We start from the raw sequence: 57671 nt of genomic DNA on the forward strand, positions 1-57671 counted from the left end.
GTCGTTGTCATAAGACTCGACAGTGCGGAAATACGGATGCCGCAGATCGAGGCCGAGCGTTTCCTTCTTCGCGTAGAACTGCGGCTGGCCGGTCGGCGTTTCGAAGGTGAAGGCCACCACGCGCACGCCGTCGATCGTTTTGACTTCCACCTGGGTCGAACGCGGCAAGCCGGCCTCGATGTATTTCTTGCCCTCGCTGAGGTACTGGTTCGCGATGTATTCCGTGCCGAGATCGCGCACCTGATGGTTCGATTGCGCGCGGGCGAGCGCGCCGGTCAGCGAGGTCCACACCGGCATCACGTTCATGATGCCGCCAAGATGCCCGTACATCTCATCGGTACGTTTGGATTCGTCGTAGATGATTTCCTGGCCGGCGCGCGCGCCGTCGGGCAGCCACTTCGCGTAGATGCGCAGCGGGTCGTGCGCGACGCGTACCAGCATGTGATCGGGCTTGTCGGGCCACTGGCCGTGAATGCGTTCCGAACGCGCCATGGTGAACTCGTACGACGGGTAGCCGTTCGGCCCTTCCTTGATATAGCGCGGCAACGCGAGTGGATCGAGCGACTGGAACAGCGCGACCAGTTGCGCGTCATTGAGCTTTTCCATTGCGCCGCTCTGTTGCGCGGCGCGCAGCCACTTCACCTGTTGATCCAGCGTGAGCTTGCCGACCTGCGAGGAGGGCGTGGACGGCGCCTTGACGGCGCTGGCGCTATCGAGCGCGGGCGGCGTGTCGTCGTTTTGCGCGAACGCTACGGACGTGCTCAAGGCGGCCGCTCCCGCGATCAACAGCGTGCTGAGGAGCTTGCGCGTCTGACCGTTTCGCAGCGGCGCGGCAAATGGCTCATGAACCGGCTCATGACACGCGTCACGAAGACACGCGAAGGCCTTGCTGACAAAACCCAATAAGCCCAACAAGCCCGTCCGCAAACCAGCATGTCGCGGTGGCAAACCGGAAAGGCGCATGAAGACGGGCGTGCGGCGTGAACGTGCGGACAGGCGGTGCTTCATGAATCTCTCCGAAAGGTGACGCGAAGCGCCTTCTCTGTCAGGCAGGCTTTTGCTTCGCGAGTTCCTCGTCGCGCAGGGCGCGGCGCAGAATCTTGCCGACATTGGTTTGCGGCAGCTCGTCGCGGAACTCGACGAGCTTCGGCACCTTGTAGCCGGTCAGGTTCTTGCGGCAGTGCGCGATCACCTGTTCGGCCGTCAGCGAAGGATTGCGCTTAACGATAAACACCTTCACCCGTTCGCCTTGCGCCGCATCGGGTACGCCGATTGCGGCGACTTCGCGCACGTCCGGATGCGCCGCGATCACGTCTTCGACTTCGTTCGGATAGACGTTGAAGCCCGACACCAGAATCATGTCCTTCTTCCGGTCGATCAGCCGGATAAAGCCGCGCGAATCCATCACGCCGATGTCGCCGGTGGCGAGCCAGCCGTCCTCGTCGATTACCTTGGCGGTTTCGTCCGGACGATTCCAGTAGCCTTTCATCACCTGCGGTCCCTTCACGCACAATTCGCCCGCTTCGCCGATGTTCGCCCAACTGCCGTCGTCCTTCCTGAAACGGACTTGCGTGGACGGCGCGGGCAGACCGATCGAGCCTTCGAAGTCGCGCATGTTGGAGAGGTCGACCGGATTCATCGACACGATCGGCGAGCATTCCGTGAGCCCGTAGCCTTCGATGATCGGCTTGCCGGTCACCGCCTTGAAACGTTCGGCCACCGACTTCTGCGTGGCCATGCCGCCCGCCATTGCGAGCTTGAGATCGGAGAAGTCGCGCTTGCAGAATTCCTCGTTGTCGAGGAACGCGTTATAGAGCGTGTTCACGGCGGTCATGCCGGTGAATTTCTCGTGACGGATGATCATCATCACGCGCTTCATGTCGCGCGGATTGGCGATCAGAATGTTGCGCCCGCCCAGTCCCATGAAGATCAGCGCGTTCACCGTCAACGAATAGATGTGATAGAGCGGCAGCGGCGTGAGCACCGTTTCGACTTCGCCGGTCAACTGGCCTTCGGACCACGCCTTGGCCTGCAGCAAATTCGCAATGATGTTCTTGTGCGTGAGCATCGCGCCCTTCGCGACGCCGGTCGTGCCGCCCGTGTATTGCAGGAACGCGATGTCGTCGTGCGTGGGGCGCACGGGCGTCAACGGCCGCGAGTAGCCGGTGGAAAGCGCTTCGAGCAGCGGCACCGCCTTGGGCAGGTTGTAGGCGGGCACCATCTTTTTCACGTGCCGCAGCATGAAATTGAGCAGACGTCCCTTCAGATTCAGGCCGTCGGCGAGCAGATCGCCGAGTCCCGTCACGATGACGTTCTGCACTTTGGTGCCGGGCAGTGCGTCTTCCACCGTCTTCGCGAAGTTCTCGAACACGATGATGGTTTGCGCGCCGCTGTCCTTCAACTGGTGCGCGAGTTCGCGCACCGTATAGAGCGGATTCACGTTGACCACCACGCCGCCGGCCTTCAATACGCCGAACAGCGAGACCGGATACTGGAACGTATTGGGCAACATGATCGCCACGCGTTCGCCCGGCTTCACGCCGATGCTTTGCAGATAGGCGGCGAACGCGGTGGCCTTGCGGCCAAGTTCACCATAGGTCAGGTTCGCGCCCACGCTCACATACGCGACACGCTCGCGGAACTGCGCGATGCATTCGTCGAAGAACTGCACGACCGACTCGTATTTCGACACGTCGATTTCATGCGGCACGTCCGCTGGATACGACGCGTACCAGATGCCGTCGGTGTTGGGCGCGTGGTGCGGCGCGTGAGCCTGTGTGGGAGCAGGCGCCGTGTTCTGCGCGGCGGATTCGCCGCCTGGCGCAAGCGTGGTTTGAGTGGGTTGGGTCATGGTCGTCTCCTGAAGCTGTGGCTTCATCTCTTTGTGTGCCGGCCCTACGGCCGGTCATCGAAGCAATCCACGCGAGTGTGGCAGCGTGTGAAGCAAAAACATGCGGCGAAGCAAACACTGAAACGCATGTCAGGCTTAGCGTTCCAGAATCGCGACCACCCCCTGGCCGCCCGCCGCGCAGATCGAAATCAGCCCGCGCGCGGTGCCGGCCGGTTTGTCGAGTTGCGCGAGCATTTTCGCGAGGCCCGCGACGATGCGCCCACCCGTTGCCGCGAACGGATGGCCCGTGGCGAGCGAACTGCCGTTCACGTTTAGTTTTTTCCGGTCGATCGCGCCGAGCGGACCGGCCAGACCGAGTTGCGTGCGGCAATACTCGTCATCCTGCCACGCCGCGAGCGTGCACAACACCTGGGCGGCGAACGCTTCGTGGATTTCGTACAGATCGAAGTCCTGCAACGTGAGTCCGGCGCGCGCCAGCATGCGCGGCACGGCGTAGGCGGGCGCCATCAGCAGGCCTTCCTTCTTGTCGAAGTAGTCGACGGCGGCGGTCTCGGACCAGCTTAGGTAGGCAAGCACCGGCAGTCCATGACGCGCGGCCCATTCTTCGCTCGCGAGCAGCACGGCGGAAGCGCCGTCGGTGAGCGGCGTCGAATTGCCCGCGGTCAGCGTGCCGGCGTCGCGATCGAATACAGGTTTCAGGCTCGCGAGTTTTTCGAGCGTGAGGTCGGAGCGCAGATTGTTGTCGCGCGCGAGACCCCGGTACGGCGTCATCAGATCATTGACGAAGCCGCGCGCGTACGCCTCCGTGAGCTTGCGGTGGCTGTCGTAGGCGAGCACGTCCTGCGCTTCGCGCGAGATGTTCCAGCGCTTGGCCATCAACTCGCAATGCTCGCCCATCGAAAGGCCCGTGCGCGGTTCGCCGTTGCGCGGCAGAAGCGGCTTGAAAAACATGCCCGGCCGCAGCTTGCTCAGCGCGCCGACGCGTTGCCCGGTGCTCTTGCCGCGATTGGCTTCGAGCAGGATCTTGCGCATCCGCTCGTTGACGCCGATCGGCGCATCGGAGGTCGTATCGACGCCGCCCGCGATGCCCGCTTCGATCTGCCCCAAGGCGATCTTGTTGGCGACCAGAATGGCGGCTTCCAGTCCGGTGCCGCAGGCCTGCTGCACGTCGTAAGCGGGTGTTTCCTTCGCGAGCGTGGTGGACAGCACGGATTCGCGCGTCAGATTGAAGTCGCGCGAATGTTTGATGACGGCGCCCGCCGCGACTTCGCCCAGGCGTTCGCCGTGCAGGTTATAGCGGTCGATCAGCCCTTGCAGCGTAAAGGTCAGCATGTCCTGATTCGATGCGGTCGCGTAGGCGGTGTTCGAGCGGGCAAACGGAATCCGGTTGCCCCCGACGATGGCGACTCGGCGTACGGCTGGCAGCGGGTTGGACATGCTCGGCTCCTTCGGGGCGTCCCTGGGTATTGAATGGTGCGAAATGGCGCTCATGCTGCGATTAGTGTGACGGTTGATCGTGAGGGCTCCGATCCAACAACGATTTCAGCCGTCCTTGATTCCACGATTCGACTCATGTTTTGGCGCACGACGCGCACCTCATTGCAACCTCCATTGCATGCGGCCGCGCAAATGCGGTTTCTGCCCGGCGATATCGCGCACTTCGATGTCGCGTTCGATCAGCGAAGGCGACGCGCTCCATAGCGACGCTTCGCCGGGCAACAGCATCGGCAGTTTGAATTCGGCGCTGAGGGTGGCTTCCGCAAGCGGCTTCGGCGGCTGCAACGCAGAGGCGGCGCGCGCCAGCGTCCACATGCCATGCGCGATCGCGCGCGGAAAACCGAAGGCTTTCGCGGACAGCGTGCTCAGATGGATCGGGTTGTAGTCGCCGGACACGCCCGCGTAGTCGCGGCCCAGTTGCGACGCGAGTTGCCAGCGCGCGATGCGTTGCAGCGCTTCAGGCCCGAGTTCGAGCGGGTCGAGCACGCTGCCGCTCGCCGGCACGCCGCGCTTCAGATAGACGCTATCGCCGTCCCAGACCGCTTCGCCGCGCCGGTACATGCGCGTATGCAGCACGAACGCCTGGCCTTTGTCGTGGCGCAGCAGCGCGCCGAATTCCACCTCGACGCGCAGCATCTCCTTGTAGGCGAGCGGACGGCGCAGGCGCACATGGTTGGCCAGATGCACGAGCCCGAGCGCCGGCCACGGAAATGCCGGGTCGGTCAGCATCAGCAGATGCAAGGGAAAGGCGAGCAGATGCGGATACGTGAGCGGCACGCCGTGCTCGGGGATGAAGCCGCACACACGCGCGTAACGCCAGATCGGCCCGGGGTCGAGGGCGACGGCGGGACGCACCAGCCGCAACGGCGGCAACTGCAGTAGTTGCGTTTTGCGCCCGCGTTTGACAAGGCCGGACAGCGCGCGCGTATAGAGCTTGGCGGGCGCGGGCAGGGTCTCGATCACAACGGTCTTGGGCCGCACCGCGTCCGGTCGCGCCGCATTCGATAGAGGACTGCCGCCGAACGGATCACCGGGCTCAGCCATGGTCACGCTCCAATCAGGCTTTGTCCGCACACGCGCACGACCTGGCCGCTCACGCCGGCCGATCCCGGATGCGCGAGCCACGCGATGGTCTGCGCCACGTCGACCGGCTGGCCGCCCTGGCTCATCGAATTCATGCGGCGGCCGGCTTCGCGGATGGTCAGCGGAATCTTCGCGGTCATCTGCGTTTCGATGAAGCCCGGCGCGACCGCGTTGATCGTGATGCCGCGCGCGCGCAGATGCGGCGCCATGCTTTGCACGCGGCCGATCACGCCGGCCTTCGACGCGGCGTAGTTGGTCTGGCCGAGATTGCCGGCGATGCCGCTAATCGACGACACGCCGATGATCCTCCCGCCGTCGCGCAGAATACCGGCGCCGAGCAGGGCGTCGTCGATCCGTTCCTGCGCGGACAGATTGATGTCGATCACGCTTTGCCACGCAGCCTCGGTCATCTTCGCGATAGTTTTGTCCTTCGTGATGCCGGCGTTGTGCACGACGATATCCACGCCCTGTTCGTCGAGCGCGGCCGCGATTTGCGCGGGCGCTTCGGGTGCGGCGATATCGAAGGCGAGGGCGGTGCAGTTCAAGTGGCGCATGGTCGCGTCGAGCGCGTCGCGGGCCGTTGGGATGTCGATGCCGATCACGTGCGCGCCTTCGGCCGCAAGCACGCTCGCAATCGAGGCGCCAATGCCGCGCGCCGCGCCGGTCACGACCGCGCGGCGGCCCGCGAGCGGTTGCCGCCAGTCGAAGGTGGGTGCCGTCTCGCCGTCCGCGCCCGCACCCGCGGCGATGCGGACGACCTGGCCCGACACATAAGCCGAGCGTGGCGACAGAAAGAACCGCAAGGTCGCTTCCGCGCGGTTCTCCGCGCCTTGCTCCACGTACACGAGATTCGCCGTGATGCCGCGCCGCGCTTCCTTGCCGAGCGAACGCGTGAAGCCTTCGAGCGCACGTTGCGCGGTCCACTGACGCGGCTTCGTGCAAGTCTCCGGCGGCCGTCCCAGCACGATGATGCGCCCGCACTTGCCGAGCGAGCGCAGCGTGTCGTGGAAGAAACCGTGCAAGGGTTCCAGCTGGGTGCTGTCTTCGATGCCGCTCGCGTCGAACAGCAGTGCCGCGAGTTTGCCTTGCGAGCCGGAGTCGGCCGCCTCGAAGCGGCCCGTCATGAGGCCGTGGCGGTTGGCGAGCGGCACCCACAAGCCGGCGCTTTCATGCGCGACGCTCGTCACGCCGATGCTCGCCACGAGGTTCGCGAGCGCGTCGAGCAGATGCGGTTCGCGGCCCGCGCCGAGGGCGACCAACCCGCCGAACTCGGGCTGATCCGCGCGATAGCGGCGCAGCACTTCGGGCTTCGGCAGGCCGACCGAGCGCGCGAGCCGCGCGCCGAACGGCGAGTTGACGAAGTTCAGATAAGAGTCGTTCATATTATTTGTCGCTCCGCTGGCCACGCCCGAGGGAAATCCCCGTGGGGGACGCCCTGCAAAGAGTCTCTCTGAGGGACGTCGAACGTGTGTCAGTGTGCACCGAGTTCGGCGCCCGCGGCACGCCTTCCCCGGATGTTTTTTTAAGCCGGCGCCGAACTCAGGCCGCGAGCTCCAGCGCCTTTTCCAGCGCCTCCTTGCGTTTCTGCAGATTGGCGAGCATGCCGAAGTCGGCGGGGAAATCGTCCACCTTCACGACTTGCGCGCCGTAACGCGCGTAGTCGTCGAGCACGCGGCGGTCGTCGGCGTCGAGCAGGCCTTTTTTCTGTGCGGTGTCGGTCCATGCGGCCAGTTGCGGCAGGCTTTGCGGCATCGGTTCGAGCCGTCCTTGCTTGACGGCTTCGCGCAGCTTCTGCTCGATCTGCGTGAAGCGCGGGTTCAGCTCGAACACCAGTTCACCGTAGCCGAGCGCATCGACATCCGGATGCGGCACGTATGAATCGGACACCAGACGATTGCGGGCGGCGCCTGGTGTTTGCATCAGTTCGGCAATCTCGCTGCCGAGGCGGTCGGACGGCTCGCGGTGCGGCAGTCCGAACGGAAACGCGAGCACGCGCACGAGGCCGGCGGCGAGGCGGTTCGGATAGTTGGCGAGCACGCCGTCGAGCGCGTGTTGCGCCTTGTACAGCGAGTCCTCGACGCCCCAGCGGACCAGCGGCAGGTCTTCTTCCTGACGGCCTTCGTCTTCGAAACGCTTGAGCGTGGCGGAGATCAGGTAGAGCTGCGACAGCACGTCGCCCAGACGCGCGGAGATGCGCTCGCGGCGTTTCAGATCGCCGCCGAGCACGAACATCGAGACATCGGCGAGCAACGCGAACGCGGTGGAGAGGCGGGTGGCCGCGCGGTAGTAAGCATGCAGCGGCGCATGCGCCGTGCGCGGTTTGGCGATGAACGCGCCGCCCGTCACGCCATAAACAAAACTGCGCACTACGTTGGAGAGCGTGAAGCTGACGTGGCCGAAGAACGCCTCATCGAAATCGCGCAGTGCCTTGGCGCGATCGGTCTCGCGCGTGGCGGCCATTTCCTTCAGCACATACGGATGACAACGAATCGCCCCCTGGCCGAAGATGATCAGGCAGCGCGTGAGAATGTTGGCGCCTTCCACGGTGATCGCGATCGGCACCTGCTGATAGGCGCGCGCGAGAAAGTTCGACGGCCCCATGCAGATGCCCTTGCCGGCGGCGATATCCATGCCGTCGTTGATGACCATGCGAGCGCGCTCGGTGATGTGATATTTGGCGATCGCGGAGATCACCGAAGGCTTTTCGCCGAGATCCACCGCATGCGCGGACAAACGGCGCGCGGCGTCCATCACGTACAGGTTGCCGCCCATGCGGCCGAGCGCTTCCTGCACGCCTTCGAACTTGCCGACGGCGGTGCGGAACTGGCGGCGAACCGCCGCGTAGGCGCCGGTGCCGCGCACGGCGATCTTCGCCATCCCCACATTCGACGAAGGCAGCGAAATCGCCCGTCCCGCCGCGAGACATTCCATCAGCATGCGCCAGCCGTTGCCGACCTGGGCGCGTCCGCCGATCACCCAGTCGAGCGGAATGAACACGTCCTTGCCTGAGTTCGGGCCGTTCTGGAACACCGCGTTCAACGGCCAGTGACGCCGGCCGATGTTCACGCCCGGATGGTCGGTCGGAATCAGTGCGCACGTGATGCCGGGTTCATCGTCGTTGCCGAGCAGATGTTCGGGATCGAGCGCGCGAAACGCGAGGCCGAGCACGGTCGCGATCGGGCCGAGCGTGATGTAGCGCTTGTCCCATGTGACGCGAAAACCCAGCGTCTCGCGGCCTTCGAACATGCCCTTGCACACGATGCCGACATCGGGAATTGCCGCCGCGTCGGAACCCGCATACGGGCTCGTCAACGCAAAGCAGGGGATTTCCTCGCCGCGTGCGAGACGCGGCAGGTAGTGGTTCTTCTGCTCATCGGTGCCGTAGTGCATCAGCAGTTCGGCGGGGCCGAGCGAGTTCGGCACCATCACCGAAACGGCGGCGGCCGAGCAGCGCGTGGCGAGCTTCATGATGACCTGCGAATGCGCGTAGGCGGAGAACTGTTTGCCGCCGTACTGCTTCGGAATGATCATGCCGAGAAAGCCGCGTTCCTTGATGTACTGCCAGGTTTGTGGCGACAGGTCTTGCCAGACCATGGTGGTTTCCCAGTCGTTCGCGAGGTCGCACAGCTTCTCGCATTCGACGTCGAGGAACGACTGTTCTTCCGCAGTCAGCGTGGCGGGGCCGTAGCCGAGCAGCTTGTCCCAGTGCGGACGCCCGGAGAACAGTTCGGCGTCCCACCAGACCGTGCCGGCTTCGATCGCGTCGCGCTCGGTCGGCGACATCTCCGGCAGGATCTTGCGGAAGATGTCGAGCACGGGCTTGGCGAACCACGTGCGCCGCAGCGGTTTGAGCGCGAGCACGAGGGCGGGGAGGACGAAGACGATGGCGAGCAGCGTGGTGGCCACCGGACCCGCCGCTCCGCTGACATGCGCGGCCGCCACCCAGACGATCATGAAGGCCAGCCACCATGCCGCGCGCGCCTGAACGTAGACGAGCGCGAAGGCGGCAATCACTAACACCAGGATAAACCACGGCATGACGTTTCCTCCTCTTTCGATGGTGCGTGCGGACGCATCCACGCAGCGCGGATGGTTCGCGTTCTATTGAATTTCTGCCTCACGCTCGCGCTGCCTCGTCACGCGTACTGCGTCTGCGTTTGCGCGTCGTGTGTGCAGTTCGACAGCGCGGCGTTGCTTAGGTGCGGAACTTAGACGTGCTGCTCGGGTATGCGGCGTTCATCGTGTTCGGCTGCCTTCTCGCTGAGTGTTGATTGAGTACTTGTTGCCTGTTTTGCGTTGACTGTCGGCGTAGAGTTTGCCGGTGGACTGCTGGTTCGACATTGCGGCATGCTTACTATTCTGGTTTGCCCGCATGACGCGGTAGTGATTCGCTTGACTGCTCGCGCAGGTGCCGCATGCGGGCAACGGCTCATGACGGCGCATTGCCCGCAGCGCCCGCTCGCTAAGCCGCGCCGTAAAACGCGTGCTGACGCGAACCTGCTTCCAGGTCGCCGCCTCGATGTTCGCTTTCCGATACGGCCGGCGATGGCGACTCCGATCCGCCCTCGGTGCGCGTCGCGCTCGCAGCTTCAGTACTGCCGACGCCGGCGCACTCCAAGCCGCCTTCGCTAGCGTCGCCGAGTACCGCGGCGAACGCGGCCAGTTGCGTGCCGTCGGGCAACGGCGCCTTGAGCGCGGCCACCATCAGCGAAGCGAGACGGGCGATGAGTTGCAGGTCGTTCATCGACTTGCCCTGCGAGAACTCGGAAAGCAGGCTGTCCGTGTCGGTGCCGGCCAGCACGCCCGACAGCGCGCCGATCGCGAAGTGCAGACGCCAGCCGAGTTCCTCGCGCGGCAGATGCGGCAGCGCGCGCTGGAACGCATCGAAAAAACGCACCGCCACAGAGGCGTAATGCCCGTTGAGAAAGTCGCGAATGAACGACGACGGATCGGTATAAGCGCGGCCGAGCAAACGCAGAAACGCCTTGCCGCCTACGCGGGGGTCGCGCGACAGACGCAGCGCCGGAATGAACATCGCGCCGAGCACATGCTCGCAGGTTAGACGCTCGCCGAGCAGGGTGTCGAAGCGGTCGAGCAGCTTGAGCCGCTCCTGGTTGAGATGGTCGAGGCGGCGCGACAGCATCGAGTGAATCAGCGATTCCTTGCTGCCGAAGTGATAGTTCACTGCCGCGAGATTGACTTCGGCACGCGAAGTAATCTGGCGCAACGACATGGCCTCATAACCGCAGTCGATGAAGAGCGTTTCAGCGGCGTCGAGGATGCGGGACTTCGTATCGCCGGCATGCCGGCCTGTTGTGCGAACTGCCATGTTGCGTCTCCCAGTTGCCGGGCATCCGGCGCGCAAACAAGCGATTCAAATGTTTATTTGAAACGGCCGTTTTTTTCAGGATAAGAAGAAACGATGCGTGCGATCAAGGGGTCACAGTCGACTAACTCCTCTAGAAGACCTGACGAGGGTCTGTCTTTCCATTGAGCGCGGCACGTCAATCCGCGCGGAAATAAAAAAGGCCGTTCCGATGAAAATCGGAACGGCCTCGTATTGCTTGCTACTTTGTTTGGCCCTGCGTTTGTTGGCTGACGCGTGCTTTGCGTCGCGGCGGTTCGAGCCGCCTTTGCCGTCTATTGTGCCCGATAACGCGCCGGTAAAATAGCTGTTTGGTTCGAACGCTTAAAGCTGCGCCGCGACCTGTTTCGCCGACTGCGTCATGTCGATGCCGCGGCGCTCGCGGCTGAACGGAATCAGCGCGGCGATCACCACTGCCACGATGCCGATCACGATCGCCATGATGAGCGCGTAGTTGTTGCCGTGCGCTTCGGCGGCGCTCGCCTGCAACGGACCGTTCACCGACGCGATCAGATTGCCGAGCTGATACACGAGGCCGGGGAAGGTCGCGCGAATTTCATCGGGCGAGATTTCGTTCAGGTGTACTGGAATCACACCCCACGCGCCTTGCACGGAGATCTGCATCAGGAAGGCGCCCACCGCGAGCAGCACCGGCGTGGTCGAGAAGGCCCACAGCGGCAGCACCGGCAACGCGATCAACGCAGCGATGAAGATCGCGCGTTTGCGGCCGATCTTCTCCGACAACGCACCGAAGAACAGCCCGCCGCAAATTGCGCCGACGTTCAGCGTGATTGTTATCCACGACACCGTATGCGCATCGAACTGATGCTGCACGCGCAGGAAGGTCGGATACAGATCCTGCGAACCGTGCGAGAAGAAGTTGAACGCGGTCATCAGAACGATCGCGTACAGCGACAGCTTGACGTTCTGCCTGAGCGTGGCGACGAGACCCGGACGCGCTTTCTTTTCGAGCGTCTTGAAAGCGGGCGACTCGGGCACGTGCGCGCGCACGTACAACACGAGCAAAGCCGGCAACACGCCGACAAAGAACATGCCGCGCCAGCCGATGTACTGATAGAACACGCCGAACACGACCGAAGCGAGCAGATAGCCGCTCGGATAGCCGGCTTGCAGCAGACCCGAGACGATGCCGCGCGACTTCGGCGGCACGGTTTCCATGGTCAGTGCGCCGCCGACGCCCCATTCGCCGCCCATCGCGATGCCGAACAGCGCGCGCAGCACGAGCAGGGTGGCGAGATTCGGCGAAAAGCCGGACAGCAATTCGAGCAACGAGAAACACGCGATGTTGACCATCAGCGTGGGACGGCGGCCGTACTTGTCGGCGAGCCAGCCGAAAATCAATGCGCCGAGCGGACGCATCACCAGGGTCAACATAATGCCGAAGGCGACTTCTGGGATTTTTGTATTGAACTCCGCCGCAATATCTTTCAATACGAACACCATTAGAAAGAAATCGAATGCGTCGAGTGTCCAGCCCAGATAGGCAGCGATCGTGACGTTTCTCTGTTCCCGTGTCCAACTCATTGATTGTTCTCCTGGTTCTCCATTCACCCGTGTTCAACGACGGGTGGCTCCGCAGCCCCGTACGCCCCGTGGCATGGGCTTCGAGCGAGTGTACGCCGACTGTTAAACGCTTGCATGGATGAAGGCACGTTTATCCGTATTAATCCCTAACGCGGATTTCACGCGTAATCGCGACGTGCGTTTAGTGTCGGGAAAATGTAATTATTGTATTAACGGTGTGGGCCATTAAGTTTGTCATTTGTAATCTATTTTGAGTGTGATTTCGTGCTAATCCGGTCATTTTGACTTTAGGTGACTGGCTTCCCGGTAGAGGTGACGCTCGCGGAATTCCGGTTGGCGGCGCTGCCGGCCGGCGGGTATAACAGCGGCTCGCGGCGTTTCGCGTTGCGCATACAAGGGAGCTTACCAATGACAATTCCGCATTTATGCCTGCTCGTCGTCGCGCTGTTGCCGTTTCCGTGGACCATGCTCGCAAAAGTCAGCAGACACTACGACAATCGCACGCCACGCGCCTATCTTGCCGGTCTCGACGGCTGGCGCGCGCGGGCTCATGCGGCGCATCAGAATGCGTGGGAGGCGTTGGCCATGTTCACCGCGGCGATCGTCGTCGCAGGACAGGCGGGAGGATCGAGCACGTGGATCAACTGGCTGGCGATCACGTTCGTCGTCTCACGCGTGCTGCACGGCGTGCTGTATGTCGCGAACCTAGCGTCGCTGCGTTCGCTGGTGTGGTTCGTCGGCGTGGCGTGCGTGGTGTCGATGTTCGTCGTTTCCATTCGCTAATCATGGGCGATGGGATCGCGCGAGTCGCGCGGTGCGAGCCGCCGTTGCTGAATTGAGTCGAAGGAGGAGTCGCCGATGAGCTTGCCGCACTTCACGACCGCGCGTTTGCTGTTGCGTCCGCGCTGCTTCGACGATCTCGAAGCATGCCTCGCCATGGATCGCGACGTCGAGGTCACGCGGCATATTCCGGGTCCGTGGCAGGACCCTGTCGCGCATCGGCGGTTTGTCGAGGGGCGCATGCGCTGCGCCTATCCCGACGGGCTCGGCTACTGGTCGATCTTCGAACGCGCTGCGCCGGAGCGTTTTCTCGGCTGGGTGCTGCTGATTCCAGAAGACGGCGCCGGCCCCGAGGTCGAAATCGGCTGGCGCCTGGTGCGCTCCGCGTGGGGCCGAGGCATCGCGGGAGAGGCCGCGCGAGCGGTCATCGAGCACGCGTTCGCGACGGTCGGACTGAGCGCTGTGGTGGCGGGTATCGCGGCGGAAAACGCCGCTTCGCGACGGCTTGCCGCCAAACTGGGCATGCGCTGCCCGGAAGGCGCGCCGGTCGACGCGGACGGGTATGTGCGCTATCGGATCGAACAAGCCCACGCGGGTTGAAACGCCAGTTTTCCGGTGCCCGCAAGGCGCGGCATCGCTATATATGCAGCACACGCATCAGTCGAGCTGAAAAATCAATTGGATTCATGTTGCGTTGCGGAATAAGATGGCTGCCATCCCACTTATTTCGCTGTTGTCGACGCGCCATGTCAGTCAAATCAACCACTTCCGAGCCTGTACGCCGCGAGCACAGTCCCTTCGCCGTGGTCGCCGCCGTCACGCTGCTTACGGGCCTCGGCGCCGGCCTCGGCGGCATGTTGCTCGCGCTGCTGCTGCACGGCATCCAGCATCTTGCATACGGCTACAGCGTGACGCACGTGATCAGCGCGGAGAGTTTTCTGCAAGGCGTCAGCGCTGCCGCGCCCGAACGTCGCCTGCTGGTGCTGACGATTTGCGGCCTCATCGCGGGGTTCGGCTGGTGGGCGCTGTATCGGTTCGGCCGGCCGCTCGTGAGCATTCGCCAGGCCGTCAAGTCCGACGATCCGCAAATGCCCGTCATGAGCACGACGATTCATGCCGTGCTGCAGATCGTCACCGTGGCGCTCGGCTCGCCGCTCGGCCGCGAAGTCGCGCCGCGCGAAATCGGCTCGGCGTTGGCCGGCTGGCTGTCGCGCCGGGCGGGCCTGTCGGCCGCGCAGAGCCGGATCATGGTGGCGTGCGGCGCGGGCGCCGGTTTGGCCGCTGTCTACAACGTGCCGCTCGGCGGCGCGGTGTTCGTGCTCGAAGTGTTGCTGGGCACCTTCGGCTGGCCCGCTCTGGTGCCGGCTATCGTGACCTCGTCGGTGGCCGCGCTGGTCGCGCAACTGGGATTGGGCAACGAGCATCAATATCTGGTTGCGTCGATGACGCTGAGCCCCGCGCTCGTGGTCTGGTCCGTGGTGTGCGGTCCGATTTTCGGCGTGGCGGCGTGGAGCTTCGCGGAACTGATGAAACGCTCGCGCGCGGCGGCGCCGAAGAACTGGCGCCTGCCGGTGTTGTCGCTGCTGAACTTCGCGACGATCGGCGTGTTCGCGATGCATTTCCCCCAGTTGCTCGGCAATGGCAAGGGACCTGCGGGGCTGGCGTTCGACGGCGGCCTGACCATCAGTCTCGCCGCGATGCTGCTGGTGCTGAAAGTGGTGATCACCGCGAGCAGTTTGCGCGCGGGCGCCGAAGGCGGGCTGCTCACGCCGGGGCTCGCGAATGGCGCGTTGCTGGCGATCGTGCTCGGCGGATTGTGGAGCCTCGCGTGGCCAGGGGCATCGTTGGGCGCATTCGCGGTGGTCGGCGCAACGGCGTTTCTCGCTGCCTCCATGCAGATGCCGATCACGGCCGTGGTGCTCATGTTCGAATTCACCCGCGTGAGTCAGGACTTTCTGATTCCCGTGTTGTTCGCCATGGGCGGCGCGCTGCTGGGTTTTCGTGCGTGCGCAAAGTGGGCGCCTGCGCTGCAGTCGAGCGTCGGGTTTGGCTGGAGTGGGGCGAGCAAGGCGCGGTAAGGCATGGGTCGCCTATGGTGACGCGGATGCTGGAAAACGAAAGGAGAGCGAAAGGAAAGCCGGCGTGCGCCTTGAAGTGAAATACGCTTATGTGAACGACAGCAGGAGCGTTACGTTCTCGATGCTCGCGGCACCGAGCGCTTCCTGGTGATGAGTCCGCTGGCCGGCGGATCCCGAATGTACAGTTTCAGCAGAATAATGCGCACCTTCTGATATGCTTTTTTCCGTGCTCCGGCGCGTGAAATCCGCGTCGGTACCGACGGCATGCGGTATCCACTCAAGAGGGTTGCGATCATCATGACCAGTCAGTCGAATTCCCGGGGCGTGATCGGCGTCGTCACGTTGCTCTTCACCGTGCTCACCGCGCTTTACTTGTTGATCGGTGGCGCATGGCTTCTTTCGGTGGGCGGCTCCGCCTACTATCTCATCACGGGCGTCGCGCTGTTGGGCGTGGCCTGGCTTCTGTGGCGGCGCAGTCCCACCGCGCTCGTGCTTTACTCGCTTGTGTTGATCGGCACGGCGATCTGGGCTCTGATGGAGTCGGGTCCCGACTTCTGGGCGCTCGCGCCGCGCTCCGGTGTGCTCGTCATCTTCGGCGTGTGGTTGCTGCTGCTCGTGAGTTGGCGGCTCGTCGGCGAGCGCAAGCTGGGTGTGGTGTCACTCGTCGTCGCGCTCGTGGCATGGGCGGGCGTGCTGGTCTACGCGAGCTTCAATGATCCGCAGCAGGTCAACGGCACACTGAGCGCTTCCGCGCCCGCGAGCGGCGCGGGCGCCGGCAGCGGGATCGACCCCGCCGATTGGCCCGCCTATGGACGCACCCAGGAAGGCACTCGCTACTCGCCGCTACAGCAGATCACACCTGAGAATGTGAAGGATCTCCAGGTGGCCTGGACCTTCCGCACGGGCGACATGAAGGGGCCCAACGATCCTGTCGAAATCACCGACGAAGTCACGCCGATCAAGATCGGCGATCTGCTTTACCTGTGCTCGCCGCACCAGATTCTGTTCGCGCTCGACGCGAAGACGGGCACGCTCAAATGGAAATTCGATCCGAGGCTGAAGTCCGATCCGTCGTTCCAGCACGTGACTTGCCGCGGCGTGTCGTATGTCGATCTGTCGGCGGGTGCGACGGCGGCCGCACCCGCAACAGCGCCAGCGAGCGATGCCACCGCAACCGCAGCGGCACCCGCAAGTGACACTGCAACTGCCGCCGCGCCCGCGAGCGATACAGCCACCGCGACCACAACCGCCGCACCCGCCGCCACGCCAGCGAGCGACACTACAGCCACCTGTACACGCCGCATCTACCTCCCGGTCAACGACGGCCATCTCTACGCCCTCGACGCGCTGACAGGCCAACGTTGCGAAGGCTTCGCCAACCACGGCGACCTCGATCTCCAACACGCCCAGCCGGTCACGACAGCGGGCATGTACGAACCCACCTCGCCGTCGATCATCACCAGCAAGGTGATCATCGTGGCGGGCTCGGTCGAGGACAACTTCTCGAACCGCGAGCCGTCGGGTGTCATCCGCGGTTTCGACGTGCGCACGGGCGAACTGCTCTGGGCGTTCGACCCGGGCGCGAAGGACCCGAATCACATTCCGGGCGCGGGCGAGCACTACACGTGGAACTCGCCCAACTCATGGGCGCCCGCCGCCTACGACGCGAAACTCGACATCGTCTATCTGCCGATGGGTGTCACGACGCCGGATATCTGGGGCGGCAACCGCACGCCGGAGCAGGAGCGTTACGCGAGCGGCCTGCTCGCCCTCAACGCCTCGACCGGCAAGCTCGCCTGGTTCTACCAGACCGCGCACCACGACCTGTGGGACATGGACCAGCCGTCGCAACCCACGCTCGCCGACATCACCGGCAAGGACGGCCAGAGCGTGCCGGTCGTCTACGCGCCGGCCAAGACCGGCAATCTGTTCGTGCTCGACCGCCGCACGGGTGTGCCCGTCGTGCCGGCGCCCGAAACGCCCGTGCCGCAAGGCGCCGCTCCCGGCGACCATGTTTCGCCGACGCAGCCGTTCTCGCAGCTTACGTATCGCCCGTCGAAGAAGCTGACCGACGCCGACATGTGGGGCGCGACGATGTACGACCAGCTCGTGTGCCGTGTGATGTTCCACAAGCTGCGGTACGAAGGCACGTTCACGCCGCCGTCGCTGCAGGGCACGCTCGTGTTCCCGGGTAACCTCGGCATGTTCGAGTGGGGCGGCATTGCCGTCGACACCGACCGCCAGATCGCCGTCGCGAACCCGATCGCGCTGCCGTTCGTCTCGCGTCTGATTCCGCGCGGCCCCGGCAATCCGTTGGAGCCGGTGCCCGGCGCCAAGGGCAGCGGCACGGAGTCAGGCATTCAGCCGCAATACGGCGTGCCGTACGGCGTGGTGATCAACGCGTTCCTCTCGCCGTTCGGCTTGCCGTGCAAGCAGCCGGCATGGGGCTACATCTCCGCGATCGATCTCAAGACCAATGAGATTGTGTGGAAGAAGCGCATCGGCACGGTGCGCGACAGTTCGCCGATTCCGCTGCCGTTCAGGATGGGCATGCCGATGCTGGGCGGTCCGATCGTCACCGCGGGCGGCGTCGCGTTTATCGGCGCGACGGCGGACAACTACATCCGCGGATTCGACGTGAACAACGGCAAGCAGGTCTGGGAGGCCCGCCTGCCGGCAGGCGGACAGGCCACGCCGATGAGTTATTCGATCAACGGCCGTCAATACCTCGTGATCGCGGCGGGCGGGCACGGCTCGTTCGGCACGAAGCTCGGCGACTATGTGATTGCCTACGCGTTGCCGCAGCAGTGAGCGGCACGCGCCGCCGCGCTGTTTCAGTGCGGCGCGTCGGAAGGTTTGAGCCTCATGCAGCGGCATGCCGCGGGCGCGGGAAGCGCGCCGCGCATGCCGTTTTTTTTGTGGTCAGCATTCTTGTGTTGCGCCGGCGGCTGTTCAATAAATGGGACGCCGCTTCAGGCAATAGCCGGGAAGGCGGGAAGCGTGGACAATAATTTCTAAATGGAATTCGCAGCTTTACAGCAAGCTTGCAGCGTGGAACCGGGGCAAGCGCTTTGCACCAGCTCCGGTCGACCGTATTCTGCATGGGACCGGAGCCAGTGCCAAAGCACTCACTCCGATCGACAGTGGAGTCCGCCGTGGATCTCACCGGATATGAGTTGGAGCCGCTGCACGACGACGGCGACTTCTCCCTCTATCGCGCCCGCAGACCCCGCCATGCCGTCTCGGTGCTCGCGCTGGTCGCCACGCGCCCGGCCTCGCACAGCCTCACCCGGCTCGAGCACGAATACGGATTAGCCCCGCTGCTCGATTCCAGCTGGGCGGCTCAGCCGCTCGCGCTGTACCGCCGCAGGGAGCCGCCCATGCTCGTTCTCGACGACGACGGCGGCGAGCCTCTCTATCGCTCGCTGGGCCGTCCGCTGGAGCTCACGCGCTGGTTGCGCATCGCCGTCAATCTGGCGCGGGTAATCGGCCACGTTCACCGCTGCGGTCTCGTTCACAAAGACATCAAGCCGGCGAATGTGCTCGTCGACGGGAACGGCAACGTGCGGCTCACTGGCTTCGGCATCGCTTCGCAACTGCCGCATGAACATCAGCCGCCCGCGCCGCCGGAGATCGTGGCCGGGACTTTCGCGTACATGGCGCCCGAGCAGACGGGCCGCATGAACCGTTCGATCGACACGCGCAGCGATCTGTACTCGCTCGGCGTCACCCTGTACGAGATGCTCACCGGCGCGCTGCCGTTCACCGCATCGGACGCGATGGAATGGATTCATTGCCACATTGCGCGCAGGCCGACGCCGCCAGGCGAGCGCGTCGACGGTCTGCCGAAACCGGTCGAGGGGATCGTGCTGAAGCTCCTCGCCAAGGCCGCCGAGGACCGTTACCAGACCGCGGCGGGTGTCGAAGCCGACTTGCGGTCGTGCCTCGCGGCATGGGAGGCGCACCATCGCATCCAAGCGTTCCCGCTGGGCGCGCACGACGCGTCCGACCGCTTGCTGGTGCCCGAAAAACTGTACGGGCGCGAGGCGCAGATCGAAGCGCTCGTGAGCGCTTTCGATCGCGTCGTGGGCAGCGGGGCGGTCGAACTGGTGTTGATCTCGGGCTATCCGGGCATCGGCAAGTCGTCGGTCGTCAACGAGTTGCACAGGGTGCTGGTGCCGCCGCGCGGCCTGTTCGCGTCCGGCAAGTTCGATCAGTACAAGCGCGACATCCCTTATGTGCCATTTGCTCAAGCGTTCCAGACGCTCGTACGCAACCTGCTGAGCCAGAGCGACGCGGAGGTCGAGCCGTGGCGGCACGCGCTGTTGGAGGCGCTCGGGCCCAACGCTCAGTTGATGGTGAATCTGATTCCCGAGCTCGCGCTGATCATCGGCGAGCAGCCGCCCGCGCCCGTGCTGCCTCCGCAGGACGCGCAAAACCGCTTCCAGATCGTGTTTCGACGTTTTCTCGGCGTGTTCGCGCGACCGGAGCATCCGCTCGCGCTGTTTATCGACGACCTGCAATGGGTCGATACGGCGACGCTCGACCTGCTCGCGCATCTGGTCACGCATCCGGAGGTGAAGCACGTTCTGCTGGTCGGCGCGTACCGGGACAACGAGGTGGATGCGTCGCATCCGTTCGCGCGCACGTTGGAGTCGATCAGCCATGCCGAAGGCAAGGTGCAGCGGATCGAACTCGCGCCGCTCACGACGGAGAACGTCACGCAGCTCGTCGCTGATTCGCTTCACTGCGACGGCGCGAGCGCCGGCCCGCTCGCGCAACTGGTGCACGAGAAGACCGGCGGCAACCCATTCTTCGCGATCCAGTTTCTGACCGCACTCGCCGATGAAGACCTGCTCACTTTCGATCAGCGCGCCGCGGGGTGGTGCTGGGATTTGTGGCGCATCCGTTCGAAGGGTTTTACCGAGAACGTCGCCGATCTGATGGCGGCGAAGCTAAGCCGCTTGCCTGCGCCGACGCGCGACGCATTGGGGCAACTGGCGTGCCTCGGCAACATCGCCGAGGTGATCGCACTGACGTGGGTTCAGGGCGGATCCGAAGAGACGATGCACGCGAACCTCTGGGAAGCCGTGCGAACGGGACTCGTTTTTCGCGTGGCCAACGCTTATGAATTCGCACACGACCGCGTGCAGGAGGCCGCTTACGCGCTGATTCCCGCCGATGAGCGCAGCGCCGCGCATCTGCGGATCGGCCGGGCGCTGGTGTCGCGGACGCCGTCGGACGCGCTGGAAGATGCCATCTTCGACATCGTCAACCATCTCAATCGCGGCGCGGCGCTGATCGTGACGGAGCCGGAGCGCGAGCAGGCCGTTGCGTTGAATCTCATCGCGGGGCGGCGCGCGATGAATTCGACGGCCTACGCGGCCGCGCGCAGCTATCTGGCGCAGGGCGCGGCGCTGCTGTCGCCCGACGCATGGGCGCAGCGTTACGACAACACCTTCGATCTCTATCTCGCGTTTTCGGAGTGCGAGTATCTGGTCGGCGATTTTGCGAAAGCCGACGCGCTGGTCGACATGATGCTCGCGAGAGCGCGCTCCAATCTCGATCGTGCGAAGATTTTCAGTCTGCGCATCGAGTTGTATCAGCTCGCCGGAAGATATGACGAGAGCTTCGCGGTCGCGCTGGCTGCGCTGCGCGATTTCGGCATCCTCTTTCCTGAAAACGATCAGGACATCCAGGCGGCCCTCGACCACGCATTGCGGGACGTTCACGTCAATCAGGCCGGGCGTCGCGTCGACGAACTCGTCGACGTGCCGGTGGCGACGGATCCCGCGATCCGTGCAATCGTCAATCTTCTGCTTCAGGCGATGAACTGCGCTTTCGCCGCCCGGCCCGCGTTCTATCCGCTCATCACCCTGAAGGCGGTCAACCTCTCCTTGCAGCACGGCAATACCGAGAACTCCAGTTTTGCTTACGGCAACTACGCGTTGATGCTGGTGTCCCTGATCGGCGATATCCCCACCGCAGTGCAAGTTTCAGAGATGTCGCTCAAGCTCAACGAGAAGTTCGGCAATCGGCGCCTGAATGGCAAGCTGCTGCACCTATATGGCGCGCACGTCAATTTCTGGCGCTGCCACATTGCAAACAATCTGCCGGTGCTCGAACGGGCCACCGCTGCATGCCTGGAAGCGGGCGACCTGGTTTTTGCAGGCAATGTAGCCTTCAACGCGGTTTGGCAGACGATCGAGAAGGGTGCTGCACTCGAAGACGTGCAGGCGCTCGCGGAAAAGTACGCGGCGCTCGCGCGCGAGAGTCACAACGACGCGGTGTATGAGTTGATCCGCGTCGAGCGGCAATTCGTCATCAGTCTTCGCGGCAAGACGACCGAACCGTTGAACCTGAACGACGAGACATTCGACGAAACAGCCTGCTTCGAGGCCATCGTCCAATCGAATTTCGGCTGCGCCATCGGCGTTTATCGCATCATCAAGGTCGTGCTTGCTTTCCTCGATGGCCGCTATTCAGAGGCGTTAGAGGCGGCTGACCGGGCGGAGGCGGTCCTCAGTTCCGTCATGGCGCTGGCGATCGAACCGACCTATCACTTCTTTCATGCGCTCATCTTGACGGCGCTTTATCCGCAGGTGTCCGGGGAACAGCAGCAAGCCTGCAAGCACATTCTCGCAGCGAAACTCAGAAAGCTCGAAATGTGGGCCGAGCACTGCCCGGAGAACTATCAGAACCGCTATGCGCTTGTCTGTGCGGAGCTCGCGCGCGTGGAGGGCCGCGATCTCGACGCCATGCGCCTCTATGAACAGGCTGTCCACTCCGCTCATGAGAACGGCTTTCCACACCACGAAGGCATCGCCAACGAACTCGCCGGTCGCTTCTATTTAAGTCGCAGTCTCAGAACGAGCGCCGACGCGTATTTGCGCAACGCGCGTCATTGCTTCGCCTTGTGGGGCGCGGACGGCAAAGTCGCGCAACTCGACGCGGAGTTTCCGCGCCTCGCCAACCAGGACGGAGGCAATGCGACGTCGACGCTCAGCTTCGATTGGCGGCAATTCGACGCCGCGACGCTGCTCAAGGCGTCGCAAGCCCTTTCCAGCGAGATCGAACTGGATGGCCTGATCGAGCGCCTGATGACGATAGCGCTGCAGACCTCAGGCGCCGATCGCGGCCTGCTCGTTGTGCCGCAGCAGCCGGACGGCTACCGGATCGAAGCAGAAGCACGCATCAATGGACAAGGGATTGCGCTGAACCGGGAGCCGCTTGCCCATTTCGCCGTTCCTGCCGGCATTCTGCGTTACGTGATCCATACGCAAAAGAGCGTCATCATCGACGATGCATTGACACCCAATATGTTCTCGCAGGACAGCTACGTGGCAAGTGGCGCGACGCGCTCCCTGTTCTGCCTGCCGCTGGTCAGACAGGGCACGCTCAGCGGCCTCCTGTATCTCGAGAACACGGCTACGTCGCATGTCTTTACGGCGCGCCGTTCCTCGCTGCTCGATTTGCTGGCGTCACAGGCGGCCATTTCGCTTGAGAACACCCGTCTTTATGCCGATCTCCAGGAACGCGAGGCAAAGGTTCGGCGGCTGGTGGACTCCAACATCATCGGGATCCATATCTGGGACTTCGAAGGCGGCGTGGTCGAAGCAAACGACGCTTTTCTGCGCATCGTGGGTTACAGCAGAGATGATCTCGTCTCAGCGCGTATTCGCTGGCCCGATCTGACGCCGCCCGAGTGGCGTGAACTCGACGAACGGGTGAGGGTGGAATTGACGACCACGGGCAGCGCCAAGCCGTTCGAGAAAGAATACATCCGCAAGGATGGCAGCCGTGTGCCCGTGCTGGTCGGCGCGGCGGCGTTCGGCGACCGCGAGGGGCAGGGCGTCGCTTTCATACTCGACCTGACCGACCAGAAACGGGCGCAACAGCACGTGCGCGACAGCGAACGGCGATATGTCGGACTCCAGATGGAGCTGGCGCATTCCAATCGCGTGGCGACGATGGGCCAGCTATCGGCGTCGATTGCCCACGAAGTGAAGCAACCCATTACCGCAACGGTCGCCTACGCCAGTGCGGCCTTGCGCTGGCTGGCGGCGCGCCCGCCCAATCTGGACGAAGTGCGCGAAGCGCTCAACCGGATCGTCGCGGATGGTGGCCGCGCCAATAGCATCGTCGACCGCACCCGCGCTTTCTTTAAAAAGGAGCCGCAGCGAAAAGACGGACTCGACATCAACGAAACGATTCTCGAATTGATCGCGTTCATGCGAAGCGAAGCCAGCAAACACGGTGTCGAGTTAAGCGCTAAGCTGGCTGATGGATTGCCGCAGATCCACGGCGATCGGGTGCAACTGCAGCAAGTCATGCTGAATCTGATGATCAACGCTCTTGAAGCGATGAGCGTTAAGGAAGCCGGCGAGCGAACGCTTGTGATCCGATCCGGCAGGTCCGGTATCGACGAACTCTGCATTAGCGTAGAGGATTCCGGACCGGGTCTCGACACCGAACATCCGGAAGGCGTTTTCGAGGCATTTTTTACGACCAAACCCAACGGGCTGGGGATGGGGCTGCCGATCTGCCGCTCGATCGTGGAAAGTCACGGCGGACGGCTATGGGTGACGTCGAACTCTGCGGGCGGCGCCACGTTTCAATTCACGTTGCCTGCGCAAGGCGACGTAGCGCATACGTAGCGCATCCGGCGTCTGGTTCAGACAGTCGCGACATGCACGTTGACGAACAGACGGATTTTCAGCCAGCTCACTTTCGCAATATCTCGCCGATCCGCGCGAGTAGCCGCGCATCATCCACGGGCTTTGAGAAGAAACCAGCGGCTCCGCCAGCTTCCGCTCGTTCAAGAAGCTCTTGCGTCGCGTAGGCGGTAATGAAAATAACAGGAACCGGCCGCTTCCATAGGTTGATCGATTCCAGCAGCGCAAAACCGTCCATACCCGGCATGTGAATATCCGCGACTACAAGCTTCAATGCCGAGCGGCCCGTATCACCTAAAAGATGATTGGCGGACTCGTAAACAGTCACCTTCCAGTTTGCCGAACGAAGCAAACTGGATGTCGCCATCCGGACGAATTCGTCGTCGTCCACCACCCCAATAACCGCAGGAGAGCGCTTTGTTCTCATCTCGAGTCCGCAGGGCATCGAAAGGATTCGGAAAGGCTGAATCCTTTAGGCAAATTACAGGCCTGGGGAGCAGGCGACAATAAGACCTTAGAATGATTTTAGTGACAGTTCGTATTAGCCGGGATCGTTCCCGGCTTGGAACGGCGGATAGCGCACAGCGACTCCAGAAAATGCAATCCGACGCCTCAATGCAAAGGCAGCACCTGCTGCAGCTTCCTGACGACATCAGGCACCGAGCGCGCCTGCAACTTGTGCATCGCTTGCGCGCGATGGATCTTGACCGTTACTTCGCTCAGACACAGGAGGTCGGCGATCTGCTTGTTCAGCAGTCCGTCAGCGACCAGCCTGATGACTTCCCGCTCGCGCGCCGTGAGCGAATCGTAGGTTTGACGGATAACCGCCACGATCCTCTCCTGGCGTTTTAATTCGGCATCCCTTTTCAGTGCCGCGGCGATCGTATCGATCAGATCCTGATCCTTGAAGGGTTTGGTCATGAAATCGAAAGCACCCGCCTTCATTGCCTTGACGGACATCTCGATGTCACCATGCCCGGTCAGAAATATGACCGGGAATCGAACACTTTCTTTGAAGGGATCCTGCTGCAACGTCAGTCCGCTCGTGCCTCGCAGACGAACATCGAGAATCAGACAACTTGGCACATCCGGCATGTCGGTGGCGAGAAACTCGTCGGCCGATTCGAAGGCGCGAACGTGAATTCCAACCGACATGAGCAGAGAGGTCAGGGCGCCTCGAATGGACTCGTCGTCGTCGACCACATAAACAAGCGAGTCCGGCAATGGTTCACTTCCCGCCCCTACGTTGTCATGTTTCATCGCTCGATCTTCGAAAAGTTCGTTACGCTAAGCTGACGCCGACACTTTTCGTATAGTAAGCAATGCTCGCGCTTATCGCTACCTGTTGCGCACGGTCTTCTTTCGTTTCATTGCGTCGCCACCGTTTCATTACGCGGTAGCCCGAGCGACGATCAGGCAAGAAAGTTTATTCTCCTGATGAATGGAGTGATCCGTATGACCGAAGCATCCGTTCGCTTTCGCGGATTGACTTACTGAAGGCAGACGCGACTCAACTCCACTGTCCGCCGATACACGTTTTTGTCGAGCCACGGAACGAAGGTGTACTCGTCGTAGGCGTGAGTGCCGACAAAAATCCAGTTGTGCAATACGCGAGACATAACCACCTCCTCAAATAAGTACGTCGACGCGCAAGCGCATTTCTTTCGATACGCTATTGCCCGCGCGACGGCTTCTCCCGCGAAGACGCGGCGGCGAATGCGATTACGCACGCAGCCTTGCCGAAGCATTCGATCGAAGAAAAGATTGCTATCGCGAAGGAATGGATGAATTCCATCGGAAGTGCGGGTGCGATGGCCAATACGCTCGCACCGCAGAGAAAGGCAAAAATTCCGCGAGCGAAGCGTGCTTTGGCAACCGCAGCGAGACCCGTGCCGACCACTACGAGCTTCGACACGAGCAGGGCAAGCAGCCCGCCGTGGACTTCGGCTCCGCCCAACTCTAGTGGCGCTTCAATCAGAGACCACCCGCAGACTACAAGCACGAGCGTTCTGAATACCCGCTCGGATAGCGCATTCACTGTAGTGGCTTCGGTGTGCATCTCGCGCGGTGCCGATGGGAGCGCATCGCCATGCAGGCTGATCACCGGATTTGCTGCTTCCCTTGTATTCACGACTCGCCCTCCAGATGATGGTGCGCGAGACGGCCGCACTCGCCATGAGATCAAGGTACATGGCCGAGCCGCTGAAAACTATTGTACGAACGGGTGGCATGCCCACTGAAAAAGCGTGTGGAACTCATACGGCCGTATATGCAATGGGAGAGAAGGTCCGGTCTCGGGCATATCTATACGGGCAGACCGCCCGTGTCAAACCTGCGCACAGCTATCGGCGAACAGGAAGACCTTGGTTACACGGTGTAAAGAGTGAATTGAGGCTAACGTGGTTCGTGGCGTCGCGATTCGGTTCTATGATCCTTCCACCCAACGCCGCCCGGTGGCGTATCCCGTGTTCTTCACGATCGGCACAACGGGCCGGCGCAACAGTGGAAATCTAACGGAATTAGCGATGAAACTCATATTTGTAGGCGATCCAATGTGCTCCTGGTGTTATGGCTTCCACAAGGAGATGACAACGCTCGTGGAGGCGATGCCCGATCTTGAAGTGCAGGTGGTGCTCGGTGGCCTGGCCGCGGGCTCCACACAGCTTCTGGACGACGCGGGCAAGCAGTTTCGCCTGACGCACTGGGCGCGCGTCGAGCAACTGAGCGGCGCGCAATTCAATCGCGAAGCGTTGCTTGCAAGGACGAATTTTGTCTATGACACTGAACCGGTTTGCCGCGCGGTAGCGACGGCACGTCTGATCAAGCCTGCGGCTAATCTGCTGACGGTCTTCGGCGCGTTCCAGCGGGCATTTTATGTCGATGGACTTGATACCACGGACGGCGAGGTTCTCGCGGGCATCGGCGCATCGGCCTTGAAAGCGCAGGGGTTCGATGTCGACGCCGAGGCGTTTCTCGCTGTCTGGTCCTCGGACGAAGCGATAAAGGCCGCTCGCGCGGACTTCGCGCTGACCCGCCGGTTGGGTGTGTCGGGCTTCCCATCGTTGTTTGTCGAGCAGAACGGAAAGATCGGGCAGCTCAGCTCGGGCTACGCTACGGCGGCCAGCGTTCAACAGACGCTCATGCGCCTCGCTGCATAATCGAAGCCGCTGAACACAGAGCTTAAGCACGTCGCGCAAGAATGCAGTTGTCCCGATCGACGGGAGCGGCCTTGCGGCGCAGGTTTATGCCGGGAAGGAATGGGGCCGACGCCAGAAGTTATTGCCAAGGAAAAAGCCCTTTTCCTGAGCGCATATTTTATCCACACCTCAATGGCCATATCATGGCTTCGAAGCAAATGCGCAGACGCATCGATCGGTGACGAGCGGCCACTGTCGTTGGATGTTTGAACCATCGGCCGTCTGTTCGGGGCGCTTAACGTGTTGTTACCGGTGCGGCGTGCGGTTCAGCGAGAGTGAAACGTCAGGTTTCGATTCATGAGGAGCGCGGCCATGCTGGGTAGCCGAATCGACCCGTGGGGGCAGACAATACGATTGTTGACATCGGGATTTCGATGCCCCGAGGCGGACGCGGATACAAGACCCGTGCCAAAACGCGGGACATCCAATGGTTTCGAAGCGATGCCGGGTACTGGTCACTTACCTCATCTGAAAGTGAGTCTGATTGAGCGGACCACCGCCCTCACTGTGACCATCGCGTGGCGGGACCCGACTAGCTGCTTCTATGGCGCTCAGGTCTGGCGGATCGCGAACGCCAAGGTGTCAGGGACATGCGTGTTGAGCGGGCAACGGATCAGGCGCGGGGACCGCATTTTTCATCCGCAGCGCTCGAAGCCCGCGCCGGTCAATGCCCGCGCGATGATCCTCGAATCGGCCCTCAACGCGATCGAACCGTTGCAGAGTGGCCCGATCTAGACGTTTCCCCGTTCGTCAGCCGGTTTCCTTCCTGTATTCGCGCCCCCGCTATGGGCCGCGACGTCTCGTCATTACAGGATGCGCCGCGATAGCCGCGTGCTGAGATCACACAAGACTTGGCCGAAAGAGCATACAGGCTGGATAGGCGCGCGCATCCAAACGTATTAGCCGAGCACGCGAGCGCACGATGCGTTACACCATATCGAACAATGGTGCCACGCAGCGTTCGCGCTTACTCTTCATTCGTTTCCCGGCTGCTTGAATTGTCTCGCCAGTGACGATTCGCGGCGCCTGAACACTCTGCTCTACATCTCTACATTGACCAGTGAGGTGCGAGATGGACCAGCTTTATATGTTGCGTGCATTCGTTGCCGCCGCACGGTATCAAAGCTTCAGCAAAGCTGCCGAATCGCTGAACGTGACCACGGGCTCGGTATCGAAAGCGATCGCCAAGCTCGAAGGGTGCATCCAGACAAGGGTCTTGCTCCGGACGACAAGGTCGGTTTCTTTGACTGAAGCGGCGCAACCCTACTATCAGAGTTGCTGCCGTTTGCTCGAAGAACTCGACGAAGCGAATCGTCGCATTACGCGCTCGCGTGAAGTCGACAGCGGAAAGCTGCGGCTGATCGTGCATCCGATGCTGATGAGTGAAACCTTCTCGCGCCTGGTGCGGGGCTATCACGCCATTGCCCCCAACGTGAATCTGATCGTCTCCGTTCAGGAGGGTGCCGCCAACCTTTACGACGGCCGCTTCGACATGGCGATTCTTCCGCCGCATCTTGTCGAGCAGTCCGCCGTGATTCGCCGCACGTTGTCGAAATCACAGCGGATCTTCGTTGCCGCGCCCGCTTATCTGGAGCAGTACGGTGTTCCTCTAACCGCCGCCGAGCTGAACCATCACTTTCTTCTGCTGGACACGGATTCGCGGAAAAAAGGCGTGGATGTCGTCGATCTGCTCGAGGGCGAAACGCGAGTGAGCGTGTCGCCCATGTCGTCGATGGACGGCAACGAAATTTTGCTCAGGGCAGCAGCAGTCATTGGGACCGGCATTGCCGCATTGCCGGAAACGATGGTGCGTGAGGATATCGAAGCCGGGCGACTTACGCCTATCTTGCCGCTGTGCACGACATTCGATAGCAAGGTCGAAATCTGTCTCTTCTACTCGCACCGGGAACTGCTTCCGGCGCGGCTCAGAACATTCGTCGATTATTGCATCCAGTTTTTCAGATCGTCGGCTCGATACGACGTCAAGGATGCAGCGACCGTTTTGCCGTTGAACGACTATCGGGAAGAGTACAGCTGGCGGCCGGCGGAGGCTCGATATGCGCGGCCTTCACCGTTCCAATCGGTGGGCCGGTGACCCGGGCATCGGCGGAATGAAGGTTATTCGGCATTGACTGAACCGGCGCTTGGGTTCGCGCCCTTGCGGGTTGTTTGGGGCGCGACGATTGGCATGATGTCCCCTTGATCCTGATCGATAGACCGGCCGCCGACTAAAGGCTGGCGGCAGCCGTCCGGTCGTGTCGGACGGCGACTACCATCGCACGGTCGCGCTCAGTGACCAGCACTCTGGCCGCCATCGACGTGCAGGATTTCGCCAGTGACGAACGGGGCGGAATCCAGATACAGGATCGCATTCACGACATCGCTCATTTCGCCCATATGACCCATTGGATGCAGCGCGCCGAGCGCCGCGTGCGTTTGCTCCGGGTGCATCGGCGACTTGATGACGCCCGGTGCGACCGTGTTGGCGCGAATGCCGCGTTTGGCGTATTCGATCGCGAGGGAGCGGGTTGCCGCGTTCAGGCCGCCTTTGGTGAGCGCGGCGAGCACCGCGGGCACACCGTCGATCGCGTAGTCAGCCAGCGTGGTGCTGATGCTCACAACGTGGCCGCTGGACTGCTTCTCCATTTCAGCAATGGCGAGCTGCGTGATGTAGAAAAAGCCGTTCAGGTTCACACCCGTGATCGATGCATAGTCTTCGGCGGTATAGAGAGTAAAAGGTTTGGCGACGAAGATGCCGGCGTTGTTGACGAGCGTGTCGATCCGGCCAAAGCGAGCCACGGCTTCGCTGATCACGCGGCGGGCGGTGTCGGGGTCGGCAATGTCGCCGGCCACCGTCAGGAGGTCGGGATCGTCGGAGGGCTTGATGCTGCGCGCGGTGGCGGCCACGCGATAGTCGAGCTTGCGGAACGCCTTGACGACTTCTGCGCCGATGCCTTGCGACGCGCCGGTAACGACAACGACTTTCTGTGACGTACTCATGGAGAACCTCCGAATCGATTGAGTGGACGCTGTTATTGATCGTATCCACGGCTGCGATAAGAGGCTAATTTAGGCGCTTTGGCCCCGCGTTCGAATACCCTCCGGCGACAAACAGACTTGCGTGCGTGGAACAAGTCAGGTGCGACACACGCGGCGAGTTCTTCAGCGATGTCGCGCCGAAGAATGTTTAGCCACAAGGAATTCATTGACGCCCCGGTACTCGTGAGAATTGTTCACTATTGATTTTCCTCCTTGAAGCTTTCTGAAAGGGGGGCTTTACTGGAGACTTCTCGCGCGTTCATCTGCCTCCTGGTAAGCCATCAGATACAACAATCCGGTCAGGCCGCACAAGGAGTCCGGCATTCCAGATCAGCTGGCCGAGTCGCGGAGATAAAACGTATCAGTCACCCTTGAATCACCGAAACACAAGGAGCTTGACATGAGCAATGCACAAACACCCAACGAGGCCAGGACGGCTGCAGGTACAGCGCAGACGGTCGACATGAAGCTCGAGACAGTTGTCATCCCGGTTTCCGACGTCGATCGCGCCAAGCAGTTCTACGCCAGGTTAGGTTGGCGGCTCGACGTCGATATCGCGAAAGATGATTCGTTTCGGGTTGTCCATTTCACGCCTCCGGGCTCGCAATGCTCGATCCTGTTCGGCAACGGCGTCACGACACAAGAGCCGGGATCGGTACAGGAACTTCTTCTCATTGTGTCCGACATAACCAGGGCGCACGCTGAGCTTGTCGAGCGCGGCATCGAGGTGAGCGAAGTTTTTCATGATGCCGGCGGCCTTTTCCATCGCGCGGGCAAGGAGGGACGCGTGAGCGGCCCTCAACCGGAGCGGAAGAGCTATGGTTCATTCGCTTCGTTCAGCGATCCTGACGGAAATGGCTGGGTCTTCCAGGAGGTGACCACCCGACTGCCCGGAAGAGTGGACGCGCACGCCACGACATTCACTTCGGCAGTGGAACTCGCAGGGGCGCTGCGACGCGCCGCGTCCGCGCACGGCGAATATGAAAAACTCTCAGGACAGCATGACGAAAACTGGCCGGACTGGTATGCCAGCCATATCGTTGCAGAGCAGGCCGGCACGCAACCGCCGAAATGAGCCCGCGCAGCTGATCGCCTGGTCAGCTACGAGCGGGTGGAATTAGTTGTCCGGCTGATTGACCTGGCCGGTGTACTGGTCGAGATGAATTTCCACGTCGGGATTTTTCTGCAGTCCGAGTTCCATCAGCCGTTTGATGTCCCTTTGTGCCGCTGGACGTTGTACGGAGGTAATGAATGCGTCCCACTGTGGCCCGACTTCGCTATCGGGAGGGAGAGTGGCAATGTTGACGAAGTGCTTGATCTCCCCGATGGTTTGCTTGTCGAAGGATGCAATGCGGCGAGCGAGGGTATCGACAAACCCGTCCAGTTCGGCATCCGGAAAGGCGCGGTTGACATAGCCGTAGCGTTCGGCAAGCTCGCCGTTGATATCGTTGCCGCTCAGCAGAATTTCCAGCGCGCGGCCTCGTCCCATCAGACGGGGAAGACGGGACATCGGTCCGCCCCCGGGAACGAATCCGGCACCCACTTCGAATTGGGAGAGCACGGCTTTTTCACGGCTGGCGAAGCGCATGTCGGACGCAAGGGACAACTCGCTGCCAACGCCTGTAGCGCGGCCCCGGATCGACACGATCGACACCACGGAAGAGCGGCTCAGGCGAGCGAGCATATCGGGTAGCGGCGCCATGCCTGTCGGACCGGGCGGCATGCGCGTCGTGACTTCGAGGGGCGGTACGAAGTCATAGTGAGTCAGAAAAAAACCGGGTACTGCGCTATCGAACACCACGACCTTCAGTTCGGGATCGTTCTCGATCTGGCTGATTACGCTGTTCAGTTGCGGTATGGATTCCGGACCAAAGATATTGAAGGGCGGATGGTCGATGGTGACGCGCCAGTATGCCGGCGTCACGTGCTTGATCCTGAACTCCTGCTGCGCGCCGGCTTCCGGTTGCGCACTTTGAGCCACCAGCGGTTGGGTCGGTTTCATGTTGGCTTCCTTTTTTTGATGCTGAGGAAATTCGCGGAAGAAGGAATGCACGGGACATCCGGTCCACAGGAATTAGTGTAGGCATCCGTTCGGCAGATACCAATGAACATGACTGTACCGGTCAATCAAGAATTGGCGAATATATTGAGCGATGCGAAGTAATACGGGATTGTTCAATCCATACCGCGATGGCTAAAAACGCGAACACGCGTATTTGTTCGCGGCCGACACAACTGTTGTTCTGAGCTGGCCGTTTACCCGGATGGCTTGCTTCCACACAATCGCTACAACTACTGCGAACTGCGGTTTGCAGTCGGTCGAAGCGATAACGATGTGAGGCTTGCCAACTGGCTGCCTCTACAGGCGGCTCAATTGGACAATCGTGAAGGCGCTTGCCCAGAATATTGCGGTTCTGCCGCACTCATCGCTCCGCCTCATTGGACTCTTTGCCAAACAGGAGCTTGTATGGCTGACAATATTCTTCCCCAGACCCCGTCGCGCCGCCGGTTTATCGGTGTGGCTGCGGCGGCCGCTGTTGCGGGCTCGTTGAGTCGACTCGCTTTCGCGGAAACGAATCAAACTATCACTGAAGTCACGAAGTCGAGTGGCGGCGACAAGACCGCTATTCGCCCGCTTCGTGTTCACGCGCCGGAATCGCAACTCATCGAATTGAAGCGGCGTATCAAGGCGACCAGGTGGCCCGACCGCGAGACGGTGTCCGATGCGTCACAAGGCGTGCAGCTCGCGACAATGCAGAAGCTCGCGCGTTATTGGGCGGGCGGCTATGACTGGCGCAAAGTCGAAGCGAGGCTCAACGCGTTGCCGCAATTCGTCACCGAGATCGACGGAGTGGACATTCATTTCATCCACGTTCGTTCAAAAGATGCCAATGCGTTGCCAGTCATCGTTACGCACGGGTGGCCCGGTTCGATCATCGAGCAGTTGAAGATCATCGGCCCGCTGACCAATCCGACCGCCCACGGCGGCACGGCATCGGACGCATTCGATGTGGTGATTCCATCGCTCCCGGGTTATGGGTTCTCAGGAAAGCCGACGGTGACCGGCTGGGATCCTGTTCGCATTGCACGCGCCTGGGTCGTACTGATGAAGCGGCTCGGCTACACGCGATATGTGGCGCAAGGCGGCGATTGGGGGAATGCCGTCACGGAGCAGATGGCTCTGCTGGCACCGCCGGAACTGCTCGGCATTCACACCAACATGCCGGCAACCGTGCCGGACGACATTGCACAGGCGCTCAAGCTCGGAGAGCCGGCGCCGGCAGGTCTCTCGCCCGACGAAAAGCACGCGTTCGATCAGCTCGACTATTTCTACAAGCACGGCCTCGGCTACGCATTGGAGATGGCGAATCGCCCGCAGACGTTGTACGGCATCGAGGATTCGCCGGTCGGCCTCGCGGCGTGGATGCTCGACCACGACTCAGCCAGCCAGGCGCTTATCGCACGTGTGTTCGACGGTCAGCCGGAGGGACTTACGCGAGACGACGTGCTCGACAACGTAACGCTCTATTGGCTCACGAACACGGCGATTTCGTCGGGCCGGTTGTATTGGGAGAACAAGCTCAACTTCTTTGCTCCGAAGCATGTTGCCATCCCCGTTGCCGTCAGCGTCTTTCCAGATGAAATCTACGCTGCCCCGCAAAGCTGGACCGCGAAGGCGTATCCGAAGCTGATTCACTACAATCGCCTTCCCAAAGGCGGACATTTTGCGGCCTGGGAGCAGCCGCAAGTTTTCTCGGAAGAAGTTCGCGTGAGCTTCCGGTCGCTGCGGTGAACGCAAAAGTGTAGGTCACGTCGGAACGGCTGGCGGGTCGTAAAGGTGCCTGTTCGCTGACCTCCTGGTTGAGGGAGGGCAGCGACAGAAAGGCCAGCCTCATACGCACATCTCGTCGCACACAGCAGAACACGGGTTCAACGAGAACTGTCCTGCCCGGCATACGTCGATTCCCATCCACCACCGAGCACCTTGCACAGCGTGATGAGGTTCGCGTCGGCGTCGGCCTTGCTCTGCTCGAGTTTGCTCTGCGCATCGAGCAACTGTTTCTGCACGTTCAGCACATCCAGGAAATTCACCGCACCCGCCTTGTACCGTTGCTGTGCAATCGACAGCGCGCGCTGGTTCAGACTCACGACCGTTTTCAGCCGGTCGCGCCGCCGCTGTTCGGCGTCGTAGACGACCAGCGCGTCGTCCACCTCACGCCATGCCTGAAGCACGGTGTGCTGGTAGACAATCGCCGCTTCCTGCTGCTGCGCCTCGCGCAAATGAAGCGTGCCTTTGAGGCGTCCGCCTTCGAATATCGGCAGCGTGATCGACGGTCCCACGACAAACTGGCCGGACGCCCAGTCGGCGAGATTCGACAGTTGCAGGCTCTGGAACCCGGCGCTGCCGTTGAGCGAAATGCGCGGATAGAAGTCGGCCTTCGCCATGCCGATCGTCGCGGTGGCCGCATGCAGCTGGGCCTCGGCTTTGCGGATGTCGGGCCGGCGCTGCACCAGTTCCGACGGAACGCCAATTGGCACCTGATCGGGCAGCGCCGGCACATCGTGCGGCTCGGCGAGCATCTGCTGCAATGCGCCCGGTTCTTTCGCCAGCAGCACGCCGATCGCATTGATCGTGGTCGTGTTGCGCGATTCGAGCGTCGGGATCAGGCTTTCGATCGACTCCGCCTGCGCCATCGCGTTGGCCACGTCCAGGTCCGTCGTCACGCCTTCATGCACCCGGTTTTGCGTGAGCTTGGTGGCGTCGTGAGCGATGTCGAGGTTCTGCTTCGCGATCTGCAGCAGGGCCTGCGTGTCGCGCAACTGGATGTAGTCGCGCGCGAGTTCGGCGCGCGCGGACAGCAGGATCGCGTTACGGTCCTCGTACGATGCATCGGAGAGCGCCGACGCGGCCTCGACACCGCGTCGTACGCGCCCCCAGAAGTCGAGTTCCCATGACGCGTCGAAGCCGAACTGGTACAGATCGTAAGCGGGCGAGCCCTTGGCGCCCGGCAACGGCGCGACACCGAGCGGTGCACTGCCCGAGGCCGACTGCGTCTGGCTTCCTGTCGGCGTGACGCCAAGCAGCGAGAGGATGCCGTTCGGACTGCCGCGCTCGCGGTCGTAAGAGGCGGCGCCATTGAGCGTCGGATACTCTTCGGCGCCGGCAATGCGCTGTTGCGCCCGGCTTTGCCGCAGACGCGCCGATGCGGCCGCCACATCGAGATTCGCATCGCTCAGCTGCTGTTCCAGCGAGTCCAGTATCGGATCGTTGAACAGCGTCCACCATTGCGGTGTGAATCCGGACTCGACGGCCTTGCTTGCGGCCTGTGCGCTCCGGGTGCGGTTGAACACGTCGGGCGTGGCCGTCTGCGGAGGTTCGAAGTTCGGGCCCACCAGACAGCCCGTGAGCATCGAGCACAGCAGCAGCGCGAGCGCCGGTGTGCGCAGGGAGAAGTCGCTCGCGTTCATTTCGAATCCGCTCCCGCGACCCGCATATCGGCGCGCCTGCCGACGGCCACCTCCGTTTCGACGGAAAGGCCCACGCTCAATGCGGCCGCCGCTTCCTGTCCATGATCGATGGTGATCCTGACCGGCACGCGCTGCACGATCTTGGTGAAGTTGCCCGTTGCGTTATCGGGTGCGATAGGCGCGAAGCTCACGCCGGTAGCAGGCGCAAGACTGTCGACGTGCCCGCGGATCACCGCGCCCGGAAAACTGTCGACCTTGATACGCACGGTGTCGCCGGGGCGCATCCTGGCAAGCTGGTTCTCCTGGAAGTTGGCGACGATATAGGCCTCCGACAGCGGGACGATCGCGAGCAGCGGCGCGCCGGTCGTCACGAATGCGCCCACACGTGCCGAACGCCGTCCGACCTTGCCGGTGATGGGCGCGTGGATCTCCGTATACGACAGGTTGAGTTTCGCCTGCTCAAAGGCGGCTTCGGCATGCGCCAGCGCACCGGCCGCCTTGTCGCGCTGTGTCTTCAGCACGTCGAGGTTCTGCACGGTCGCCACAAGTGCGGCCCGGTTGCGCGCCTGCTGCGCGAGTTCCTCGGCCAGCGCGCTCGCCGCGTGCTGCTGCTCCTGGGTGGTTCCCGCACCGGTCTCCGAAAGATTGCGGTAGCGCGCAGCATTCGCGCGCGCAAACTCGAGCGTCGCATCGTCCGCGCGCAACGTGGCACGCGCCTGATCAACGAGTGCGGGCTGCCGTGCGATCTCGGCCTCGTAGTTTGCAACCGATGCCCTGGCTGCCGCCACGTCCGCCCGGGCGCTCATCAACGCGGCACGAAAGTCGCGGTCATCGATGCGTACCAGTAATTGCCCCGCCTTGACCTGCTGGTTGTCTTCAACGAGCACCTCGGACACCTGACCCGCGACACGCGGCGCGACCAGTGTGAAGTCGGCCGTCACATAGGCATCGTTCGTGGTTTCGCTGGTCGAGCCGGTAAACAGCCATATACAGGCCAGCACAGCGACGCCGAGTATGACCGCATACGCAGCAAGACGGATCGTTCTGGGAGAAAATCGGATAGCGGATGACATGGATAGCGTCGCTTAACGGGAAGAGGGCGGCGTCGTGCTCCAGGGCGGATAGACACGCACGGGCAACACCGGAATAACGAAGAGAAAGGCGACGGCGATACCGGCCATCACGCGATAGAGATCCGCCGAGGTGAGCACGACGGCCTGCTCGTGGAGCCGGTGTGCGAGTTCGCCGAGCCCGTGAGCGGCATCGATGCTCTGGCTCGTGACCAGCGCGTTGTTGCCCAGGTGGTCCACCAGCATGGCCGAATGAAAATGCTCGCGCGCGGTGCCCAGACCTTCGATGAGGCCGGTGGCCGCGGCGCCGGACAGTGTCTTGACGGTGTTGAACATGGCTGAAGCAAACGGGCCTTCAGTCGGCGGCAAGCCGGTCGTGACGCCCATCAGGATGCCCATGATGATCATCGGCTGCGCCAGGATCTGTAGCGACTGAAGCCAGTAGAAGTTCTCGCGAACCCAGTCCGTGGTCACGAAACTGCCGAGAAAACACGAGATCGCCATCAGGCAAAGTCCAACCGCCAGGACCCAGCGGTGGTCGACCTGCCGCAGATTGAGCAGCGCGGCGGTCGCCGGGAGCGAAATCAGCAGGGGAATGGCCACCAGCAGAAACAGCGGCGTGGTTTGCAGCGGCCTGTAACCGTGAATCTGCGCGAGATACTGGCCGGGTATGGCGGCAACACCGACCAGCAGCGTCACGGCGCCCACCAGGGTCAGCAGTCCATGCGCGAAGTTCCTGCGGGCAAGCAGCTGGAGTTTGAAAAACGGCAGCGGATGAAACCATTCGTTGATCAGGAACGCCACGAGCAGCAGCGTGCCGCCGCCAAACATCGTGGCGATGAACGTGGAGTTCAGCCAGTCGAGGCGATCACCCTGCAGCAGGCCGATCACGAGCATGGCGATGGCCGGATAACCGAGTAGGAATCCGGTCCAGTTGAATGAACGCAGCCGCTCGAGTCGGGTGGGATCCGCCGGCAGTCCCCTGTAGATTGCCACGCAGCTGATGAGTCCGAGCGGCACGATCTGCCAGAATGCCATTTGCCAGCCGACATATTCCGTCCATAACGCGGCGAGCGGCGTGCCGAGCGCCGGTCCGAAGGTGGCGGTCAGTGCATAGCCCGCGAGCCCGTATAGCTTGACCTTCGGGGGCAGGTAACGCAGCGCCACGATGATCAGCATGGGCGGCAGACATCCGCCGGCGACGCCCTGCAGCGCGCGCAATACATAGAGCGTCAGCAGGTTTGGCGCAAACGGGCAGAGCAATCCAAGGACCATGACGGCGAGCACGGCGCCGATCGTGAAGCGTTTGAGGGTGAAGGTCACGCCGAACCACGGCGCGAACACCATCGTGGCCACGTTCGTCGCCTCGAAGAGGGTGGTCAGCCATGTCCCGTCGTCACGTCCGATCGAGAACGCGCCGCGGATATCGGCGAGTGCAACCGCGGTGACCTGTTCGTTCAATATGGCGAGCAGTGATGCCAGCAACATGCCGAGCAGGCCGATTGTGAGACGCAGTGGTAGCTCCGCTTCGGCGGAAGTTTGCTGTACAGGGATCCCTGTCGCCGGTACAGAGACAGGCGCCGACGATGGCGCAAGCTTCGGTTCTCCTGTTCCAGTTATCGGTGAGTTGGCGCTATTCATCGTCGTTCGGCCACCGGTATTTAATGGGGCATTCCGTCGGGAAATCTCCCTGTCACGCCGGGCGATCGCAAAGATCCCGGATGCTCCGCGAAGAAGCCTCATCCGATGAGCTTATGGTTTTTACTGTGCTCATTCCAGCCGGCTTACTCACGTTTTGGTGCCACGAAATGAGTTGATTTCATTCTAGGAGACAGGTCTGCTCTCCTGAAGTCAAAAAGTCCGCGTATCGGTCCGTTCCATTCACAAATCCAGCTAATGTCACCACTGCAACAAGGACAATGCACTCGCCTGGCAATGATCTTTTTCCATTCAGCTAACAGCACAAACCTGGGCAAAGGTGCAGAGGTGCGAGCCGCTGTTTTCCTGGCACGCTTTAGACACTCCAAGGCAATAGGACATCGCGTATCAACAATCGAATATGCGATGAGGATCGTCGACGCTGCAGCAAAGCTCAACGTCGACATCGGCACGAACAGGACGAGCGTCGAATCACGGCTGACGCCGGAGAAGTTTCTTGTCGCGTTCCGAAGACAAGAACTATGACGTGATCATCGTCGAAGCGTAGACAGGCGCGAGACCGAGTTCGATTACAGCGGCTGAAAGGGGACGCGTGGCACGGCCCACGTCATGGGCTGTATTGGACTAGCGGCGTCCGTCTTGTGGGCAGCGCGCCCGCTGAGCACCTCAATGCTGCGGCGGTGTGACGTCGAACGCAATCCGTCCTGCGGGCAGAAGCGTGAGCGAGATGACAGCGCCGCCCTTGGTCTCCGGGAAGTGGTGGCTTCCGGGTGCGGGCGCCGTCCAGCCGCCATAACACCAGCCGTTCGGACCTGCGAGCGCAGCGCCTTCATCAAGCGGCACCACCAGATTGAACTCGCCATACGGGTGCGCGTGATAGTCGCCCCGGAAGCTGCCATCGGGGTTGTTCTGGGTGTTATCCGTGCTGTCCATCAGCACCGCTGTAATGCTGAAAAAGAACGTCTCCGCGCAGGGTGCAACGAGTCGTGAGCGACGGTAACGCGGGCCGGCGATTTCGGCGTCGGCCGCCCAGCCCTCGTTCACGCCGAGAATAATCAGTCGCGACAGATCCCTGTACAACTCGCTTTCAATGCCATATTTTGTATTCAGCCATTGCTCGACCTCGGTGCTCGTGGTCATGTCCTTGACCTCTTGCAGCAAAGGGATAAAACGGGCGACGAGTTCGTCTTTGGTACTGGTGACTTGGGTCTCGGGCATTCAGGTTCGTCCTTGGTTTGAGCGTTATGCAGGGCCGGCGTGAGGATTACAGCGCCCACGATTTGCGGCGAGAAGAAGCCCGCGACATTCACATCCGACGGCCTGATCGAAAGCGCGGTCGTAACAATGCGGTAATCGCGCTTTCGAAACGCCTTCGCGACTTCGGCGCCAATGCCTCGCGATGCACCGGTAGCGGCGACAGCATTGTCTGGTGTGTCCAGGTTTTTACCCTGAAGAAGTGCACAGTTCTGTGCCATGCAGTCCGCGTCAGTTTGCGCAAGACGAGCAACCGCTTGACCGCCATGAGACCACTCTACGATTTATGGGCTTTCACCGAGGTTTTAGCTGTGACGGTTTGGGGACATTTGCTGCGCATTTTGGGCCATCGCGCTGATTTCTCCGGGATCCTGCTATTTGCAAGTTCGAACCGAGTCGCGACACACATACGCCATGCTGACCTTCACCACTCGACAGTTGACCAACACTGAACAGTGCGCATGCTTTGTTGCATAGGGTGTAATCACACCAGATTCCTGCTGTACTTTCCCGGAATCCACGGCTGCCTCCCGGTGATTCATTTGCTACACTTGATCACGACGCGGACCTATGTGGCGCCCGCGTCGAAGCTGATGGCGGCGGCTGAGTTGCGAATCAGCGCGACTCGATTTGACAGCCTCAATATTCAGTACATTCAACATCAATACGGCCTGAAAGAGAGAAGGGCGTCAGGGCCGCCGTTCTGCTCGCTCTGGTTGTCGAGCGGCGCCGACTTCTCCGTCCAAGCTACGGTGTCGCGCCCGCCGCTGAAGCGGCACTTAACATGTGTTCAGCAAGCAGACTCAGCGTAAGCAGTTCACGAATTCGTCAGCGAGGAATCGCTATCGAAGCCATGGTCCGACATGCGTAGGTTGAAGTTTTTTTTCGTTCATGGACCTCACGCCGCGATTGCGGAGCCTGGCGTCGGTCCTTCATCACAGCGCATGAAATAGTGCGGAGGTGTCGCCATGATTGAGTCTTCCGATTTCCGGAGCAGAAAGATAGCGCTTGATCACGGAGGCGGCCGCGTGCCCGCGCTCGGATTCGGCACCCTGATTCCCGATGCAGCGACGACCACCAGCGCTACCAGAGACGCACTGGAAGCCGGCTATCGGCACTTCGATTGTGCCGAGCGATATCGAAACGAGCGCGAGGTGGGCGACGCTTTGCGAGCAGGACTCGCTGCCGGAGGGATCGCGCGCGAAGAGATCTTCGTGACGACAAAATTGTGGAATTCCAATCATCGGCCCGAACGTGTCGAACCGGCGTTCGATGCAAGCCTTGAAAGACTCGGGCTCGACTACCTCGATCTCTATCTGATACATACGCCGTTCGCGTTTAAGCCAGGAGACGAGCAGGACCCGCGCGACGAAAACGGCGATGTCATCTACGATAAAGGCGTCACCTTGCTGGACACGTGGAGTGCGATGGAAGAGCTCGTCGATCGTGGAAGATGCCGGGCTATTGGACTGTCGGATATCGGACTGGACGAATTGCGGCCTCTCTATGAATCGGCACGAATCAAGCCGGCCGTGGTGCAGGTCGAAGCCCATCCCTATCTTCCGGAAACGGAGCTTCTGGAATTCTGCAAGGAGAAGGGAATCGTGTTTCTGGCTTTTGCGCCATTAGGTCACGGAATCAGGCCGGGGCCGCTTGAGGATCCGGTCATCTTGCAGATTGCCGAACGAATTGGAAAGACACCGGCGCAGGTGCTGCTCGCCTGGGCGATCCAGCGCGGCGGAGCATTGCTCACCACCCCCAGGACGGCGGCCCGCGCGCGCGAGAATTTCGATATCGCCGCGCTTCCCGCAGAGGCGTTCGACGAGATCAACCGGATTGAGACGCGGCAGAGGTACAACGAAGTCGTCAAGACGGGTAGCCCCGGGTTTATTCCGCGGCGTCCGCAATAGATAGAGGTGAACGGTATCCGGAGGCAAGCCATGCAGGAAGACAAGATACGCGAAGCCCTGAGCGCGCACTGGCACGCGTCGGCGGTGGGTGATCTCGACGCGGAACACGGTATTTACGACGATGATGCCATCTGTGACTATCCCCAATCAGGGGAACGAATCATCGGGCGAAGCAATTTGCAGGCGCTGCGGAGTCATCATCCAGGTAAGCCATCAGGATTCAATGTCAGGCGAATGCAGGGAGAAGGTAATCTCTGGGTCACGGAATACACCATCAACTATGAGGGGCGCACGGCCTACACAGTTAGCATCATGGAGTTTTGCAACGACAAGGTGATTCACGAGACCCAGTATTTTTCGGATCCCTTCGAGGCGCCGGGTTGGCGGAGCCGCTGGGTTCAGAAGATCGCGTGACGTCGCTCGGTTAATTCTCGATGCAAACGCCCGCGCGGCACTCTGCCGGCCGGGAATACACTTGATCCGAGCGGGGTAGCAACCTTCTTCATCGGTAGGATGTCGCCGCTCTCCACCGTCGGCATGACCCGTCGAGTTAGGAAATGATTGCGGAAGTCACCGGTTGCCAGCGTGACATTGCACGGTCGGACCATAACGGGCGAAGCGTTTCACGCAACGGTCGCGAAAATAGCAACTGTCCTACAGTCGACTCCATCGCATTGAAATCTACCGGCTTGAGAAAGAACGCGTCCCAGAGCGCGGGCTTTTGTCGAAGCTGCACCTGCGCAGAAACCATAATTACCGGTATTGCCGTAAGGGCAGGGTAAAGCTTAAGGCACCGACACAACTCGACCCCATCCATCTCGGGCATGCTGCAATCCGTGACAATGAGGTCCGGCAAATTTCTTCCTGCTTGTTCCAGCCCGCTCCTACCGTCTTTGGACAAAAGCACCCGATATCCGCGCCATTCCAGAGCCGCGCTTAAAGCAGCCAGGATTTCTGGATCGTTATCGACTAGAAGGATGGTTGGCATGGGAACGTCCGGAGCGTTTCATGAACCGGCGCAACAACCATGCCGCTGTCGCGAGGGCCCGTGCGGTTTCCGCGCAACTACGGCGAATGCGAACATCGGCCGCGCACATTCGGCCCGTGGCGATTGGGTTCACCCATTTGACCGTTCTCCGATCGCAGCCGGTTCGCTTCGGCGCTGCGGCTCCGACGCTGTGATCTCCGCCGCTATGGAGCCATGGTTAATGATTGCCACCAGCGAGATGCCGCCGATCATATTGCCAAGCAAGGTAGGCGCAAAGAATCCGCGCAGATAATCCTGAATACTCGCCGCGCCGGTCATGACGGCGTAGCTCGCTTCAACCGAACCGGCGATGATATGGGAGAGCTTGCTGATCGCCACCACATAGGTGATCAAAAGAATTGTCACGAGCCGGGCCGAGCGCGCACTGGGCAGTAACCAGACCATCAGCGCAATGAGCCAGCCGGCGAATACCGCGCGAACGACCGTCACCAGAAAGCTGCCGGAATACGGCTGTGTCGCCAGCGCACCCAGCGACTTGACGACATCGTCGGAAAATACGCCCGGAATCTGCAGCATCGCAGCGAATATCAGTGTGCCGCCAATATTCGCCGACAGCACGAGTACCCAAAGCCGGGCGGTTTTCGCAACGGTTTTGAGGTCGCGACGCGTAAGGACCGGCAGTACGGCACTCAGCGTGCTCTCGGTAAAAAGCTGCTGTTGGCCGAGAATGACGATGACAAAGCCGACTGAGTAACCGAACGAAGTAACGAGGAAGCGCCACGAGGTGTCGGGCAACGAGCTTTCGATGACCGCCTGTGTCAGGAAAGAAAAGCCCATCGACAGCCCCGCTGCCAGCGCGGACATAACAAGGGCTCCTGCCGTCCGGGCCATGGCGGCCTCACCTTCTTCTCTGACGACCTCGTGGATCACCAAAGCGCGGGGAGAGGCGTGTTGTGCTGCCTGTTGCTGTTCGCCGTCGTCAAGATGGGGAGAGTTGGAGCCAGTATCTGAAGCGGCCATGCTTGGAATCCTGCAAAAGCCGGTCATCTTGCGGTGTCGCAGATTGTTCGGCGAACTAAGGGGGAGCAGCGCCCCGAATGGTCGGCGTGCGACCAGACGCGGCGGTGTTCAGGCGGTCTTGGAGATTGCCTGGTGAATGGTCCTGCCTAGCCAGGCCGTGATCCCTGATCGGGCGGCAATGCCAACCAGACGCCGAGGTCCGAACGCTATGGCGCCGACGCTCAAAGCGAGAACCAACGAGACATGTGGCGCATCTGCTAGCGAAGCCAATATGCCGGCGGCGGGAGACCGGTTTAGTTCGCGTGAGCCGGAGATTGGCCGGGGCGTGCTGTTTGCTTCGACCAGCGCCGCGCGCGAGTCCGCCATTCGCATCAGAATCGCGGTCTCCTGGTCCTTGTTGCTGATTGCGCGTTTCATTTGAGGGCTTCCCTGAGAGTGTCGAGATCGCGCCGAATCTCAGTCTGGAGGATCTGCAGCGATTGTCCGGGCGTCTGCGAGCGAACGACGAGCAGAGCGACGACGGACACCGCTAGCCACATTCCTGCAACGCCCCACACCACTTGCAGAAAATAAGGGGTGCCCCAGGCAGTGGCGATGACCGCGATACACACGAACGACAGCGTGAAGAGGGCAGCCACGGCGAGGACTACTAGCGCGCTTAGTTCGCGTACCAGGCGTTGGCGGGTTTCCTCGAGTTCGATCCCGAACAGTTCGCCGTAGTCGGTAGCTCGCTCGACGCAGAATGCGCTGACATTTCGCCACTTCGTGATTTTTGAGCGCACGGACATTTACGAACTCCTCGGAGCAGGCACGTTTTTCGAAAGCGCCGTTGGGCAGCTGTGCAATCGGCTGCATAACGGTGTGGTCTCGTGCAAGCCGAGACGTCTGCCACGTTAATCCCGCTCTCTCCGGTTGCCGCTGTTGTTGTAGGCAACAGAGCGACTCGATGCATGCAACGCTCCGAGAATAAAGCCGACGCTGGCGGCAATCGCAAGCGCCGCGAACGGCTTCTCCACGGTCGATTCGCGCACGACGTCCGTAAAATCTGCACAGAGTTGCCGCGCTTTGCCGCTCAATTCGTTTGCGGTTCCGCTAATTTGCTCACCCGCGGTGGCCAGCAGATCCTTCCCAGCTGTCTGCACATCGCTTGCAACTCGAGCCACCGTGTTGTCTCCGTTCGTCGTTTCCATTTTCTGATCCTCCAATAGACCTGCAAGGTTGGCACTACGCGGGCCGGCGGGAGCGAATGCTCCGGTTCGTGACGTAATGGGTGTCGCAACGGCTGTACCTGAATGCCAACGGATGTTGTGGCCGGTCTATTGAGGTAGGAAGTACGAGTAAGCGGATCCGGCTTGGGAGAGCGGCAAGGTGGCAAAGGAGTTACTTTGCGAGGCAGCCATGGACGCGCCGCGATCCGCAAAAATCGTCGAAGCCGGTGTACGCACGAAGCTGTAGAAAACAAAAAACCCCGTAAGACGTTGATCTTACGGGGTTTCTCGAACTTCTTCGGCTTACGCCGAAACGACTGATGGTGCCCAGGAGAGGACTCGAACCTCCACGGTGTTGCCACCGCTAGGACCTGAACCTAGTGCGTCTACCAATTCCGCCACCTGGGCACGTTTTCAAGCTAGACCGCTATTTTAGCGTGATGATTTAGCGTGTCAATCCCCACCTGCAAACTGACTCCGCTTCAATCAACCGCCCGGATATCGCGTGCAATGAAGGGATGCTTCATCACTCGACAACCGTCCTGCCAACCACTCAATCCACCCAATAATCCGTGCTGATAAACAGAATCGGATCATTCGGCTTCACACAAAAAGTAAAGCCGCTCGTAAGCGGCTTTACTTTTGAATCTGGTGCCCAAGAGAGGACTCGAACCTCCACAGTGTTGCCACCGCTAGGACCTGAACCTAGTGCGTCTACCAATTTCGCCACCTGGGCAGGTGATGAACAGCAAAGAACGCCATTATAGCGACAGATTGGAGCCTGTCAAGCGTTTCTCAAAACTCACTTAAACATCGCGGCGACGAGCCTGCGCGCGCCGCTGGACAACCGTCCGGCATCTATTGACAGGCCCGCTTGGGGCGCAATACGGGTGTTAGAATGCCTCGCAGTAGTTCGTTGGCACGGTGCACACGCCCGTCGGACTCAGCCTTGAACGAGCTGGACCCGAGCAGTTTTTTTCTGTGCATTTGCAGGTGCAATTCGAGCGCAGCCAAAGCGCAACCAGAGCGCACTGCAATCGCTTCCTAAGCCGAGCCACATCGCCGAGCCACATCGCGACCGACGTCCATGCAACGAGAAAAAATCATCGATAAGCCCTTGAGCAAATTTCCGTATCCGATTCCAAGCCGCGAGGAGATCCTCGGCGTCCTGCGCACGAGTGAAGCCCCGCTTGCCGCGAACGACATCGCCGAAGCCCTGTCGATCAAGCGCCAGGAGCGCGAAGGATTTTTCAAGCGCCTCGGCGCGATGGAGCGCGACGGCCAGATCCGGCTCGATCAGCGCAATCTCTATCAGCTGACTCATCCGTCGAACTTCGTCGCGGGCCGCGTGCAAGGTCATCGCGACGGCTACGGCTTTCTGATTCGCGACGATGGCCAGGACGATCTGTTCCTGCCCACCGCCGAAATGCAGAAGGTCATGCACAACGACCGCGTGCTCGCGCGCATCGTCGGCTATGACCGGCGCGGCCGTCCGGAAGGGCATATCGTCGAGGTCACGGACCGCGCCAACAAGCGCGTGATCGGCCGCCTGCTCAACGAGAACGGCGCGCTGATCGTGGCGCCCGAAGACAAGCGCATCGGCCACGACATTCTGATCCAGCAGAACACCAAGAAGGCCAAGGTCGGCCAGGTGGTGGTGGTCGAGCTGACCGATTTCCCGAGCCGTCATTCGCAGCCGCTCGGCCGCGTGGTGGAAGTGCTCGGCGATATCGACGACCCCGGCATGGAAATCGAAATCGCGGTGCGCAAGTACGGCGTGCCGCACGAATTCAGCCAGGCCGCGCTCGACGAAGCCTCGCGCCTGCCCGACGAAGTGCGCCCGGTCGACGCGCGCCATCGCATCGATCTGCGCGACGTGCCGCTCGTCACGATCGACGGCGAAGACGCCCGCGACTTCGACGACGCCGTGTACTGCGAGCCGGTCCAGGTCGGCCGCGGCGAGGGCTTCCGTCTCATCGTCGCGATCGCGGACGTCTCGCACTACGTGCACCCGAAGAGCGGGCTCGACGCCGACGCGATCGAACGCAGCACCTCGGTCTATTTCCCGCGCCGCGTGATCCCCATGCTGCCGGAGAAACTGTCGAACGGCTTGTGCTCGCTGAACCCGCACGTCGACCGTTGCGTGCTGGTGTGCGACATGATCATCACCGCGCGCGGCGAAGTGAAGGCGTATCAGTTCTATCCCGGCGTGATGCACTCGGCCGCGCGTCTGACCTACACGGAAGTCGCCGCGGTGCTGAAGAACACCAAGGGCCCGGAGGCCACGCGCCGCGCCGCCTTGCTGCCGCAACTGCAGAATCTGTACGGCGTCTACAAGTCGCTGTTCGCCGCGCGCCAGAAACGCGGCGCGATCGACTTCGATACCACCGAGACGTATATCGTCTGCAATGCGCAGGGCAAGATCGAACAGATCATTCCGCGCACCCGCAACGACGCGCACAAGCTGATCGAGGAATGCATGCTGGCCGCGAACGTCTGCGCGGCCGACTTCCTCAAGCGCAACAAGCATCCGGGGCTGTTCCGCGTGCACGCCGGACCGACCGCGGAAAAGCTCGAGAATCTGCGCACGTTCCTGCGCGGCATGGGCTTGACGCTGGCCGGCGGCGACAAACCGCACGCGAGCGACTACGCGGCATTGATGGCGCAGATCCGCGAACGGCCCGACGCACAGATGCTGCAAACCATGCTGCTGCGCTCCATGCAGCAGGCGGTCTACAGCCCGGACAACATCGGCCACTTCGGTCTCGCGTACGAGGCGTATGCGCACTTCACGAGCCCGATCCGCCGTTATCCCGATCTGCTCACGCACCGCGCGATCTACGCGATTCTGCAGGGCCGCAAGTATCAGCCGGAGCCGCCGCAAGGCGTCGAGCTGAATACGGCGCTCTCGCCGCGCGCGCGCGCCATGCAGCAGGCCGACGACGAAAAACGCGGCCGCGTGCGGGGCAACAACGTGGCCATCTGGGAAGAGCTCGGTCTGCATTGCTCGGCCAACGAACGCCGCGCCGACGAAGCCTCGCGCGACGTCGAAGCCTGGCTCAAGTGCTACTTCATGCGCGACAAGCTCGGCGAAGAGTACGGCGGCATGGTGAACGGCGTGACGTCGTTCGGTATTTTCGTGCAGCTCGATTCGCTCTTTATCGAAGGCCTCGTGCACGTCACCGAACTTGGCTCGGACTACTTCCAGTATGACGAGATCAAGAACGAGTTGCGCGGCGAGCGCACCGGGATTCGTTATCGCCTGTCGGATCGCGTGCGGGTGCAGGTGAGCCGCGTCGATCTGGATGCACGCAAGATCGACTTCCGGCTCGTGCGCGACACGCCGATCAAGCCCCCGCTGGTGCGTGGGCCGTCGGCCGACAAATCGTCCGGTGAAAACGGCGGCGCACGCGTGCGTGCGTTGCCGCCGGCGGAAGGTGGCGCGCCGGCGCCGGGCGCGCGCCGCAAGAAGGCTGCGCCCGCGCAAACCGCGGCGGTCAAGGAAGCACGCGCGGCGCGCGGCGCGGCGAAGAAGCACGGCGCCGCGACCAAATCGGCACCGAAGCCGCAGGCACGCAAGAAGCGCTGAAGCCGCCTGCTTGCTCAAACCGCGCGCATCGGGCACATAGCAACGTGCCGGTTGCGCGCGGTCTGCGTTTCATCGCCTTCGAGCATTCGAACATGGCAGCCGCAACGCATGCAGTAAGCACGCAGGTTCGTATTCATCACAGCAGCGCGCGTCGAACGCGCGCTCAATCAAAGGTTGTATCAGTCATGGCACGTCTCAAGGTTTTATACGGTTTCCACGCAGTGACCGCACGTATGCGGCATGACGCGTCCACGGTCGAAGAGGTCTATTACGACGCGACGCGCAAAGACCGTCGCATGACCGAGTTCCTGCACGCGGCGAAAGAAGCCGGCGTGCGTCTGATCGCCGCCGACGAAACGCGTCTCTGGGGCCTCGCCCACACCGAGCGTCACCAGGGCGTGGTGGCACGCGCCGGCGACATGCCGCTCGCGCAGAACCTGGCGGAGCTGCTCGACGGCATCAACGGTTCGCCGCTGATTCTGGTGCTCGACGGCGTGACCGATCCGCACAACCTGGGCGCCTGCTTGCGCGTGGCGGATGCCGCCGGCGCGCACGCGGTGATCGCGCCGCGCGATCGCGCGGTGGGGTTGAACGCGACGGCCGCGAAAGTGGCGAGCGGCGCGGCCGACACCGTGCCGTACATCACCGTGACGAACCTGGCGCGCGCGCTGCGCGAGTTGAAGGACGCGGGGGTGTGGGTCGTCGGCACGGCCGGCGAGGCCACCAAGAGCCTCTACGACACGGAACTGGACGGTCCGGTGGCATTGGTGATGGGCGCCGAAGGCGAGGGCATGCGCCGCCTGACGCGCGACACCTGCGACGTGGTGATGCAGATCCCGATGGCGGGCACGGTGGAAAGCCTGAACGTCTCGGTGGCGAGCGGCGTGTGTCTGTTCGAAGCGGTGCGTCAGCGGTCGGTGAAGAAGTAAACCCGAAGTAAGCCCGACACGACCGGCGCTGGTCCACCACTCCGGTAAACTAGCGCTTTTTACTGCACGCCTGCCTTTCCCATGACTCAAGACGAACTCAAGCAACTGGTCGGCCAGGCCGCCGCCGACTACGTGAACGCCACTGTGCCCGAAGGCGCGGTGATCGGCGTCGGCACCGGCTCCACCGCGAACTGTTTCATCGACGCGCTGGCTGGCAACAAGGCGCGCTATCGCGGCGCGGTGTCGAGTTCGCTCGCCACCACCGCGCGCCTGCAAACGCACGGCATCAAGGTGTTCGACCTCAACGAAATCGATTCGCTGCCCGTGTACGTGGACGGCGCCGACGAGATCGACCGCAGCGGCGCGATGATCAAGGGCGGCGGCGGCGCGCTGACGCGCGAAAAGATCGTCGCGTCGGTGTCGGACGTGTTCGTGTGCATCGCCGACGCCAGCAAGCTGGTCGAGACGCTCGGCACTTTCCCGCTGCCGATCGAAGTGGTGCCGATGGCGCGTACCGCGATCGGCCGCCGCGTGACGGCGCTCGGCGGCGTGCCGGTGGTGCGCGTCACGAAAGAAGGCGTGCCGTTCATTACCGACAATGGCAACGAGATCATCGACGTCAAGGGTCTGCGTATCAGCGACCCGCGCACGCTGGAAACGCACATCAACGCATGGCCGGGCGTGGTAACGGTGGGTCTGTTCGCCGCCCGTGGCGCGAACCTGTGCCTGCTCGGCACGGACACCGGCGTCGAGACGATCGAGTACAGCAAGGGCTGAACAACGCTGCCCAAAGATCGCGCGGGCCTGGATAGACCGGCTCGCGCGGACATTGAATGCGTGACTCGCATCTGTGTCACTAGCGCGTGGCTTCGTTGATCACTTGGGTTATCCGCTAGTTTTATCACCCCGCTGAAAATTCCATTCGCGCATCGGCCGGCACTTGTTCCGCAAGACGCTGCGCCAATGCCGGATCGGCACGCAACGTGCCGATCGCATCAGTTAATGCCGTGACATCCCCCGCGTTGCAACGAATGAGCGAGCGCCGAAGCGCCAAAGCGTCGGTCGTCAGACGCATTCAAAGGCAAAGACATGGGAAACGCCGCTTCGCAATCGGCGAACGGCGAACGGCGATGCCTATTATTCGCGAGCTGTCGCGCGTCGAATGTGGGCACGCGCACGCACAGCAAACGTAGCGCCACATACACTCGTTGCTAGGCGTAAAAGGCGTCAATTAAAAAACGAGGGGATCATGAAAGTGGCGATCGTGCACGACTGGCTGGTCGCGCCGGGCGGCGCGGAGAAGGCGCTCGAGCAGATCATCGAATGCTTTCCCGATGCCGATCTATTCAGTCTCGTCGATTTCCTCGCAGACCATAAGCCGTTACGCGGCAAGCCCGTGACGACTTCATTCATTCAGCGACTGCCGTTCGCGCGACGCCACCATCGCGCTTATTTGCCATTGATGCCGCTTGCCGTCGAACGACTCGATCTGTCCGCCTACGATCTGATTATTACGAGCTCTCCTGCGCTCGCCAGGGGCGTGCCGGTCAGGCCGGATCAGAAGCTTATGAGCTTCGCGCATTCACCGATGCGCTTCGCGAGGGATCCGCAGCATCAGTCGTTGCACGAAGCGGATCAGACGCGTGAGACAAAGTCGTGGGCGGCGTGGGCGTTGTTCCACTATCTGCGCGGCTGGGATTCGCACTCGGCTGACGGCGTCGACCGGTTAATCGCGAACTCGCATTTCGCTGCGCGTCGCCTGATGAAAACTTACCGGCGTGATGCGGCCGTGATTGCGCCGCCCGTCGACGTGCACCAATTCGAACTGTGCACGCGCAAGGAAGATTTTTATCTGGCTGCTTCGCGGATGGTGCCGTACGAGCGCATCGATCTGATCGTCAAAACCTTCAACGCCACACCGCACCGCCGGCTGGTCGTAATCAGCGACGGGTCGGAAATGGCGACGATTCGCGCCAAGGCTGGTCCGAACGTGACGATCCTCGGCGCGCAGCCGTTCGAGGTGCTGAAGGACCATCTGCAACGCGCGCGAGCTTTCGTGTGCGCCGCCGAGGAGGACTTCGGCATGGCCGCGCTCGAAGCGCAGGCATGCGGCACGCCGGTCATCGCATTCGGCAAGGGCGGCGCGCTCGAAACCGTGGTGCCGATCGGCGAGGCGCATCCCACCGGCGTGTACTTTGAGCGCCAGTCGGTGGTGTCGATGCTCGACGCGCTCGATCGGTTCGAGCGTCAGCGCAACCAGATCACGCCGGCGGCCTGCCGCGCGAACGCTGAACGCTTTTCGCCGGCAGTATTCCGACGCGCGTTCATGGCCGAGGTCACGCGGACGATCGCAGCGGCGAGCCGGCGCAGAAAAGCAGTTGGGGCCGCTGAAGTGGTCGAAGGTGACCGCGTCGCCGGTTTCCGCATGTTGGCGGGACGACGCTGAGCTGTGAGTGGGCGTCCCATTATTCGCTCATTGCGAACTTCGCAAATTGCGAATAAAATGCTTTCGTCGTACCGCAGTAGGCAGCAAATAGCCGTTCGGACTATGCCGTCCGGCCGGCTATCGGTGTCGATCCGTCCCGTTTAGCCTCGCAGGTAGAGCGCGCACATTCAGCGCGCGAACACGTGCGAGGAAATCCGATGCGGGTCATTTCAAAGAAAGCGTTGCTGGACTTCATAAAGAGACATCCGGGGGCGCGCAGTGCGCTATTGACTTGGTATTCACTGGCGCAGGCATGCCTCGCGTATGGCTATAACGACCTGAAGCAGACGTTCGCCGGTGTGGACTACGTGCCGCCTCAATACACGGTTTTCGACGTGGGCGGCAACCGGTTCCGGATCGTTGCGGCGATTCACTACAACAGGCAGTCGATATTCGTTCGTCATGTAATGACGCATGCGGAATACGACCTTTGGACGAGGAAGAATCTAAACTCATGAATGCCGATCGCCTTCCGGGAGCTTTTCCCGACATCGCTCAAACCTGGGCCGCGCTGCAAGCGCAGTTGCCGATCACGCCCATTCGCAACGAGCAGGATTACCAGACCATGGTGCGGCTCGCCAACTCGCTCTCTGATCATCTGAACGGCAACGAAGAGGATCCGCTCTCGGATCTGTTCGCGATCGTGACCGACCTGATCGAAATCTGGGAAGCGCATAACGTGACGATTCCAAAAGCGGAACCCCGCGAGGTCTTGCGGCATCTGCTGGAAACGCATGGACTCAAGCAGAAGGACCTGATAGGTATCGCATCGCCCACGGTGGTGAGCGATATTCTCGCGGGCCGCCGCGCCATCAGCAAGAAGGTGGCGAAAGCGCTGGCCGTGCGTTTTCATACCGACGTCAGCGCGTTTCTGTAAAAGCCGCGCAGCGCCGGCTCAGTTTCCGCGCCGTACGTGGTGCTGACCGGCAAGCTTTCCCGTTGCACACCTCGTCCTTTCGACACCGAACCGGCGGCATGTTTCAGGCCGTCGGCTTCGGTGCTTGCCGCATTGGTTTCGCTTTTTATTTTCCGCGAGAAATGAGCTTCCGGCCGCGCCGTTGCAGATCCGGACGGATTGGCGCGCTCAGAATGCGTTGCGGCCGACAAAGCCCTTGAAGATCGTGATGAACACGATCTTCATGTCGAACCAGAACGACCAGTTATGAATATAGAAGAGATCGAACTTGACGCGCGCTTCCATCTTTTCCACCTTGGTGGTGGCGCCGCGATAGCCGTTGACCTGCGCCCAGCCGGTGATGCCAGGCTTGATCCGGTAGCGGTGCATATAGCCGTACACCTGATCCTTGTATAGATCGTCGTGTTCGACCGCATGCGGGCGCGGACCGACCACGGACATCTGCCCGAGCAACACGTTGAGAAACTGCGGCAGTTCGTCGAGACTGGTGCGGCGCATGAAGCCGCCGAGCTTCGTGACGCGCGCGTCGTTGCGCGAGGCCTGGGTGAGCTGGCCCTGCGCTTCGTGATGCACGGTCATCGAACGGAACTTGTAGATCGCGAACGGCTGGCCGTCCACGCCCTTGCGCGTCTGACGAAAGAACACCGGCCCCGGCGAGCCGAGCTTGATGCCGATCGCGAGCGCCACGAAGACCGGCGCGAGCGCGAGCAGCGCAGCCGCCGCGAACAGCCGGTCGAAGATCAGCTTGGGCCACATCTGCGGCGACGAGAAGGGCGTCGCGCTGAGATTCAGCGTCGGTAAACCGACGACATCGACCAGCGCGTGATTGAAAAGCGAGAGGCTGCGTACATCGGGAATGAAGCGCAGATTCACGAAGTCATGGCGGAACATGCGCGTGAAGCGGTAGATCGTATGTTCTTCCGACAGCGGCAACGCAAGCCACACTTCGTTCACGTGATCTTCACGCACCTTGGCGGCGAAGGCGTTCAGATCGGTCAGGACGGGCAGGCGGTTCAGACGTGCGCCGTACGGCTCGGCTGCTTCGAAACTGGTGTGGCAGCTCGTATCGAGCACGCAGACCGGTTTGAAGCCGGCTTGCGGCGCGTGTTCGAGATGGGCGAGCAGTGTGCGCGCAAAACCCGGTGCGCCGACAATTGCGACAGTGCGGGAATTCATCCCGCGACGCCGCACCATGCGCAGCACCGCGTGCACGAGGCACTTTGTAACGATGATCAGCGCGCCGGAAATCACCGTCGAGTAACCGAACCACAAGCGCGACACCGCATCCATGCGATGCAGCGTGAAAGCCAATACAAGCGCGGTGAACACAACCACCAGCCACGCGGCCGCCACTCTCGCCAGCATGGCGGGCAGCGGTTTGCCGCGCCAGGTTTCATACACCCCGAAGCCGGGAAACAGCAACAGCAGGAGGACGCAGTTAAAGGCAATCAGAAGGCGTTCGGTGTCCGACAGCGCAATCGGCGTCGAGAACCGCATCCAGTGAGCGAGCAGCCCTCCCGCAATCACGAAGAGTACGTCGAGGAATCGCGCAGTATTCCTGAACATATTCGACTCTATTCACTAGTCAGACGAACCAGCACTTTACTCGACGGTTTCAGCCTGACGCAGACGCGGCAGAAGGCGGTCGAATTCGCGTTTGACGAGGCCGTAGCATTCGCAGGCGCGTGCTTCGAGTCCTTTACGGTCGAGCACCTTGATGTGGCCGCGGCTGTGATGGATCAGGCCTTCGTCGTGCAACTTGCCGGCCGCTTCGGTGATGCCTTCGCGGCGCACGCCGAGCATGTCGGCGATCAGTTGCTGGGTGACGGTCAGATCGTTCGAGGCCACGCGGTCCACTTCGATCAGCAGCCACCGGCACAGTTGCTTGTTGAGCGCGTGATGGCGATTGCATGCAGCGGTTTGCGCGACTTGCGTGAGCAGGGCGTGCATGTACAGCAGCATCAGGCGGCGCAGGAAGTCGGAGCGGGCAAATTGCTGCTTGAGTGCCTGGGCGCTCATACGGTAAGCAAAGCCTGCGCATTGCACCTGCACGCGGTTCGGCATGGTTTCGCCGCCCGTGAGCACCGGCACGCCGGTCATGCCTTCGCGGCCGACCGCGGCGATTTCCACCGAGCTGCCGTCTTCCATCGTCGAGAGCATCGAGATGATCGCGGTGGTGGGGAAGTAGACGTGATGAATGCGCTGACCGGAGTCGCACAGCAATTGCTCGGTGCGCAGATGAACCAGTTCGAGATGGGGAGCCAGCGCCTGCCATTCATGGGACGGCAATGCGCCGAGCAAATGGTTACCGTGCAAATCGGATTGAAGTGTCAGCATGATCGGTCCTCGCGTGAAAGTCGCGCTCTGCGTGACTTTCTGTTTTTGATCCGATGCCCGCATCCCTTTTTAACGGCGTGCTGCCTGGCGAGCAGCGAAGGATGAACAGGACCGGCCCCGTATTGGCCTTTGTTGCGCCGCCGCCGTTGTTGTGGATCTCTGCGGTGACGCGGTGTTGCGCTCTTCTATTAGCGAGGAGCGTGCCAGCGGGAGGCAAAACGAGGACTGGTGCGGGGTAACGCACCAAGGCTTAGCGCCGCGCGAAGGCAAACGTGACTTTTTGTTTCAAATCTGCACAACGTCCTCGCCGCCGGCGAGCGCGTCGCAGGCTCTGCCTGTTTCCCGGAAGTCCTTGATGCAGTTGGGTTGACGGGTGCTGGGAGGGGTTCGGAGGCACCTGTCTCACCGCTGAATCAGCGCCTCGGGGCACGTTCTCATGCGGCGTCCGGGATGTGCCGGAATTGATTCAGATGTGTTCAACACGCTTGGTTCGCTGCCGCACCGATGAAGTTTTTGGCGCGCTAAAAGTCTGAGAAAAACCAACAGTGATTCCGCAGACCAGACAGATGAAGACGCGCAGCGTGAGCTTTTGCGCGCCTTGCGAAGGGTTGGTTAGATCAGGGAGACCATCAGCCGTAGAAGATGGCGGATAACGCATTGACCGCGCGAACTTCGCCCGCGGGCGCCGGGTATGTTGCATCAGCTTGAAACACGCCACTCGATGCCTGTGCAACGAATCTTTCCTGCGACGCGAGCGCAATGAGCGGCACGATGCATGGCCGGTTCGGCGGCAGATGAAACCAGTCGCGCGCGGCCCTGTAGTGTGTGTCAACGATATGAACGAAACGCACAAAACGCTTCGCTTCGATCATGAGTTGCCAGTTGTCGCCGTTGCGTTCCACGCTGACCGTCAGGCCCAGATCGTGGCGCTCGCTCACACGCCGCTCCGGGAGATGAAACGCTTCCGCCACCACCTCGCCACTCGCCAGGTCGCGCAGTGTGGCAATCGTCACGTCGTGCGCGCGCGGGCCGAAGCGATATGCGTGGGTGAAGTCGAAGAACTGGCCGAGACACGCGGCCGCGCTGAGACGCTGCACACTGTGCGGCGCCAGCTCCACTTCGCGACTGGCAGAGGCGACCTTGACGCTGCCGTCACGCAGGCAAACGAGTTCCAGTTGCGCGCGCAGCGGCTGCGCACGTTCGTTCAGCAGATGAATATCAAGCCCGTTGAGGCCCTCGTCGGTGATGACGGCCTGAATGGGTTGCAGCGCTTGCGCGAGGCCGTGCAGGGCGCTTTTAGGCCGTCCTGTGGCGTCGATCAAGCCCCAGCCTGCGCCGGGACGCAAATCCTGCAGCTGCCAGACCAGCGCGCCGCCGCAACTGGAACCGGCGCGGCGCCATTCCGCGAATACATCGCCCATCAGTTCGGCGACCACCGCGCGCGACAGGTCCAGATAGCGCTCGGGGTCTTCGTAGCGCAAGCGTGCCGGCTCGACACCGTATAACGTCTGCAGATAATGATCGCGCACGTCGTCGAAATCCCAGCCGGAGCCGGGGTCGCGCGGCACCGCGGCTTTCCAGCGCGGATCGTGCAGATGAATCGTGCCGAGCGCGTCGTGCAGCGTGGCGTCGTCGGGCACGTTGGCGAAGGCAAGGCATTCGGCGGCGAAGCGCACCTGCGAGCGGCGCACGTCGTCGAGCGGACGCTGATAGGCGCCCACGCCGTAGTAGTGAGTGACGCCCTCATTAGTTGAAAACGGCCACACGCCCCCCGATGGCGAGTTGCCGACATACGGCACGTCGGGCCGTTCACGCGCGACGATGGCGGGCAGTTGTTCAGTAAAAAGTGGTTGCGCGCGCATCGAAGGCGGCAGGCCGAACATGGCCGCCTGCTGGTCGACCTCGCTGCCGCCGCACAGCATCGCGAGCGAAGCGAAGCGCCGTGTGCGCGTTAAAAATTGCGTCGCTTCGCGTTCGATCGACGCGCTGAATGCGGCATCGTTCGGATAGTCGAAATTCGCCAATGCGAAGTCTTGCCAGACGAGCATGCCGTATTCGTCGGCGAGCGCATAAAACGCGTCGGACTCGTAGACCATCGTGCCGCCCACGCGCAGCATGTTCATGCCCGCATCGCGAGCCAGCGTGAACGCGTGGCGCAGTTGCGCCTCGCTGCCGGCGAGTGTGACGAGGTCCGCGCTGGTCCAGCATGCGCCCCGGCAAAACACCGGCACGCCATTCAGGCGCAGCGCGAAGCCCATACCGTCCGCGCCGCGGTCCACTTCGATACTGCGGAAACCGACTGAACCCAATGCGTGAGATGTCGCGTGCCCGTCATCGAGCTGCAATGTCAATGGATATAAAGTGGGCTCGCCGTGCGTATGCGGCCACCAGCGCTTCGCATCCGACACGCGTACGCTGCCGGTCAGTGTATATGCATTGCTCCATTGCAAAGACGAAACAGCGTCGCCGCATTTAAGCGAAGCGCGGCAGGCCGCGTCATCGTGCGGATGAACGAAACGTAGCGTGACCGTAACAAGGCCTGAAGCAAGACCGTCGTCATTGAGCTCGATGTGGCTCGAGACGTCGACGTTATCGAAAGCGTGCGGCGCGTCGCTCAGCAGTTCGACCGGACGCCATGGGCCGACCGCCTGCACCGATGGACACCAGCCAGGCATATGGCCGAGCAGGGTGGTGCGCACGTTGCGCAAGGTGGGCGGCGAGACGAGC

At 61.8% G+C, this 57671-nt stretch carries 45 protein-coding genes and 2 tRNA genes (2 of these 47 only partly in view); 18 read left to right on the forward strand and 29 right to left on the reverse strand.

Annotated features, from left to right (window positions below; all coding sequences use genetic code 11):
- From BPHYT_RS08265 to BPHYT_RS08300, 8 genes are all read right to left on the reverse strand, one after another.
- Positions 1–1008, reverse strand: partial view of a DUF1571 domain-containing protein gene (locus BPHYT_RS08265; protein WP_012432691.1) — the 5' portion only. Its footprint begins 96 nt before the window's first position; the window shows 1008 of its 1104 coding nt (coding positions 1–1008); its start codon is at positions 1006–1008; its stop codon lies beyond the left edge, outside the window.
- Positions 1009–1045: 37 nt separating this feature from the next.
- Positions 1046–2851 (reverse strand): AMP-binding protein, encoded by a 1806-nt coding sequence (locus BPHYT_RS08270; RefSeq protein ID WP_012432692.1) that lies wholly within the window; start codon positions 2849–2851, stop codon positions 1046–1048.
- A 135-nt stretch (positions 2852–2986) separates the two neighbouring features.
- A complete protein-coding gene (locus BPHYT_RS08275) occupies positions 2987–4288 on the reverse strand; it encodes an acetyl-CoA C-acetyltransferase (protein ID WP_012432693.1) in 1302 nt (433 codons plus the stop codon).
- Between the two features lie 159 nt (positions 4289–4447).
- Positions 4448–5392 carry a MaoC/PaaZ C-terminal domain-containing protein gene (locus BPHYT_RS08280; RefSeq protein WP_012432694.1) on the reverse strand — a complete coding sequence of 315 codons (945 nt, stop codon included), beginning with the start codon at positions 5390–5392 and terminating at the stop codon, positions 4448–4450.
- 2 nt (positions 5393–5394) lie between these two features.
- Positions 5395–6813 (reverse strand): 3-oxoacyl-ACP reductase, encoded by a 1419-nt coding sequence (locus BPHYT_RS08285; protein WP_012432695.1) that lies wholly within the window; start codon positions 6811–6813, stop codon positions 5395–5397.
- 157 nt (positions 6814–6970) lie between these two features.
- On the reverse strand, positions 6971–9469 hold the full coding sequence (locus tag BPHYT_RS08290; RefSeq protein ID WP_012432696.1) for an acyl-CoA dehydrogenase: 2499 nt from the start codon (positions 9467–9469) through the stop codon (positions 6971–6973).
- Between the two features lie 424 nt (positions 9470–9893).
- On the reverse strand, positions 9894–10760 hold the full coding sequence (locus BPHYT_RS08295) for a TetR/AcrR family transcriptional regulator (RefSeq protein ID WP_012432697.1): 867 nt from the start codon (positions 10758–10760) through the stop codon (positions 9894–9896).
- 360 nt (positions 10761–11120) lie between these two features.
- Complete coding sequence (locus BPHYT_RS08300) at positions 11121–12341, reverse strand: MFS transporter (protein WP_012432698.1); 1221 nt, start codon at positions 12339–12341, stop codon at positions 11121–11123.
- Between the two features lie 408 nt (positions 12342–12749).
- On the opposite strand from BPHYT_RS08300, the gene BPHYT_RS08305 reads away from it, so the two are divergent.
- The 5 genes from BPHYT_RS08305 (at position 12750) to BPHYT_RS08330 (ending at position 23856) form a co-directional block, all read left to right on the forward strand.
- Positions 12750–13124, forward strand: a complete 375-nt coding sequence (locus tag BPHYT_RS08305) for an MAPEG family protein (protein ID WP_012432699.1) — start codon at positions 12750–12752, stop codon at positions 13122–13124.
- 75 nt (positions 13125–13199) lie between these two features.
- Positions 13200–13721, forward strand: coding sequence for a GNAT family N-acetyltransferase (locus BPHYT_RS08310; protein ID WP_012432700.1), 522 nt, complete (start codon positions 13200–13202; stop codon positions 13719–13721).
- Positions 13722–13867: 146 nt separating this feature from the next.
- A complete protein-coding gene (locus BPHYT_RS08315; protein WP_012432701.1) occupies positions 13868–15199 on the forward strand; it encodes a chloride channel protein in 1332 nt (443 codons plus the stop codon).
- 297 nt (positions 15200–15496) lie between these two features.
- A complete protein-coding gene (locus BPHYT_RS08325) occupies positions 15497–18010 on the forward strand; it encodes a glucose/quinate/shikimate family membrane-bound PQQ-dependent dehydrogenase (protein ID WP_012432702.1) in 2514 nt (837 codons plus the stop codon).
- Positions 18011–18354: 344 nt separating this feature from the next.
- Positions 18355–23856 (forward strand): trifunctional serine/threonine-protein kinase/ATP-binding protein/sensor histidine kinase, encoded by a 5502-nt coding sequence (locus BPHYT_RS08330; protein ID WP_012432703.1) that lies wholly within the window; start codon positions 18355–18357, stop codon positions 23854–23856.
- A 67-nt stretch (positions 23857–23923) separates the two neighbouring features.
- Here the strand turns inward: BPHYT_RS08330 and BPHYT_RS08335 are convergent, their stop codons facing one another.
- From BPHYT_RS08335 to BPHYT_RS08345, 4 genes are all read right to left on the reverse strand, one after another.
- On the reverse strand, positions 23924–24301 hold the full coding sequence (locus BPHYT_RS08335) for a response regulator (protein WP_041758876.1): 378 nt from the start codon (positions 24299–24301) through the stop codon (positions 23924–23926).
- A gap of 185 nt (positions 24302–24486) precedes the next feature.
- Positions 24487–25134, reverse strand: coding sequence for a response regulator transcription factor (locus BPHYT_RS08340; RefSeq protein ID WP_012432704.1), 648 nt, complete (start codon positions 25132–25134; stop codon positions 24487–24489).
- A gap of 230 nt (positions 25135–25364) precedes the next feature.
- Complete coding sequence (locus BPHYT_RS39430; protein WP_274378463.1) at positions 25365–25493, reverse strand: hypothetical protein; 129 nt, start codon at positions 25491–25493, stop codon at positions 25365–25367.
- 53 nt (positions 25494–25546) lie between these two features.
- The gene (locus tag BPHYT_RS08345; protein WP_012432706.1) at positions 25547–26005 is read right to left on the reverse strand and encodes a hypothetical protein; all 459 of its coding nucleotides are present in this window, start codon (positions 26003–26005) and stop codon (positions 25547–25549) included.
- A gap of 394 nt (positions 26006–26399) precedes the next feature.
- Between BPHYT_RS08345 and BPHYT_RS08350 the strand changes: the two genes are divergently transcribed.
- The 3 genes from BPHYT_RS08350 (at position 26400) to BPHYT_RS08360 (ending at position 29166) form a co-directional block, all read left to right on the forward strand.
- Entirely contained in the window at positions 26400–27032 is a 633-nt protein-coding gene (locus BPHYT_RS08350; RefSeq protein WP_012432707.1) for a DsbA family protein, read from the forward strand.
- A 351-nt stretch (positions 27033–27383) separates the two neighbouring features.
- Positions 27384–27806, forward strand: a complete 423-nt coding sequence (locus BPHYT_RS08355) for a DUF3331 domain-containing protein (protein ID WP_012432708.1) — start codon at positions 27384–27386, stop codon at positions 27804–27806.
- A 337-nt stretch (positions 27807–28143) separates the two neighbouring features.
- A complete protein-coding gene (locus BPHYT_RS08360) occupies positions 28144–29166 on the forward strand; it encodes a LysR family transcriptional regulator (RefSeq protein WP_012432709.1) in 1023 nt (340 codons plus the stop codon).
- Between the two features lie 194 nt (positions 29167–29360).
- Here the strand turns inward: BPHYT_RS08360 and BPHYT_RS08365 are convergent, their stop codons facing one another.
- Positions 29361–30071, reverse strand: coding sequence for an SDR family NAD(P)-dependent oxidoreductase (locus BPHYT_RS08365; protein ID WP_012432710.1), 711 nt, complete (start codon positions 30069–30071; stop codon positions 29361–29363).
- Positions 30072–30510: 439 nt separating this feature from the next.
- On the opposite strand from BPHYT_RS08365, the gene BPHYT_RS08370 reads away from it, so the two are divergent.
- Positions 30511–31185, forward strand: coding sequence for a VOC family protein (locus BPHYT_RS08370; RefSeq protein WP_012432711.1), 675 nt, complete (start codon positions 30511–30513; stop codon positions 31183–31185).
- Positions 31186–31227: 42 nt separating this feature from the next.
- On the opposite strand, the gene BPHYT_RS08375 is transcribed toward BPHYT_RS08370, so the two are convergent.
- Positions 31228–32112, reverse strand: a complete 885-nt coding sequence (locus BPHYT_RS08375; protein WP_012432712.1) for an enoyl-CoA hydratase/isomerase family protein — start codon at positions 32110–32112, stop codon at positions 31228–31230.
- 465 nt (positions 32113–32577) lie between these two features.
- Here BPHYT_RS08375 and BPHYT_RS08380 point away from each other — a divergent pair, with 465 nt between their 5' ends.
- Positions 32578–33903 (forward strand): epoxide hydrolase family protein, encoded by a 1326-nt coding sequence (locus tag BPHYT_RS08380; protein WP_012432713.1) that lies wholly within the window; start codon positions 32578–32580, stop codon positions 33901–33903.
- Positions 33904–34040: 137 nt separating this feature from the next.
- On the opposite strand, the gene BPHYT_RS08385 is transcribed toward BPHYT_RS08380, so the two are convergent.
- From BPHYT_RS08385 to BPHYT_RS08400, 4 genes are all read right to left on the reverse strand, one after another.
- Complete coding sequence (locus BPHYT_RS08385) at positions 34041–35579, reverse strand: efflux transporter outer membrane subunit (RefSeq protein ID WP_012432714.1); 1539 nt, start codon at positions 35577–35579, stop codon at positions 34041–34043.
- Positions 35576–36652 (reverse strand): HlyD family secretion protein, encoded by a 1077-nt coding sequence (locus tag BPHYT_RS08390; protein ID WP_012432715.1) that lies wholly within the window; start codon positions 36650–36652, stop codon positions 35576–35578. Before BPHYT_RS08390 ends, BPHYT_RS08385 begins: the two co-directional genes overlap by 4 nt.
- Before the next feature lie 12 nt (positions 36653–36664).
- Positions 36665–38290 (reverse strand): MFS transporter, encoded by a 1626-nt coding sequence (locus tag BPHYT_RS08395; RefSeq protein ID WP_041758385.1) that lies wholly within the window; start codon positions 38288–38290, stop codon positions 36665–36667.
- A gap of 684 nt (positions 38291–38974) precedes the next feature.
- The gene (locus tag BPHYT_RS08400) at positions 38975–39526 is read right to left on the reverse strand and encodes a 4-hydroxylaminobenzoate lyase (protein WP_012432717.1); all 552 of its coding nucleotides are present in this window, start codon (positions 39524–39526) and stop codon (positions 38975–38977) included.
- A 1004-nt stretch (positions 39527–40530) separates the two neighbouring features.
- On the opposite strand from BPHYT_RS08400, the gene BPHYT_RS08410 reads away from it, so the two are divergent.
- Positions 40531–41472 carry an aldo/keto reductase gene (locus tag BPHYT_RS08410; RefSeq protein WP_012432718.1) on the forward strand — a complete coding sequence of 314 codons (942 nt, stop codon included), beginning with the start codon at positions 40531–40533 and terminating at the stop codon, positions 41470–41472.
- A gap of 30 nt (positions 41473–41502) precedes the next feature.
- Positions 41503–41886 (forward strand): hypothetical protein, encoded by a 384-nt coding sequence (locus BPHYT_RS08415; RefSeq protein ID WP_012432719.1) that lies wholly within the window; start codon positions 41503–41505, stop codon positions 41884–41886.
- Between the two features lie 136 nt (positions 41887–42022).
- Here the strand turns inward: BPHYT_RS08415 and BPHYT_RS08420 are convergent, their stop codons facing one another.
- From BPHYT_RS08420 to BPHYT_RS08450, 7 genes are all read right to left on the reverse strand, one after another.
- A complete protein-coding gene (locus tag BPHYT_RS08420) occupies positions 42023–42460 on the reverse strand; it encodes a response regulator (protein ID WP_012432720.1) in 438 nt (145 codons plus the stop codon).
- 129 nt (positions 42461–42589) lie between these two features.
- A complete protein-coding gene (locus BPHYT_RS08425) occupies positions 42590–43480 on the reverse strand; it encodes a formate/nitrite transporter family protein (protein ID WP_049868980.1) in 891 nt (296 codons plus the stop codon).
- Between the two features lie 108 nt (positions 43481–43588).
- Entirely contained in the window at positions 43589–43897 is a 309-nt protein-coding gene (locus BPHYT_RS08430) for a hypothetical protein (RefSeq protein ID WP_041758388.1), read from the reverse strand.
- Complete coding sequence (locus BPHYT_RS08435) at positions 43894–44268, reverse strand: phage holin family protein (RefSeq protein ID WP_012432723.1); 375 nt, start codon at positions 44266–44268, stop codon at positions 43894–43896. Before BPHYT_RS08435 ends, BPHYT_RS08430 begins: the two co-directional genes overlap by 4 nt.
- Before the next feature lie 105 nt (positions 44269–44373).
- Positions 44374–44670, reverse strand: coding sequence for a hypothetical protein (locus BPHYT_RS08440; protein WP_012432724.1), 297 nt, complete (start codon positions 44668–44670; stop codon positions 44374–44376).
- 339 nt (positions 44671–45009) lie between these two features.
- A tRNA-Leu gene (locus BPHYT_RS08445) sits at positions 45010–45096 on the reverse strand.
- A 241-nt stretch (positions 45097–45337) separates the two neighbouring features.
- Positions 45338–45424 (reverse strand) — tRNA-Leu (locus BPHYT_RS08450).
- A gap of 351 nt (positions 45425–45775) precedes the next feature.
- On the opposite strand from BPHYT_RS08450, the gene rnr reads away from it, so the two are divergent.
- The 3 genes from rnr (at position 45776) to rpiA (ending at position 49983) form a co-directional block, all read left to right on the forward strand.
- The gene (rnr, locus tag BPHYT_RS08455; RefSeq protein ID WP_012432725.1) at positions 45776–48277 is read left to right on the forward strand and encodes a ribonuclease R; all 2502 of its coding nucleotides are present in this window, start codon (positions 45776–45778) and stop codon (positions 48275–48277) included.
- A gap of 185 nt (positions 48278–48462) precedes the next feature.
- Positions 48463–49206 carry a 23S rRNA (guanosine(2251)-2'-O)-methyltransferase RlmB gene (gene rlmB, locus BPHYT_RS08460; protein WP_012432726.1) on the forward strand — a complete coding sequence of 248 codons (744 nt, stop codon included), beginning with the start codon at positions 48463–48465 and terminating at the stop codon, positions 49204–49206.
- An 81-nt stretch (positions 49207–49287) separates the two neighbouring features.
- The gene (gene rpiA, locus BPHYT_RS08465; RefSeq protein ID WP_012432727.1) at positions 49288–49983 is read left to right on the forward strand and encodes a ribose-5-phosphate isomerase RpiA; all 696 of its coding nucleotides are present in this window, start codon (positions 49288–49290) and stop codon (positions 49981–49983) included.
- A gap of 124 nt (positions 49984–50107) precedes the next feature.
- Here rpiA and BPHYT_RS38610 read toward each other — a convergent pair whose 3' ends face one another.
- A complete protein-coding gene (locus BPHYT_RS38610) occupies positions 50108–50281 on the reverse strand; it encodes a hypothetical protein (RefSeq protein WP_167315738.1) in 174 nt (57 codons plus the stop codon).
- 174 nt (positions 50282–50455) lie between these two features.
- Here BPHYT_RS38610 and BPHYT_RS08470 point away from each other — a divergent pair, with 174 nt between their 5' ends.
- The 3 genes from BPHYT_RS08470 (at position 50456) to BPHYT_RS08480 (ending at position 52568) form a co-directional block, all read left to right on the forward strand.
- On the forward strand, positions 50456–51652 hold the full coding sequence (locus BPHYT_RS08470) for a glycosyltransferase (RefSeq protein ID WP_012432728.1): 1197 nt from the start codon (positions 50456–50458) through the stop codon (positions 51650–51652).
- A gap of 197 nt (positions 51653–51849) precedes the next feature.
- Positions 51850–52149, forward strand: coding sequence for a type II toxin-antitoxin system HigB family toxin (locus BPHYT_RS08475; protein WP_012432729.1), 300 nt, complete (start codon positions 51850–51852; stop codon positions 52147–52149).
- A complete protein-coding gene (locus BPHYT_RS08480) occupies positions 52146–52568 on the forward strand; it encodes a helix-turn-helix domain-containing protein (RefSeq protein WP_012432730.1) in 423 nt (140 codons plus the stop codon). The genes BPHYT_RS08475 and BPHYT_RS08480 overlap by 4 nt, the downstream gene beginning before the upstream one ends.
- Positions 52569–52775: 207 nt before the next feature.
- Here BPHYT_RS08480 and BPHYT_RS08485 read toward each other — a convergent pair whose 3' ends face one another.
- From BPHYT_RS08485 to BPHYT_RS08495, 3 genes are all read right to left on the reverse strand, one after another.
- The gene (locus BPHYT_RS08485) at positions 52776–54173 is read right to left on the reverse strand and encodes an undecaprenyl-phosphate glucose phosphotransferase (protein ID WP_012432731.1); all 1398 of its coding nucleotides are present in this window, start codon (positions 54171–54173) and stop codon (positions 52776–52778) included.
- 36 nt (positions 54174–54209) lie between these two features.
- Positions 54210–54944, reverse strand: a complete 735-nt coding sequence (locus BPHYT_RS08490; protein WP_006048767.1) for a Crp/Fnr family transcriptional regulator — start codon at positions 54942–54944, stop codon at positions 54210–54212.
- Between the two features lie 629 nt (positions 54945–55573).
- Positions 55574–57671, reverse strand: partial view of a glycosyl hydrolase 2 galactose-binding domain-containing protein gene (locus BPHYT_RS08495; RefSeq protein ID WP_012432732.1) — the 3' portion only. The gene runs 551 nt beyond the window's last position; 2098 of the gene's 2649 nt are visible here — the last part of the coding sequence; its start codon lies beyond the right edge, outside the window — the gene reads right to left on this strand; the stop codon is at positions 55574–55576.

Source organism: Paraburkholderia phytofirmans PsJN (assembly GCF_000020125.1).
GTDB classification, from domain to species: Bacteria; Pseudomonadota; Gammaproteobacteria; order Burkholderiales; family Burkholderiaceae; genus Paraburkholderia; species Paraburkholderia phytofirmans.

Coding starts and splice junctions, on each gene's coding strand:
- BPHYT_RS08280 (WP_012432694.1), bottom strand. CDS start 5,392: ATGGCTGAGCCCGGTGATCCGTTCGGCGGCAGTCCTCTATCGAATGCG.
- BPHYT_RS08480 (WP_012432730.1), top strand. CDS start 52,146: ATGAATGCCGATCGCCTTCCGGGAGCTTTTCCCGACATCGCTCAAACC.
- BPHYT_RS08375 (WP_012432712.1), bottom strand. CDS start 32,112: ATGAAACCGACCCAACCGCTGGTGGCTCAAAGTGCGCAACCGGAAGCC.
- BPHYT_RS08290 (WP_012432696.1), bottom strand. CDS start 9,469: ATGCCGTGGTTTATCCTGGTGTTAGTGATTGCCGCCTTCGCGCTCGTC.
- rlmB (WP_012432726.1), top strand. CDS start 48,463: ATGGCACGTCTCAAGGTTTTATACGGTTTCCACGCAGTGACCGCACGT.
- BPHYT_RS08435 (WP_012432723.1), bottom strand. CDS start 44,268: ATGTCCGTGCGCTCAAAAATCACGAAGTGGCGAAATGTCAGCGCATTC.
- BPHYT_RS08440 (WP_012432724.1), bottom strand. CDS start 44,670: ATGGAAACGACGAACGGAGACAACACGGTGGCTCGAGTTGCAAGCGAT.
- BPHYT_RS08430 (WP_041758388.1), bottom strand. CDS start 43,897: ATGAAACGCGCAATCAGCAACAAGGACCAGGAGACCGCGATTCTGATG.
- BPHYT_RS08380 (WP_012432713.1), top strand. CDS start 32,578: ATGGCTGACAATATTCTTCCCCAGACCCCGTCGCGCCGCCGGTTTATC.
- BPHYT_RS08340 (WP_012432704.1), bottom strand. CDS start 25,134: ATGAAACATGACAACGTAGGGGCGGGAAGTGAACCATTGCCGGACTCG.
- BPHYT_RS08360 (WP_012432709.1), top strand. CDS start 28,144: ATGGACCAGCTTTATATGTTGCGTGCATTCGTTGCCGCCGCACGGTAT.
- BPHYT_RS38610 (WP_167315738.1), bottom strand. CDS start 50,281: ATGCGTCTGACGACCGACGCTTTGGCGCTTCGGCGCTCGCTCATTCGT.
- BPHYT_RS08370 (WP_012432711.1), top strand. CDS start 30,511: ATGAGCAATGCACAAACACCCAACGAGGCCAGGACGGCTGCAGGTACA.
- BPHYT_RS08325 (WP_012432702.1), top strand. CDS start 15,497: ATGACCAGTCAGTCGAATTCCCGGGGCGTGATCGGCGTCGTCACGTTG.
- BPHYT_RS08400 (WP_012432717.1), bottom strand. CDS start 39,526: ATGCCCGAGACCCAAGTCACCAGTACCAAAGACGAACTCGTCGCCCGT.
- BPHYT_RS08425 (WP_049868980.1), bottom strand. CDS start 43,480: ATGGCCGCTTCAGATACTGGCTCCAACTCTCCCCATCTTGACGACGGC.
- BPHYT_RS08305 (WP_012432699.1), top strand. CDS start 12,750: ATGACAATTCCGCATTTATGCCTGCTCGTCGTCGCGCTGTTGCCGTTT.
- BPHYT_RS08390 (WP_012432715.1), bottom strand. CDS start 36,652: ATGTCATCCGCTATCCGATTTTCTCCCAGAACGATCCGTCTTGCTGCG.
- BPHYT_RS08490 (WP_006048767.1), bottom strand. CDS start 54,944: ATGCTGACACTTCAATCCGATTTGCACGGTAACCATTTGCTCGGCGCA.
- BPHYT_RS08355 (WP_012432708.1), top strand. CDS start 27,384: ATGCTGGGTAGCCGAATCGACCCGTGGGGGCAGACAATACGATTGTTG.
- BPHYT_RS08365 (WP_012432710.1), bottom strand. CDS start 30,071: ATGAGTACGTCACAGAAAGTCGTTGTCGTTACCGGCGCGTCGCAAGGC.
- rnr (WP_012432725.1), top strand. CDS start 45,776: ATGCAACGAGAAAAAATCATCGATAAGCCCTTGAGCAAATTTCCGTAT.
- rpiA (WP_012432727.1), top strand. CDS start 49,288: ATGACTCAAGACGAACTCAAGCAACTGGTCGGCCAGGCCGCCGCCGAC.
- BPHYT_RS39430 (WP_274378463.1), bottom strand. CDS start 25,493: ATGTCTCGCGTATTGCACAACTGGATTTTTGTCGGCACTCACGCCTAC.
- BPHYT_RS08350 (WP_012432707.1), top strand. CDS start 26,400: ATGAAACTCATATTTGTAGGCGATCCAATGTGCTCCTGGTGTTATGGC.
- BPHYT_RS08420 (WP_012432720.1), bottom strand. CDS start 42,460: ATGCCAACCATCCTTCTAGTCGATAACGATCCAGAAATCCTGGCTGCT.
- BPHYT_RS08470 (WP_012432728.1), top strand. CDS start 50,456: ATGAAAGTGGCGATCGTGCACGACTGGCTGGTCGCGCCGGGCGGCGCG.
- BPHYT_RS08485 (WP_012432731.1), bottom strand. CDS start 54,173: ATGTTCAGGAATACTGCGCGATTCCTCGACGTACTCTTCGTGATTGCG.
- BPHYT_RS08285 (WP_012432695.1), bottom strand. CDS start 6,813: ATGAACGACTCTTATCTGAACTTCGTCAACTCGCCGTTCGGCGCGCGG.
- BPHYT_RS08295 (WP_012432697.1), bottom strand. CDS start 10,760: ATGGCAGTTCGCACAACAGGCCGGCATGCCGGCGATACGAAGTCCCGC.
- BPHYT_RS08385 (WP_012432714.1), bottom strand. CDS start 35,579: ATGAACGCGAGCGACTTCTCCCTGCGCACACCGGCGCTCGCGCTGCTG.
- BPHYT_RS08270 (WP_012432692.1), bottom strand. CDS start 2,851: ATGACCCAACCCACTCAAACCACGCTTGCGCCAGGCGGCGAATCCGCC.
- BPHYT_RS08335 (WP_041758876.1), bottom strand. CDS start 24,301: ATGAGAACAAAGCGCTCTCCTGCGGTTATTGGGGTGGTGGACGACGAC.
- BPHYT_RS08300 (WP_012432698.1), bottom strand. CDS start 12,341: ATGAGTTGGACACGGGAACAGAGAAACGTCACGATCGCTGCCTATCTG.
- BPHYT_RS08315 (WP_012432701.1), top strand. CDS start 13,868: ATGTCAGTCAAATCAACCACTTCCGAGCCTGTACGCCGCGAGCACAGT.
- BPHYT_RS08275 (WP_012432693.1), bottom strand. CDS start 4,288: ATGTCCAACCCGCTGCCAGCCGTACGCCGAGTCGCCATCGTCGGGGGC.
- BPHYT_RS08475 (WP_012432729.1), top strand. CDS start 51,850: ATGCGGGTCATTTCAAAGAAAGCGTTGCTGGACTTCATAAAGAGACAT.
- BPHYT_RS08415 (WP_012432719.1), top strand. CDS start 41,503: ATGCAGGAAGACAAGATACGCGAAGCCCTGAGCGCGCACTGGCACGCG.
- BPHYT_RS08310 (WP_012432700.1), top strand. CDS start 13,200: ATGAGCTTGCCGCACTTCACGACCGCGCGTTTGCTGTTGCGTCCGCGC.
- BPHYT_RS08395 (WP_041758385.1), bottom strand. CDS start 38,290: ATGAATAGCGCCAACTCACCGATAACTGGAACAGGAGAACCGAAGCTT.
- BPHYT_RS08410 (WP_012432718.1), top strand. CDS start 40,531: ATGATTGAGTCTTCCGATTTCCGGAGCAGAAAGATAGCGCTTGATCAC.